This window comes from Nitrospirota bacterium, assembly GCA_040754395.1.
In the GTDB taxonomy this organism is placed as follows: Bacteria; Nitrospirota; Thermodesulfovibrionia; order Thermodesulfovibrionales; family SM23-35; genus JBFMCL01.
Genome location: JBFMCL010000005.1, coordinates 1 through 56,981, shown reverse-complemented (window position 1 = coordinate 56,981; position 56,981 = coordinate 1). Strand labels below are relative to the sequence as shown.

The 56,981-nt window shown below is 47.5% G+C and carries 64 protein-coding genes and 1 tRNA gene (1 of these 65 running past the window's edge); 18 read left to right on the top strand and 47 right to left on the bottom strand.

Annotation, left to right across the window (positions count from 1 at the left end; all coding sequences use genetic code 11):
- Together AB1552_03840 and AB1552_03835 are read right to left on the bottom strand one after the other, a co-directional pair.
- Positions 1–482: the beginning of a M48 family metallopeptidase gene (locus AB1552_03840; GenBank protein MEW6052907.1), read on the bottom strand. The gene continues 799 nt to the left of window position 1, outside the view; only the first 482 of its 1,281 coding nucleotides appear in the window; its start codon is at positions 480–482; its stop codon lies beyond the left edge, outside the window.
- 446 nt (positions 483–928) lie between these two features.
- Entirely contained in the window at positions 929–1,207 is a 279-nt protein-coding gene (locus AB1552_03835) for a hypothetical protein (protein MEW6052906.1), read from the bottom strand.
- Positions 1,208–1,536: 329 nt separating this feature from the next.
- Here AB1552_03835 and AB1552_03830 point away from each other — a divergent pair, with 329 nt between their 5' ends.
- Positions 1,537–2,355, top strand: a complete 819-nt coding sequence (locus tag AB1552_03830) for an ATP-binding protein (protein ID MEW6052905.1) — start codon at positions 1,537–1,539, stop codon at positions 2,353–2,355.
- A gap of 55 nt (positions 2,356–2,410) precedes the next feature.
- On the opposite strand, the gene AB1552_03825 is transcribed toward AB1552_03830, so the two are convergent.
- On the bottom strand, positions 2,411–2,650 hold the full coding sequence (locus AB1552_03825) for a hypothetical protein (protein ID MEW6052904.1): 240 nt from the start codon (positions 2,648–2,650) through the stop codon (positions 2,411–2,413).
- A 713-nt stretch (positions 2,651–3,363) separates the two neighbouring features.
- On the opposite strand from AB1552_03825, the gene asnS reads away from it, so the two are divergent.
- Positions 3,364–4,752 (top strand): asparagine--tRNA ligase, encoded by a 1,389-nt coding sequence (asnS, locus tag AB1552_03820; protein ID MEW6052903.1) that lies wholly within the window; start codon positions 3,364–3,366, stop codon positions 4,750–4,752.
- 100 nt (positions 4,753–4,852) lie between these two features.
- Here asnS and AB1552_03815 read toward each other — a convergent pair whose 3' ends face one another.
- From AB1552_03815 to AB1552_03805, 3 genes are all read right to left on the bottom strand, one after another.
- Positions 4,853–5,011, bottom strand: coding sequence for a hypothetical protein (locus tag AB1552_03815; GenBank protein MEW6052902.1), 159 nt, complete (start codon positions 5,009–5,011; stop codon positions 4,853–4,855).
- A gap of 436 nt (positions 5,012–5,447) precedes the next feature.
- Positions 5,448–6,905: a helicase HerA-like domain-containing protein gene (locus tag AB1552_03810; protein ID MEW6052901.1), complete on the bottom strand. Its 1,458-nt coding sequence runs from the start codon at positions 6,903–6,905 to the stop codon at positions 5,448–5,450.
- Between the two features lie 83 nt (positions 6,906–6,988).
- Positions 6,989–7,753: a metallophosphoesterase family protein gene (locus AB1552_03805; GenBank protein MEW6052900.1), complete on the bottom strand. Its 765-nt coding sequence runs from the start codon at positions 7,751–7,753 to the stop codon at positions 6,989–6,991.
- 225 nt (positions 7,754–7,978) lie between these two features.
- Here AB1552_03805 and AB1552_03800 point away from each other — a divergent pair, with 225 nt between their 5' ends.
- Together AB1552_03800 and AB1552_03795 are read left to right on the top strand one after the other, a co-directional pair.
- Positions 7,979–8,110 carry a hypothetical protein gene (locus tag AB1552_03800; GenBank protein MEW6052899.1) on the top strand — a complete coding sequence of 44 codons (132 nt, stop codon included), beginning with the start codon at positions 7,979–7,981 and terminating at the stop codon, positions 8,108–8,110.
- Positions 8,111–8,142: 32 nt separating this feature from the next.
- Entirely contained in the window at positions 8,143–8,700 is a 558-nt protein-coding gene (locus tag AB1552_03795; GenBank protein ID MEW6052898.1) for a hypothetical protein, read from the top strand.
- A gap of 53 nt (positions 8,701–8,753) precedes the next feature.
- Here the strand turns inward: AB1552_03795 and AB1552_03790 are convergent, their stop codons facing one another.
- The 4 genes from AB1552_03790 to AB1552_03775 all read right to left on the bottom strand — a co-directional run bounded on the left by AB1552_03790 (position 8,754) and on the right by AB1552_03775 (position 11,560).
- A complete protein-coding gene (locus AB1552_03790) occupies positions 8,754–8,912 on the bottom strand; it encodes a hypothetical protein (GenBank protein MEW6052897.1) in 159 nt (52 codons plus the stop codon).
- A gap of 54 nt (positions 8,913–8,966) precedes the next feature.
- Positions 8,967–9,191: a hypothetical protein gene (locus AB1552_03785; GenBank protein MEW6052896.1), complete on the bottom strand. Its 225-nt coding sequence runs from the start codon at positions 9,189–9,191 to the stop codon at positions 8,967–8,969.
- A 275-nt stretch (positions 9,192–9,466) separates the two neighbouring features.
- Entirely contained in the window at positions 9,467–10,060 is a 594-nt protein-coding gene (locus AB1552_03780; protein ID MEW6052895.1) for a glycine zipper domain-containing protein, read from the bottom strand.
- A 177-nt stretch (positions 10,061–10,237) separates the two neighbouring features.
- A complete protein-coding gene (locus AB1552_03775) occupies positions 10,238–11,560 on the bottom strand; it encodes a PAS domain S-box protein (GenBank protein ID MEW6052894.1) in 1,323 nt (440 codons plus the stop codon).
- 298 nt (positions 11,561–11,858) lie between these two features.
- On the opposite strand from AB1552_03775, the gene AB1552_03770 reads away from it, so the two are divergent.
- The 5 genes from AB1552_03770 to AB1552_03750 all read left to right on the top strand — a co-directional run bounded on the left by AB1552_03770 (position 11,859) and on the right by AB1552_03750 (position 15,070).
- A complete protein-coding gene (locus AB1552_03770; protein ID MEW6052893.1) occupies positions 11,859–12,707 on the top strand; it encodes a hypothetical protein in 849 nt (282 codons plus the stop codon).
- Between the two features lie 132 nt (positions 12,708–12,839).
- A complete protein-coding gene (locus AB1552_03765; GenBank protein ID MEW6052892.1) occupies positions 12,840–13,181 on the top strand; it encodes a TusE/DsrC/DsvC family sulfur relay protein in 342 nt (113 codons plus the stop codon).
- Between the two features lie 78 nt (positions 13,182–13,259).
- Positions 13,260–13,706: an FKBP-type peptidyl-prolyl cis-trans isomerase gene (locus AB1552_03760; protein ID MEW6052891.1), complete on the top strand. Its 447-nt coding sequence runs from the start codon at positions 13,260–13,262 to the stop codon at positions 13,704–13,706.
- Positions 13,707–13,980: 274 nt separating this feature from the next.
- Entirely contained in the window at positions 13,981–14,220 is a 240-nt protein-coding gene (locus AB1552_03755) for a hypothetical protein (protein ID MEW6052890.1), read from the top strand.
- A 187-nt stretch (positions 14,221–14,407) separates the two neighbouring features.
- The gene (locus AB1552_03750) at positions 14,408–15,070 is read left to right on the top strand and encodes a SprT-like domain-containing protein (GenBank protein ID MEW6052889.1); all 663 of its coding nucleotides are present in this window, start codon (positions 14,408–14,410) and stop codon (positions 15,068–15,070) included.
- Positions 15,071–15,085: 15 nt separating this feature from the next.
- Here the strand turns inward: AB1552_03750 and AB1552_03745 are convergent, their stop codons facing one another.
- The 7 genes from AB1552_03745 to AB1552_03715 form a co-directional block, all read right to left on the bottom strand.
- Positions 15,086–15,952, bottom strand: a complete 867-nt coding sequence (locus AB1552_03745) for a radical SAM protein (protein MEW6052888.1) — start codon at positions 15,950–15,952, stop codon at positions 15,086–15,088.
- Between the two features lie 412 nt (positions 15,953–16,364).
- Entirely contained in the window at positions 16,365–16,805 is a 441-nt protein-coding gene (locus AB1552_03740; GenBank protein ID MEW6052887.1) for a PilZ domain-containing protein, read from the bottom strand.
- A 124-nt stretch (positions 16,806–16,929) separates the two neighbouring features.
- Positions 16,930–17,280 carry a cytochrome c gene (locus AB1552_03735; protein ID MEW6052886.1) on the bottom strand — a complete coding sequence of 117 codons (351 nt, stop codon included), beginning with the start codon at positions 17,278–17,280 and terminating at the stop codon, positions 16,930–16,932.
- Entirely contained in the window at positions 17,280–17,918 is a 639-nt protein-coding gene (locus AB1552_03730; protein MEW6052885.1) for a FumA C-terminus/TtdB family hydratase beta subunit, read from the bottom strand. The genes AB1552_03735 and AB1552_03730 overlap by 1 nt, the downstream gene beginning before the upstream one ends.
- 2 nt (positions 17,919–17,920) lie before the next feature.
- Positions 17,921–18,799, bottom strand: coding sequence for a fumarate hydratase (locus AB1552_03725; protein ID MEW6052884.1), 879 nt, complete (start codon positions 18,797–18,799; stop codon positions 17,921–17,923).
- 113 nt (positions 18,800–18,912) lie between these two features.
- Positions 18,913–19,635, bottom strand: coding sequence for a diacylglycerol kinase (locus AB1552_03720; GenBank protein ID MEW6052883.1), 723 nt, complete (start codon positions 19,633–19,635; stop codon positions 18,913–18,915).
- Positions 19,636–19,713: 78 nt separating this feature from the next.
- Positions 19,714–20,886, bottom strand: a complete 1,173-nt coding sequence (locus AB1552_03715) for an aminotransferase class I/II-fold pyridoxal phosphate-dependent enzyme (protein ID MEW6052882.1) — start codon at positions 20,884–20,886, stop codon at positions 19,714–19,716.
- A 181-nt stretch (positions 20,887–21,067) separates the two neighbouring features.
- On the opposite strand from AB1552_03715, the gene AB1552_03710 reads away from it, so the two are divergent.
- Entirely contained in the window at positions 21,068–21,739 is a 672-nt protein-coding gene (locus AB1552_03710) for an N-glycosylase/DNA lyase (protein ID MEW6052881.1), read from the top strand.
- 84 nt (positions 21,740–21,823) lie between these two features.
- Here the strand turns inward: AB1552_03710 and AB1552_03705 are convergent, their stop codons facing one another.
- Positions 21,824–24,796 carry a ChaN family lipoprotein gene (locus AB1552_03705; protein ID MEW6052880.1) on the bottom strand — a complete coding sequence of 991 codons (2,973 nt, stop codon included), beginning with the start codon at positions 24,794–24,796 and terminating at the stop codon, positions 21,824–21,826.
- A 64-nt stretch (positions 24,797–24,860) separates the two neighbouring features.
- Here AB1552_03705 and AB1552_03700 point away from each other — a divergent pair, with 64 nt between their 5' ends.
- Positions 24,861–25,424 (top strand): Slp family lipoprotein, encoded by a 564-nt coding sequence (locus tag AB1552_03700; GenBank protein MEW6052879.1) that lies wholly within the window; start codon positions 24,861–24,863, stop codon positions 25,422–25,424.
- 124 nt (positions 25,425–25,548) lie between these two features.
- Positions 25,549–25,779: an Lrp/AsnC ligand binding domain-containing protein gene (locus AB1552_03695; protein MEW6052878.1), complete on the top strand. Its 231-nt coding sequence runs from the start codon at positions 25,549–25,551 to the stop codon at positions 25,777–25,779.
- Positions 25,780–25,885: 106 nt separating this feature from the next.
- On the opposite strand, the gene AB1552_03690 is transcribed toward AB1552_03695, so the two are convergent.
- From AB1552_03690 to AB1552_03635, 12 genes are all read right to left on the bottom strand, one after another.
- A complete protein-coding gene (locus AB1552_03690; protein MEW6052877.1) occupies positions 25,886–27,337 on the bottom strand; it encodes a DEAD/DEAH box helicase in 1,452 nt (483 codons plus the stop codon).
- A gap of 173 nt (positions 27,338–27,510) precedes the next feature.
- Positions 27,511–27,705, bottom strand: a complete 195-nt coding sequence (gene rpsU / locus AB1552_03685; protein ID MEW6052876.1) for a 30S ribosomal protein S21 — start codon at positions 27,703–27,705, stop codon at positions 27,511–27,513.
- Positions 27,706–27,710: 5 nt separating this feature from the next.
- Complete coding sequence (locus AB1552_03680; protein ID MEW6052875.1) at positions 27,711–27,857, bottom strand: hypothetical protein; 147 nt, start codon at positions 27,855–27,857, stop codon at positions 27,711–27,713.
- 318 nt (positions 27,858–28,175) lie between these two features.
- On the bottom strand, positions 28,176–32,123 hold the full coding sequence (locus AB1552_03675; protein ID MEW6052874.1) for a hypothetical protein: 3,948 nt from the start codon (positions 32,121–32,123) through the stop codon (positions 28,176–28,178).
- Between the two features lie 5 nt (positions 32,124–32,128).
- On the bottom strand, positions 32,129–32,443 hold the full coding sequence (locus AB1552_03670; protein MEW6052873.1) for a hypothetical protein: 315 nt from the start codon (positions 32,441–32,443) through the stop codon (positions 32,129–32,131).
- 529 nt (positions 32,444–32,972) lie between these two features.
- Positions 32,973–33,629, bottom strand: coding sequence for a hypothetical protein (locus AB1552_03665; GenBank protein ID MEW6052872.1), 657 nt, complete (start codon positions 33,627–33,629; stop codon positions 32,973–32,975).
- Positions 33,630–34,079: 450 nt separating this feature from the next.
- Positions 34,080–36,251 carry a catalase/peroxidase HPI gene (katG, locus tag AB1552_03660; GenBank protein MEW6052871.1) on the bottom strand — a complete coding sequence of 724 codons (2,172 nt, stop codon included), beginning with the start codon at positions 36,249–36,251 and terminating at the stop codon, positions 34,080–34,082.
- A gap of 21 nt (positions 36,252–36,272) precedes the next feature.
- Positions 36,273–36,776 (bottom strand): transcriptional repressor, encoded by a 504-nt coding sequence (locus tag AB1552_03655; protein MEW6052870.1) that lies wholly within the window; start codon positions 36,774–36,776, stop codon positions 36,273–36,275.
- A gap of 373 nt (positions 36,777–37,149) precedes the next feature.
- Entirely contained in the window at positions 37,150–37,431 is a 282-nt protein-coding gene (locus tag AB1552_03650; GenBank protein ID MEW6052869.1) for a GIY-YIG nuclease family protein, read from the bottom strand.
- A gap of 13 nt (positions 37,432–37,444) precedes the next feature.
- Positions 37,445–37,520, bottom strand: a tRNA-Asn gene (locus AB1552_03645).
- Between the two features lie 86 nt (positions 37,521–37,606).
- Positions 37,607–38,680 (bottom strand): 3-isopropylmalate dehydrogenase, encoded by a 1,074-nt coding sequence (locus tag AB1552_03640; protein MEW6052868.1) that lies wholly within the window; start codon positions 38,678–38,680, stop codon positions 37,607–37,609.
- 50 nt (positions 38,681–38,730) lie between these two features.
- Positions 38,731–39,231, bottom strand: a complete 501-nt coding sequence (locus tag AB1552_03635; protein ID MEW6052867.1) for a 3-isopropylmalate dehydratase small subunit — start codon at positions 39,229–39,231, stop codon at positions 38,731–38,733.
- A 152-nt stretch (positions 39,232–39,383) separates the two neighbouring features.
- On the opposite strand from AB1552_03635, the gene AB1552_03630 reads away from it, so the two are divergent.
- The 6 genes from AB1552_03630 to AB1552_03605 all read left to right on the top strand — a co-directional run bounded on the left by AB1552_03630 (position 39,384) and on the right by AB1552_03605 (position 47,537).
- Positions 39,384–40,127 (top strand): endonuclease III domain-containing protein, encoded by a 744-nt coding sequence (locus tag AB1552_03630; protein ID MEW6052866.1) that lies wholly within the window; start codon positions 39,384–39,386, stop codon positions 40,125–40,127.
- 43 nt (positions 40,128–40,170) lie between these two features.
- Positions 40,171–42,165, top strand: a complete 1,995-nt coding sequence (gene uvrB / locus AB1552_03625; GenBank protein MEW6052865.1) for an excinuclease ABC subunit UvrB — start codon at positions 40,171–40,173, stop codon at positions 42,163–42,165.
- 80 nt (positions 42,166–42,245) lie between these two features.
- Positions 42,246–44,138: a GGDEF domain-containing protein gene (locus AB1552_03620; GenBank protein ID MEW6052864.1), complete on the top strand. Its 1,893-nt coding sequence runs from the start codon at positions 42,246–42,248 to the stop codon at positions 44,136–44,138.
- A gap of 134 nt (positions 44,139–44,272) precedes the next feature.
- The gene (locus AB1552_03615) at positions 44,273–45,058 is read left to right on the top strand and encodes a dihydropteroate synthase (protein MEW6052863.1); all 786 of its coding nucleotides are present in this window, start codon (positions 44,273–44,275) and stop codon (positions 45,056–45,058) included.
- Between the two features lie 20 nt (positions 45,059–45,078).
- Positions 45,079–46,329 carry a cobalamin-dependent protein gene (locus AB1552_03610; protein MEW6052862.1) on the top strand — a complete coding sequence of 417 codons (1,251 nt, stop codon included), beginning with the start codon at positions 45,079–45,081 and terminating at the stop codon, positions 46,327–46,329.
- A gap of 77 nt (positions 46,330–46,406) precedes the next feature.
- On the top strand, positions 46,407–47,537 hold the full coding sequence (locus AB1552_03605) for a hypothetical protein (GenBank protein MEW6052861.1): 1,131 nt from the start codon (positions 46,407–46,409) through the stop codon (positions 47,535–47,537).
- A 40-nt stretch (positions 47,538–47,577) separates the two neighbouring features.
- On the opposite strand, the gene AB1552_03600 is transcribed toward AB1552_03605, so the two are convergent.
- From AB1552_03600 to AB1552_03520, 17 genes are all read right to left on the bottom strand, one after another.
- Positions 47,578–47,868 (bottom strand): PilZ domain-containing protein, encoded by a 291-nt coding sequence (locus AB1552_03600; GenBank protein ID MEW6052860.1) that lies wholly within the window; start codon positions 47,866–47,868, stop codon positions 47,578–47,580.
- Positions 47,869–47,999: 131 nt separating this feature from the next.
- Entirely contained in the window at positions 48,000–48,380 is a 381-nt protein-coding gene (locus AB1552_03595; GenBank protein ID MEW6052859.1) for a hypothetical protein, read from the bottom strand.
- A gap of 504 nt (positions 48,381–48,884) precedes the next feature.
- Positions 48,885–49,340, bottom strand: a complete 456-nt coding sequence (locus tag AB1552_03590) for a VanZ family protein (GenBank protein ID MEW6052858.1) — start codon at positions 49,338–49,340, stop codon at positions 48,885–48,887.
- A gap of 58 nt (positions 49,341–49,398) precedes the next feature.
- Positions 49,399–50,004 (bottom strand): sugar transferase, encoded by a 606-nt coding sequence (locus AB1552_03585; GenBank protein MEW6052857.1) that lies wholly within the window; start codon positions 50,002–50,004, stop codon positions 49,399–49,401.
- On the bottom strand, positions 50,004–51,074 hold the full coding sequence (locus AB1552_03580) for a nucleotidyltransferase family protein (GenBank protein MEW6052856.1): 1,071 nt from the start codon (positions 51,072–51,074) through the stop codon (positions 50,004–50,006). The genes AB1552_03585 and AB1552_03580 overlap by 1 nt, the downstream gene beginning before the upstream one ends.
- Before the next feature lie 248 nt (positions 51,075–51,322).
- Positions 51,323–51,871 carry a transposase gene (locus AB1552_03575; protein MEW6052855.1) on the bottom strand — a complete coding sequence of 183 codons (549 nt, stop codon included), beginning with the start codon at positions 51,869–51,871 and terminating at the stop codon, positions 51,323–51,325.
- Positions 51,872–52,305: 434 nt separating this feature from the next.
- On the bottom strand, positions 52,306–52,689 hold the full coding sequence (locus tag AB1552_03570; protein ID MEW6052854.1) for a type II toxin-antitoxin system VapC family toxin: 384 nt from the start codon (positions 52,687–52,689) through the stop codon (positions 52,306–52,308).
- Between the two features lie 2 nt (positions 52,690–52,691).
- Positions 52,692–52,925, bottom strand: coding sequence for a type II toxin-antitoxin system Phd/YefM family antitoxin (locus AB1552_03565; protein MEW6052853.1), 234 nt, complete (start codon positions 52,923–52,925; stop codon positions 52,692–52,694).
- A 239-nt stretch (positions 52,926–53,164) separates the two neighbouring features.
- Complete coding sequence (locus AB1552_03560; GenBank protein MEW6052852.1) at positions 53,165–53,485, bottom strand: nucleotidyltransferase domain-containing protein; 321 nt, start codon at positions 53,483–53,485, stop codon at positions 53,165–53,167.
- Entirely contained in the window at positions 53,464–53,781 is a 318-nt protein-coding gene (locus AB1552_03555; protein MEW6052851.1) for a HEPN domain-containing protein, read from the bottom strand. The genes AB1552_03560 and AB1552_03555 overlap by 22 nt, the downstream gene beginning before the upstream one ends.
- Positions 53,782–54,009: 228 nt before the next feature.
- Positions 54,010–54,192 (bottom strand): WecB/TagA/CpsF family glycosyltransferase, encoded by a 183-nt coding sequence (locus AB1552_03550; GenBank protein ID MEW6052850.1) that lies wholly within the window; start codon positions 54,190–54,192, stop codon positions 54,010–54,012.
- A 40-nt stretch (positions 54,193–54,232) separates the two neighbouring features.
- Complete coding sequence (locus AB1552_03545; protein MEW6052849.1) at positions 54,233–54,646, bottom strand: PIN domain-containing protein; 414 nt, start codon at positions 54,644–54,646, stop codon at positions 54,233–54,235.
- On the bottom strand, positions 54,621–54,878 hold the full coding sequence (locus tag AB1552_03540; GenBank protein ID MEW6052848.1) for an AbrB/MazE/SpoVT family DNA-binding domain-containing protein: 258 nt from the start codon (positions 54,876–54,878) through the stop codon (positions 54,621–54,623). The genes AB1552_03545 and AB1552_03540 overlap by 26 nt, the downstream gene beginning before the upstream one ends.
- 165 nt (positions 54,879–55,043) lie before the next feature.
- Positions 55,044–56,117 (bottom strand): DUF1972 domain-containing protein, encoded by a 1,074-nt coding sequence (locus AB1552_03535; GenBank protein ID MEW6052847.1) that lies wholly within the window; start codon positions 56,115–56,117, stop codon positions 55,044–55,046.
- A gap of 98 nt (positions 56,118–56,215) precedes the next feature.
- A complete protein-coding gene (locus AB1552_03530; GenBank protein MEW6052846.1) occupies positions 56,216–56,428 on the bottom strand; it encodes a DUF2283 domain-containing protein in 213 nt (70 codons plus the stop codon).
- Positions 56,416–56,712: a DUF4258 domain-containing protein gene (locus AB1552_03525; protein MEW6052845.1), complete on the bottom strand. Its 297-nt coding sequence runs from the start codon at positions 56,710–56,712 to the stop codon at positions 56,416–56,418. The genes AB1552_03530 and AB1552_03525 overlap by 13 nt, the downstream gene beginning before the upstream one ends.
- A 20-nt stretch (positions 56,713–56,732) precedes the next feature.
- Positions 56,733–56,981 (bottom strand): glycosyltransferase (locus tag AB1552_03520; GenBank protein ID MEW6052844.1); only part of this gene is annotated, 249 nt, incomplete at its 5' end.

Sequence of the window (56,981 nt, the reverse complement as noted above, 5' to 3'; positions counted from 1 at the left end):
TGCTCTGGGCTGAGCTGAATCATCCAAAGTCCCGCGGAGATCAGGGCAGCGCTCAGAACAGTCGAGAGAAGCAGGGATTTCAGAAAATCAGATATCCATAATCTGGGAGTCATGGTATTGAACCCGTATTTTTTCTCTATACTGAAGGTACTGTACAGGCTGAACGGGATGGACAGAAACGAGCCTGCATAGCTCAGGAGAAGAAAAAACACCAGCCCGGAAAAGATAAAAGACCATTGCAGAGAGACGATCCAGGAATTATAGGCATTCAAAAGTCCCCCGAAGAGGAACAGTACTGTCACTCCATTTCCTGACAGGGATGAAATGAAGCTAAACCGCGTCTTGTCTTCCTCGTAATCCCGTGTCTTTTTCAGCAGTTCAAGACCGACCTGCCCCTCGATTTCCGGCGGCACCGACAGCCCTTGTCTTTTCATGTGACGGAGATTCAGATACTGCAGAAGGTATCCGACACATTCTTTCATCACATAGAGAAAAAACACCAGGACAAGATATGGGGTCAGAACAGCACCTCCTTAACGGTCTGCACATATTGTTCTGTCACTTTGATATTTAGCGACATTTGTACTAAAGGATATTTTAGCTCAGAACCAGCAATAAATATCTCAAACACCTGGCAAACAAGTCATTGCGAGTCCCGAAAGTATTCGGGATGTGACAATCTTGATAGAGAAGACAAGATTGCGGAGCTTGTTCCATACAGAGTAATGAATCCCGCTCCTGGTTTGTTCCGGCTCTGCCTCGCAACAACACCCGCAATGATTATTCTTATCGCTGGATTTTGGAGTGGTTAATCTCCGCACAGATTTGGGCTGAGTGATTTGATTTCTGAGAAAGAAAAGGAATCAATGCCAGGACGTGATTTTTCGTTGAGCCCTTCCTGCTTCACCGATCAATGACAAGAGAAGCGCTATGTTCTAATCAATTCCTTATTCGATGCATAATCAGGGAAGATGTATCTGGCAGAAGTCTTCTTCCGTGCTTTGGCCGGTTTGTGCAGCTTCTTTATCTGTTCGCTGAGCATGGTGAGTATCCTGATCTGATCTGCTATGTCTATTTTCGCAATTGCAGCGCATGTCCTGAAATCCTCTTCGGTAAAAAACCGAATGCTCTCTTCTTTGCTGTCCTTATCCCACAGATCCTCAATCGACTGCAGGATAATCGCCTCGGCAAGATGTCTGGCTTTCATACATCCTCCTTTCTGGAAATAAGAGACGGGGTTCAGCTCCCCGTTGTGTGAAAGAATCATCTCCCAACAGAATTTTTCTAGCAAAATTGGTACCATATTGACAACTCTTTGATTTATAGATACTTTGTACTTGTGGAAGAACACAGATGAACTCGTGGCAAGAATTTTTTCTCCAATTATTGGCAGCCTGTTGACATGCAGGGTCACCGGCAGGATACTGGTGCACAGAATGTCAGCAGGCCGTTTCCCTGTAATCATTTGGTGTTTTCTGTTCATTTGTATTACTATTAATAAATAATCTTTGCTCTCTGTTGCATCCGGCACCTGTCATGGAAGACAAGAAAAGGACAAAATCTCATCTGATCAGTGAACTAGAAGACCTGCGGAAATGTGTAGCACACCTTGAGCGGTGCAAGGCGCGGTTCCAGAAAAAAAAGAAACAGCTGGACAAGAGACTGCTGGAGTATGAAAAATTATCCGCGCTCGGCAGGCTCACGGCAAATGTCGCGCATGAGATAAGAAATCCGGTTACCGTTATCGGAGGACTTGCGAGGAGGCTCGGGAAATTCCCTGTAAATGACGCGCAACAGAAGGAATACCTGCAATCTATTGTAGCGGAAGCAAAAAGGCTTGAGGACATCCTGAAGGATGTCCTTTCGTTTTCCGACAGTCCTGTCTCCCAGAGAACAGAATGCGATATCAACGAACTTGCAAATGAATGTCTGAAAAAGTACAGAAAAACCCTCAAGGAACGCTCAATAACCGTTACCAGATCTTTCAGTGATATCCCCCGGATCTATGTGGCAAAAAAAGAGGTCAAGGAGGCGGTCAATAACCTTCTCATGAATGCCGCTGATGCAATGCCGCAGGGCGGGATAGTAACGGTATCTACTACAAGGGACCATATCAATCAGAGGTCTTACGCCGTCCTTAAAGTGTCTGATAACGGCATGGGAATCCCGGCAGCAAATATGCATCTGATTTTTGAACCGTTTTTTACCACAAAAGCAAACAAACAGGAAACGGGTCTGGGGTTATCAATCACAAAAAAAGTTGTTGAGTTGCACAGCGGGCTGGTGAATGTAGAGAGCACCGTGGGGAAAGGTTCCACCTTCAGTCTGTACTTTCCCTACAGGTCAAAGTCATGACATCCGTTACAACATACAGGATATCATGGGATGTCTGGCAGGGAATTGCGCTGTTTCAGAACGCGATATTCAGTCCGAACAGCGCGCGGTAATAATCGAACTTTTCTTTCTCAACAAACTCCTTTACTGAGGGAGCCCTGAGAGAAAAAAATGCCTTCAGACTGTGGCTCAGTGAAATCTGTGGCGGAGATGACAAATCCGGGTTGTCGTACCTGTTTTCAACAGTCTCTTTATTATTCGCTTTCCAGAACGTACTGGTCAATTTCCAGCTGACTTTCGACACCAGACCTTTCATAAGAGGGGTATCGTCCTTTTGTGCTGCTTCAGCAGGCCCAAAAAAGCAAAGTGAAAAGATGAAGAAAGACAGCAGAAACAAAAATGAAACGCGAGAGAATTTTTTCATACAGTATACGGATTCCTTACATTACAATTTAATAATTATACCTAAATAATCCCTATCCGCACAAGAGATTTTTTCTTTTTATGCCATAAGACTTTATTTTTCCAGCCATTTTTCTCATTCCATACGGAACGTTCCCGAGATTTTGCGTTATCCTTCTAGTAATCGCAGCATTGTCTCCGCATAACGCAAACACTGTGTTTCTGCAAAATCCCTCAAAATCCTTAGTTGCAGAAAAGGTGCTGTGGCAGGCTATCCTCTGGGTCTGCATCCTCCCTGCCACAGCAATAAGCTGAGAATCTTATGCTGTTAAGGTATCAAAGCATATTTCATGCCATACTTCCCATACTGATAAGGTATTGATTTGCAATGAAATCGTGTCGCATCTGCCGCGTATCCGGTATACCAGTGACATGCATTGTCAGTGTCCTGAAATTATCCGGCATTCACGCGCTTTGCTGCCTGGTGAGCCGGGAGTTTGTCCTGCAGGCAAATATCAGAAATGGCATTGCATACCCTGAAAAAACCGGATGTGATACAATGAAAAACATTGCAGCAAGAGAAATACCCGTATCGTATAACCCCTGCACGGGAGAATGGAGGGAACCGTGACACGATCATTGATAAAGGATCTCCTTGGAGACGGCTTCACGGGACAGCAGGCAACAGTATGCGGCTGGGTCCGGACAAAACGTGAATCGAAAGGCTTTGCCTTCCTGGTGCTGAATGACGGCTCATCACAGGATACCCTTCAACTCGTAGTCCCGCAGAACTCGGGGGCATTCAGGGAACTTCACCGGTGCAACACCGGCGCAGCAATCATGGCAAAAGGAGTTCTGCGGGAGTCTCCCGGCAAGGGACAGAAGTTCGAACTCGAGGTATCTGAGATTATAGTATTCGGTGAATCAGACCCCAACAGATACCCTCTGCAGAAAAAGGGGCATACCCTCGAATTCCTCAGGGAGATCGGGCATCTCCGGTCAAGAACCAACACATTTGGCGCGGTCTTCAGGGTCCGCAATATCATTGCCGCTTCTGTTCACGAATTCTTTCAGGAGCGCGGCTTCATTTGGGTGCATACCCCGATTATCACCTCCAGTGACTGCGAGGGGGCAGGTGAATTATTTTCCGTTACATCACTTGACCTTGCAAACCTTCCGAGGAAGGAAAACGGCGAGGTTGATTTCACTCAGGACTTCTTCGGCAGGCGGGCCTTTCTCACTGTCAGCGGTCAGCTTGAGGCTGAGTTCCTTGCCATGTCGCTCGGCAATGTGTATACCTTCGGACCGACTTTCAGGGCGGAAAATTCGAATACCACCAGACATCTTTCCGAGTTCTGGATGATCGAACCCGAGATGGCATTCGCAGATCTTGCTGATGACATGCGTCTTGCAGAGGATTTCTTCCGTTTTCTCTGCAGAAGCGTCATTGAAAGGGGAGAGGATGAACTCGCGTTCCTGGGAAAACAGTATGGAAGGATCTCTGTGGAAGAGATGCAGAGTCTCTCTGAAACGCCGTTTACCCGCATCTCATATTCGGATGCGATACTGGAACTGAAGAGTTCCGGAGAATCGTTTGAGTTTCCTGCCGAATGGGGCGCTGACCTTCAGTCCGAGCATGAACGGTATCTCACAGACAGGGTTTTCAGGGGTGCTGTTATCGTGACAGATTATCCTGCAGAGATCAAAGCATTCTATATGAGGCTGAACCCGGATGGCAAAACTGTTGCAGCGATGGACGTCCTTGTTCCGAAAATCGGGGAAATAATGGGCGGAAGCCAGCGCGAAGAAAGGACTGAGGTACTGGAGGAACGGATGCGGCAGGCCGGAGTTCCCGTGGAAAACCTCCAGTGGTATCTGGATCTCCGACGATTCGGCTCTGCTCCCCATGCGGGATTCGGACTGGGATTCGAACGTTTTGTGCAGTATGTCACCGGCATGGCCAATATCAGGGATGTTATCCCATGCCCGCGGGCGCCTCATACTATCGGGATCTGACTATCTGAACCGGGGGAAGTGGCATGCGTGGAATATTTAGCAACTTCGGAAAAACATCCCCTGCGACAGAAAATACTTTTCTCCCGCAGGGGAAGCGTTCTTAGCCTTCGCAGCAAAGACGTTTCATTCTTTTCTTTCCCGATGAGGTCACTGAAAGGACAACTTCAACCTTGTTGCCGCAAAAACGGCAGGTGTGAACCCTTCCCTTGGATTCTGCTCTTGAGGAAACGTCTGTTTTCGATTTCCCTTTGTCAGCCATGATACCCTCCTCCTTTCCGCTAGTTTAATTCCTTCACAACGTACCAGCAGTTATCCGGATGCGCCTGTCAGCGCGCAATTCGACTATTGTGTATTCCCTTTTTTGATTGGCAAAGCCAGGACAAAGGCGACATAACCGTCGGGGAAATTTTACCAAACTTTTAATATTAATCCGAAAAAGAATCTCCTGTCAAGATAAAAAACCTCATCAATGTTTAGCGTGTCGCTATATTACCTTATAGCACCCTTCACTGAAGGGTTACTCATCAATAATCCGGAATATACTGTCTCCCAGATCCAGCGATACACAACAACTCAAACGTCTGGGAAACAGGTCTTTGCGAGCACCTGAAAGATGCATTTCGCTGGATTTGGTATTTGCCGAGTCAATAGGATACTGTCAGAGAATAGTTACCTTCCTTGCCTGCCAGGCGTTTCTATCTTTTCCTTCCCCCGAGTATTGAACCGAGGACGCCCCTGATGATCTGCCGTCCGATCTGGCTGCCGATCGCATGTGCGGCGCTTTTCGCAAGCGCCTCAAAGAGGGTTCTCCCCTGGGTTTTCGGTGCCGCCTTCCCGTCAGCCGGCTTTGTCTGCTGCTGAAGCACCTCCTGCTCGGCCCTCTCTTTCAGCTTTTCATAGGCAGACTCCCTGTCAACCAATCGCTCATAATGCCCGGCGAGCAACGATTGCCGGACCAGATCAGCGCGTTCCTGCGCATCAAGCGGAGTGAGACGGCTCTGAGGAGGAAAGATCAGGGCTCTTTCCACAATAGCGGGAGATCCCTTTACATCCAGAAATGATACCAGTGCTTCTCCGACCCCGAGTTCAGTGATCACCTGTGCAGCATCAAGCGCAGGGTTTGCACGTAACGTCTCCGCTGCTGCTCTGACCGCTTTCTGATCCTTCGGGGTAAAAGCCCTGAGCGCATGCTGAACTCTGTTGCCAAGCTGGCCGAGAACCGTATCAGGCAGATCGAGGGGATTCTGTGTGACGAAATACACGCCTATCCCTTTTGAGCGTATGAGACGTACTACCTGCTCAATCTTTTCTTTCAGCGCATTAGGGGTATCATCAAAGAGCAAATGCGCCTCATCAAAGAAAAACACAAATTTCGGCTTGACAGGGTCTCCCACCTCCGGCAGCTGTTCAAACAGTTCTGAAAGAATCCACAGAAGGAAAGTTGCATACACTTTTGGAGCCTGAATAAGTCTTTCGGCTGACATGATGCTGATCATTCCCTTTCCACTGCTGTCAGTCTGCAGCAAGTCGTGGAGATTAAGCGCCGGTTCCCCGAATAATGCATTTCCGCCCTGTTCTTCAAGCAGAAGAAGGTTCCGCTGGATTGCCCCGATACTTGCAGCAGAGATGTTCCCGTATTCCGTGGTAAATTGACGCGCATTCTCACCCGCAAACTGTGCCATTGCCCGGAGATCCTTCAGATCGAGCAGCAGAAGCCCGTTATTGTCAGCAATCCTGAATATCAGGCCAAGCACACCGCTCTGGATATCGTTCAGATTGAGTATGCGGCCCAGAAGAAGCGGCCCCATCTCAGATACCGTTGTGCGGAGAGGATGTCCCTGCACCCCGAATACGTCCCAGAATATTACCGGATACCCTTCATATGAGAAATCATCGGGAGCCAGCTGCCGCACCCGTTCCTTTACCTTGGGATGGTCACCGCCAGGTCTGGCAAGTCCGGAGAGATCTCCTTTTACATCAGCCATGAAAACCGGCACACCCGCCCGGCTGAATTGCTCTGCCATGACACGGAGTGTGACTGTTTTTCCGGTACCGGTAGCGCCGGCAATAAGGCCGTGGCGGTTGGCCATTTGAGAATGCACCGCAAGATCCTGTTTTCCTCTTGCAACGAGTATTTCCTCAGTATTATTCATGTCTCCCTCACCTTCCTGAATGGTAATTATTCCATGTGGTTGTCATGTAGAGGAATGCGTCTGTTTCTGAAAACGCAAACCCGTCAAATCTCTGTGCGATCCAGGTCATCGACTGAATTGATATATGTCTTTTCCAGGTCTGCAATAGCGATATGCCGGCTGAAAGTATAGTAATATGAAGTCATTAGCGTCAGACACCGTTTGCCGAAAATAACCGGCCTGATCTGCGGTTGATGGGATCTGATGAGCACACGTGCTCCCAGCTGCTTCATCGTCCGTGAAAAGTAGTCCTCTCCGAATACAGGACGTCCGCCCCGGGAACCAATAAATTCTCCCTGCTCTTCCATGAAATCTCCCCACGTGAGCTGCTGCCATTGCTCACTGCACATCTGGATGGTATTGATCTTCTCTGCGTCACTTACATCGGGCGGTGCCCCATGCACGGCCAGAAGGCCATTGCTGCTGACCGCGGCAAAAGGCAGGAAACGACAGATAGATGAATAGTAGCGGAATTCTTCCGGCGAGAGGCTTTCCCAGAAATCAGCCGGGCTGAACGGAAGCGAGCAATACCCCTCATGATTGCCTGCGAGAAGAAACACCCGGTCCGGGGCATCTGACTTCTTCTGCAACAGGAACTCCATGTTTTCCCTCGATTCTTCGCCCCTGTCTACATAATCTCCCAGAAAAATCAGTATGTTCCCGGGCTCAAAAAAAAGCTTGAAAACCGTCTCTGTAGCATCCAGATCCCCGTGGGTATCCCCGACGAATACCGCCCGGCCCTTTGAGGGAAGACGGATAAGCCGGTCGTCCCTGGCGAATATTTCCTGCAGTGCTTTTGGATCTTTCATAGCGGTAGTAGAATGCTCGATTTCCTCCTGAAATCTGCATATTTCGGGATATCCTATTAATAAAGCCATAAATCGGGAATCGTGTCAACTGTGGTCGTGAAATATCCTCATCTGCCGGCCTTTTGACAGACAAGAGAGCACCCAGTCGATAGCAGTGTTTTTTCGCAGCCGCCCCTGACAGACTATCACAAAAAATATGGTATAGTACAAAAAAGGAGAAAATTTGTGGGAAAGATCGGAGAATTTGAAGAAACGATTATCGCGGAACCCCTGAAAGAACCTCTCCCTGCAGAAAGAGTGCCCGCTCAAGTGCCGGCTGTGCCGGCAAACGAACCTGCCGAGGTATCGCAATATTAAAGGAAAATGAAAGGGTCACGGTTCCTGATTATGTGACGGCGCTTACCGGGTGGCGTTTCTGGAAGATCCGGAAGAGTCCTGAAGACGGCAGTGTTTTGCTCAAATCCGTGATCAGGAATGATTTCTGGCCTCCGGGCCTGCGATTTGAAGCTGGTGCAGCTTTCCGTGCGGGAATTGAGAAAAAACCAAGCTTCCCGGAAACCCATTCTGGCAACGGTATTTACGCATACAAAACTTCTCGGTCCGCTCTTGAAAATATCGATAGGTTCTGTTACCGGGGCACACTCCTCGGAAGGGTTCATCTGTGGGGCGTCATTCAGAAACACCAGTTCGGTTACAGGGCACAGTTTGCCTATCCCGTGTCTCTTGCCTTTGGCATCTGCTGCATATGCAAATATGTCATTCATCTGTACTCTGCACCTTTTGCGATAGGCTGGGCATACTACCATTTTTCTGACGATTTTTCGGTCAACGGTATTCTTTGCGAAATATGCAACAAAAAATATTATTCCCTTCACGTTGCGGATGGATATCGTGAACTTGATCAGCTCACCGGCAGATACGGAATCTTTGTCGAGCAGACATTCTGAACGTTACGGATACATACAGAGACAGGCGCTGCTGACATCGTTACTTTTCACGATTACCGAATGTCTGCCTGGCTGTCTTCAGCCCTTAAATGCATCTTATAATCTCGCAGCAATCTCTGCACAAGATGATACCGCTCCTCAATTGACAAGGTCAGATAAAAAGGTGATCCCATCAGGATTGAGACGATTTTTTTCATGTTATCTCTGCTCATTTCTCCGACCTCCGGCTATGTGCTGCCTCACTGCATACCTGCATGCCATGTTTATCAAGGCTCTTTTTTATCCTGTTTCCTGAGCTTCCCGCAGCAGGGCACATCATTTCCAGACCTGCATTTCCCTGTGTGATGCTGGCACCCCGAAGGAAACGCCTCGTACCCGATAAAATTCCCTTCAGACATCGAGGCGTCTGGTCTCTCCCTTCTCATGGCGTTTGCCAGAAAACCTTTTACGGTTTCATACATATGCAGGATTCGTATTGTTGGAGACGTCATGTGCATTTTCCTCATTGTTTACTCTCTGATTGTAATTCTACTATATTACGAAGCATATACCATGCCAAAAATCCCCGCCTAATCATTTGAATTTATTGGCAAAAAAGGAATCGATGAATCCTTTCCGTGCAGCAAGTGACAAATTATGTTAGTCATAAGGAGAGCAAATGTCTTTTCACATCTGTGGATAAATCAGGGATGATGCAGGGAACAGTATCACGGACATGCAACGTTCTGGAAGGCGGGAACACCTATACGGTTTTTTTGTATCCAGTTCAGCTGATTTTCAGGGAGGACGTAACAGAATCTTTCTGCTTGTCGCTTGAAATGACGGTAATGACAAGGGCATCACCTTTTGATATTTTTTCAGGGACAGTAAACTTGAACGCTGAACTGAAGGTGCCCTGTGTTCTGAGAACCTCCCTCTCATCCAGTTTAATAAATCCTTCGTTGTCACTGAAGAACATTCTGGTTTCGGTTATCTTGATTTCCCTGACATCAGAAGGTGCCACAACCGTATATCGCACACTGGTATTTATGACGGATCCGGCTGTTGCTGTCCGTGGATGCATCTGAGAGGCTTCAACAAGAAGTTTCTCTTCCCTGTCCTTCATTCTGTGTTTCAGCATCGCCTCTTCGCGTGTTCCCAGCTTTTTATCATAATGTTCCCCGATAAAATTCCCCGTAGCGGTTCCGATCATCCCTCCGAGCAATGCGCCGAAGACATTGCCGGCAACCCCTCCAACGACTACCCCCGAAACGCATCCTCCGAACATGCCCATATTCGCTCTTGTATCGAATTCATTTCTCAGCGTAGCACAACCGCTGAGTTGGAACCCGATAATCACCAAAATCACTAGTTTTCTCATACGCTTTCTCTATTTATTAGAGTAAATAATGTACTAATCTTCAGGAGATTCTGTCAATACATTCAATACCGCACGTGCATGATCAGAAGAATTCGCTTTTCATAAAATTTCAGCGTGTCAGTGCTGCAACAGCCGTCGTCCCATCGCCTGAAACAATCCTGCACCGGACCTTGCAGCCTACCCGCCCTTATATTTTTTCAGTTCCCTTTCCATCTTTTCCATGTCTTCCTTGAGCTGTTTCATTCTGAGTTCCCTTCCTACAGCAATTTCATAAAACTCCTCGAGCTCTTTCACCCTGTTTTTCAGTTCTTCCTCTTTTTTCTGCAATGATTTTTCTGACAATCTTCGCTCCGTAATGTCCACAAATGATGCGATCATGTAGGAAGAGTGTGTAACTTCATGCATGAACATGCTCGCCACAAGATGCACGTCAAACGTCTCTCCGTCCTTTCCACTTGCAGTGAGTTCGCCGATCCAGCTACCTTTTTCACGAATCAGTTGTATGACCTTCTCAGCCTCTTCCTCGGTGTGCCAGAACGAAGTCGCATGCCTGCCGAGAACATCCGCAGCATTCTCATACTTCCATAAACGGAGAAATGCATTATTGACGTATGTCAGATTCCCCTTACCGTTGAAAATCGCAATACTGTTGATCGAGTTTGCTATTGCCATTTCCTTCAGCGCAAGGATTTCCTCTGTCTCCACCTTAAGGGAAATATCCCTCCCTATTGACTGTATCTCAGCGATAGTTCCCTGTCTGTTGAATATTGCCCTGCAGGTCCATTCCTGCCATCCGGTTGCACCGTCCGGCCTGAGGACACGGATCTGGTAGCTTGTCACAGGATTCATGACGGAGAGGGACGAATGCTGTTTCATGAGATATTTTCTGTCTTCCGGAGGTGCAAAGCGCAGAAAGTTTCTCCCGATGACCTTCTCATTCGCTTTGCCAACATACCGGCAGAATGCCTGATTTGCAAAGGTAAGCGTACCGTCAGGACGGAAACGGCAGATGAACTCTGTCTGATAGTCTTCGACGATTGAACGGTAAATTTCCTCTGATTTACGAAGATTCCTTACTTCGGAGGCGCGGGAAAGGGTAAATCTCAGCATCTTGAAATCAAATGGTTTCAGAACAAAATCAAAGACCCCAATCTTCAACGCCTCTATGGCCATCTGAACCGTGGCATATCCTGTCATAATGATGCATATGAGATTCGGATCAACGGCGCGGGCCATCCTCAGCAGTTCAATCCCGTCCATTTCAGGCATGATAAGATCACTGATTACGATATCAAAAGACTGATCCTTGATTGCAGCCAACGCTTCATGCGCTGAATTCAGGAACATCACCTGATAGCCCCACTCGGAGAGCATGTCCCGCAACGGTATTACGGACTCTGGCTCGTCATCAACGATCAGGATATGCGACTGACTCCAGACTGCCGAACCTTCCGGCAAGTGCATACGTTCTGATAATTCGGTGTTTCTCTTTTTATACATACGCGGCCTACCTTTCATTTTAGCCGTTTTATCCTATGCGTCAATCCTACCTGGGTAGGGTGTCCGGGAGATCTCACGACCCCGCGTTCTTCCCACACTCAAAGTGGAATTTGGGGGCAGATTATGCTAATATGGGAAAGAGATGTAACCTGCTATTGTGCAGTTGTGCTTTCTCAAATCGTGAACAGTGAAGCTTTGCAGACTCTGAAGTATCTTTCAGTAACCAGTGCAACCTGAATTGGAAAAAATGGGAGAAATCCATTCATCTGGAATGTTGATAAGGGAGTGAAATACTGCCATGGAAGATGAAAAAACCGTTGAGCTGAAACACAAGGTGGCCGAACTGAAACAGCGACTGAACCAGATGTATACGCAGTATTTTTCTGATACGAGTCAGGGAAGGGTCTTTGAAAACGAATTTTCCCTGTATCTGAAAGCGTGTGAAAATGCGAAAAAAGAGATGCTCGACAATCTCCGCTTCCAGCACGATGTAACAAAAATAGGGCTGATCGTGCTGATTGTCGCCGCTGCCCTGACAGTCTATTTATTCTCGCTGCATGTGTTTTTTGGCGTCCTGATACTCGCCGGCGCCGGTTTTTTTGCCTGCGGGTTCATGTATCTGCTGCTGGCAGAAGAAATAAAAATCATGAGAGCTTCCGGTTTTTGCAATGAACTTGAGGAATATTTTCAACGTTACCGCTGGAAGACCGAACTCAAGACCAGTCTTAATCTGCCTGAGATTCCGCTATGGGGTGAGTACATCAGAAAATGGGATCAGGAATCTTCCTCTCTGAAAACTCTCGAAAAAAGGGCGCTTTTTGTTCCCTTCCGCATCTCTATCGCACTGGTGAACCTGCTGGGGCTTGCATATATTATCCTGTCATTCATTCCCCCTGAACCCCGCTTCACTCCGGCTGTGCTGATACTCTGCATAATTCTGTGGATTTCTTCTGTTGTCATGCAGATGCTGATTGTCAGCACAATTATTCATGCCTCAGAAATCAGGCCGGGATTGCCCGGACAAGAGGAACTCCCGCGTCCCAAAACAGGGATAATAACCAGAAGCCCGGGAACATGGATCAATATTCTCAGGCTTTTTCTGATACTTGACGTAATACTCCCTGAGGCATCGATTCACAAAAGGTGAAGCTTACGGGTACGCAAATCCTTCGGAGACAGAAGAAGGAATCTTCTCTGCAAAAACGATCAAATATATTGCATCTTTCTCTAAAATATCACATTATATATTGATATAATGTTATTAAAAGGAAGTGAAGTAATGCCGACTCTTGTTTTCAATGGAAAAGAAATCCAATTAGACAGCAACGGATATCTGACAGACGCTTCCGAATGGACAAGGGAACTTGCTGTGCTGATCGCGTCTGAAGACGGCTTCAGGAAACTCGGGAACGACAAAAAACACTGGTCCGTCCTGGAACTCCTCAGGGACCTGTATCAAAAAAACATGCTGCCGTCAGGTGACGGGGAGATACTCTTTCTGCTTACGAAAGGAACCGGCCTGAGTCTGGCAAAGCTGCACAGAATTTTTGAAGGTCTTTCAATTCCACGGCTGCTGAAATGGGCAGGGCTTCCTGCTCTTGCATGTCCTGCAGGCGCCTGAAGTGTTCCCCCGGCCTTTAGTTGAAGGCATGTTGACATCTCATAAAACCGCAGCAGCCACTTTTGAAAGGGACAGAGAATGGCACGAACAAGGGTAAAAGCGAAAAATGGCGATAAGGTAAAGATCACCTATACCTGCAGCCTGTCAGAGCACGAAAAAAATGAGGTTCTTATCGGTCAGGAAACCCTCGAATTTATTCTCGGCAACAGTGAGGTAATAAAAGGAATTGACGAGGCAGTCAATGGCATGAAAGTCGGGGAATCGAAAACAATGCTCATCCCGGCTGAGAAAGCCTATGGTGCGTACCACCAGGAATGGGTCCTCGATGTTGGCCGAGACAGGTTTCCTGAGGACTGGAACCCGGAAGTGGGTCTTTATTTCGAGATTCCCCGCGAGAATGGCCAGACTTCGACTGCCATTGTCAGGAAAGTCTCCCGGTCGTCTGTCATGCTTGACTTCAATCATCCTCTTGCAGGTAAGGATCTTCTTTTCGATCTTGCTCTCCTGGAAATAGTGAAATCATAGCAGGCCTTCGACGTCTTATCCCTTTGCTGAATATGCTGACAGATCAGTCGGTTAGGAGAGATATTGCCTTCCGGTTACTCTCTGGAATACCTTCCCGGCAAAGCCTTTTATGTGACGACAATCACAGAGTCTGGGCGTTATTTCGTGTATAGTTATTCTACGAACCTCTCCCGCAAACATCTCTTTTCGAAAAACGGCAAATAGAGAGTTCTGCTGTCTCCCACCCCATGGGGCCCCGGCAGAAATCGAGAGGATTCTGAAACAAGGAGGCATCATGAAACCCGTCAGGTACTGGAAAATGGAGATTCAGCAGTTATCAATCTCGGAGAGAATGTTTTTCAAGGATGCAATCAGGACACTCTTAACCTGGGATGTGTTGAAGGATGAGTATTCAGAACTTGCGCTGATCCAGAAGATTATCGAGTCAGAAATCCGGCTTAACAACCAGCACCCAAAACCCGGGAAGAAATGGTGGGTTACTGATGTAAATGTCAGAATGTTGCCCCAGCAATAATCATCACTGTTCATGTCTTCACAGATATTTTGCCTGTTAACGCATTCGCCCGCGAATAATTGAATGCCTTCAAACTGCCGTGCACGGGTACCCGCAAAATCACATGCTTGAACCTTCCGAGCTATTTATTGCCGGATTCCGGTAATATATACTCCGAATTGCCGAATTTCGTGGTCATATGGAACAGATGGATCTTCATTTTTTACATAACACGGCTTCTCTCAGGGACTTTTTCGAAAGGGAGACAGGCAGAACCCTTTCCGTTGTCATAACTGACAACTCAACCAGCATGCTCTCGGTGAAAAAAAGAGGGGGGACAGCAAATATAAGACTTCACCGGATTTTCCTCAATGCGCACCAGGAGATTCTCAGAGAGATTGCCGCATTCATCAGTGACAGAAAAAAGAGCACCCTGCTCATCAGAAAGTTCATCCATGCCCAGAAGCATCTTCTCAGGCCCAAGCCGTTAAGGGTAAAACGCCTGCACATTCATGGCAGGCATTTCAACCTTCAGGAGATTTTTGACGCACTCAACGATGAATACTTCGGAGGACATATCACCGCTTCGATTACCTGGGGGAACAGGAATTCCTTTCGGTCTGTCAGAAAACGGACTCTGGGAAGTTACTGCTATGCGTCGAATATCATCCGAATCAATCCGTGTCTGGACAGAAAACGCGTGCCCGGGTATTTCATCTCATTCGTCGTGTACCACGAGATGCTTCACAGCACCATTCACGAAGAAAAGAAAAACGGCAGGAGGTCAGTACATCCTCCGGATTTCAAAAAGCGCGAGCGGCTGTTCGCGCATTATGAAAAAGCCGTATCATGGGAGAAACGTTATTTTTAGTGTGGTGTCCGGGTTCTAAAAAGCGTGGTATCCCTGAATATCAAGATTTGTAAGCCCTGCCTTTTTCGCCCATTCTACCGCTTCTTTGTATTCCTGAGAGGTAATTCTCCTCGAGATTTCCGGATACTCGAATGCTTTATACACCGGCCTATATTGCGACATGATGTTGAGGTAAGTATCCTTGGGAAGGTTTTTTGCTATCCATTCTATCACTCCTTTGGTTCCACTGACGCCGTTGGGCATAACCAAGTGCCGTATCATTAATCCTCTGTACATAAGCCCATCCCCTGAGGGTTTTGCTATGCCCACCTGTCTGTGCATCTCGAGCAGCGCTTCCCGCGTGACTTGGGGATATAATTCTGCTCCAGATGAATATCTGCCTGCCATCCTGCCGTCTGAATACTTGAAGTCCGGCAGATAGATATCTACTATTCCATCAAGTTTTTTCAATATCTCTATGCGTTCCCATCCGCACGTGTTATATACAAGGGGGAGCCTCAACCCTTTATTCGCTGCCATGTCAACAGCAAGAACAATATGCGGCGAGTAATGGGTCGGGGTTACAAAGTTGATATTATGGCATCCCATTTTCTGTAAATGGAGCATCATCTCTGCCATGTCCTCAATGCGTTTGCGTTTCCCTGCACCGCCCTGGCTGACCTCCCAGTTTATGCAAAAAACGCATCTCAGTCCGCAATTCGTAAGGAATACAGTTCCAGAACCATTCCTTCCAACCAGAGACTTTTCCTCTCCAAAATGCGGGTGATAGGATGAAATCTCGAGTTGAGAGGAAGCTTGGCAGAACCCTTTATTTCCCTCTATCCGATCGACACCGCATTTTCTCGGACAAAGCTGGCAACTCTTCATGATGTCCCACAGCATTTCTCCTCTTTCTTTTAATTCCCCGCTCTTATGCAGTTGTACGTAGGATGGTTCAGATCCTTGATTAATTTCTTCTGTTTTTTCATATGATGAGCGTGACTCTTTTTTGTTGTTGAAGAGGTCGAGTGATGATGCGTTTTCTTTCCGATTACATCCGGAACAGAGCGGGATAAGACCTGCACTAAATCCCGCCAGCGACAGATAAATGCACGATTGAATGAATTGTCTTCTTGAGCAGATATTCATTGGATACTATTTGCGCTTATTGATACTGACTGTATTCTTACTGACTATAATCTAGAAACTCAATCAGGTTTTGTCAAATGGAAACCACAAAAAGAACTCAAGGGCAAAAAATTTGGGGAATGCCCGCAGGCTTGAAAAAGGAAATCAGGGCTGTAAATTTCCCTTCTCAGATCTTCAGGTCTCTCTTTCCTGCTTCAAATTCTGATCTGCTTATTTCGCTCCGCGCATATTTTTTGCCAAGCGTTTCGAGATTCAGCAGATATCTCAGAAAGTGCAGATAATGCGTATCTTTTTCTGTTATCTCTATGCCAAATCCTTTCTGCAGATATTTTCTTGTCTGGCTTCCCTTTCCGGCCGGAGCTATTGAAGCCCTGCTGACCTTGCCCCGTATATGTGAAGATGCTCCGTCAGGCAAATGGATCACGATAGTAACCGGGGTCCCCGGGGGGAACGGATGTCGTGTTCTAATGAAGAGCCCGCCAAGAGAAAAATTGCTCGAAAGCCCACGGTATCTTGCATTCTTTACGCAAAATTCCGTCTTGCAGCGCTCTTCAAACCGTTTGTGCTGCCTGTTATTCCTGTTTCTGCCCGATTTCTGACCCGACATTATTTCTCATTGTAGTGAAAAACCGTCCTGTTTTGAAGCAAAACCTTTCTGATAGCATCCATTTAACGCCTGAAAAAAATACGGGGAACGAACGTGGGAGACAAGCCGTCTATACCAATAAACTCTACTTCTTATTCAATGCCCCTGTGAGTATCCGGAAGAAAATGTATTTTGCAAGGGCTTCTGCCTCCGCGTCCGAGATTTCTTCTTCTGCAAATTTCGGCATACCCCTTTTCGGATTCCTTATCGTTTTTATAATCTCATCCGTCTGTGAGATTTTTTTCATCGTGGCGCTGTCATGATGGCACATGAGACAACGTTCATTGAACAGCTTTTCAGCCGCCTTTTCTGCTGCCTGATGCGATCCGGTCCTCTTTGGTGCTTCAGGAGGCTGATCTGCCTTCCTGCATCCAGCCTGAAATAAAAACAGTGCAAATGACACTGTCAGCAGAACGGTCATTGTGTAGTATTTCATCAAGGATTGACTCCTTTTTCCGGATAAGGTGGATTGCGATATTCCCCTATGCCGGCAAGTCTCCTGAATTCATGAAACGATTTCCTGTCTATTGCCTCATGCAGGTCTCCGCCATGGGCATCCATCGTAACCAATGCGGGGAAATCCTCCACATCAAGCAGCCACATCGCCTCTGTCATGCCGAATTCATCGAGCATCCAGACACCGGCCACTTTCTTGACCTTAGCGGCAAGATACACTGCTGCACCGCCAACGGCATGAAAATATACACTCCCTTCCTTCTGAAGGGCGCTCAAAGTCTGTGCGCCCATACCACCCTTCCCCATAACACCCCGAATACCATATTCAGCAATAATCCGGTGTTCATATATCTCGAGCCTTGCGCTTGTTGTCGGACCTGCCGCAACACACTCAAAGCCTCCGTGTATCTTTCTCATGAGAGGACCGCAGTGGTAGATGATAGTGCCATTCAGAGGAAACGGCACTTCTTTTTCGGTCGGCCTCATATTGAACAGGTAATTATGGATCCTGTCTCTTCCTGTAACGATATTTCCGCTGATGAGGACGAGATCACCGACTTTCAGCGTGCGTGCGTCCTTTTGTGTCATCGGAAGGCAGATTCCCCTGGCTTCTTTCATTGTCATTTCCTGATTTCGAATTGCGGCTTGCGGATGTCCCACACAAGCTGTGCCTTTCTGTCCGCCCAGCAGGACATTGCAACGTCTACGAAGTACGTAGCCGGATGCCTGTGGCAAACGCCGATCTTCACTCCTATGGCTGTTGTTGCGCCACCGAAGCCGATTGGTCCGATCCCGAGACGATTGAGATCTTCCAGGATTCTTTGTTCGAGCTTTCGCAGGACGCGATGCATATTTTTATCTTCAATATCCCTCAGGAACTGCACTTTTGAAAGCTTTGCCACCTGATCCTTCGCAGCACCTATGCCTGCCCCGATGACATAAGGAGGACATCCTCTGCCCTGTGCCTTGTATACCGCATCGAGAATACACTTTCTCACTCCTTCAAGGTTGCGTTCAGCCATGAGGTCTTCGGAAGGAAGTTTATAGATCTGTCCGATATTTTCCGATCCCGCACCCTTCAGCATGAGATTCATGACAAGCAGTGTATCTTTGGTCTCCTCAAGGTATATCACCGGGAATCCGGCTCCGGTATTGTCGCCGGAATTCTTTTCAGACAGAATGTCGACCGCATTGGGTCTCAGCGGAATCTGCCTGGTTGCAATTCTGGTTGCCCTGATGATGTCTTCTCTTACCTGAAGATGGCTTATGCCCGAAGGTATGCTGACAAAAAATACTGGCACGCCGGTATCCTGGCATATCGGCTTCGAGTCATCCCGTGCGATGCGTACGTTCTCGAGAACCGTTGCAAGGGCAGCGCGCGCGTTCGAACCCTGCGCTTCTCTCCGATACGCCTTCCTTAAAGCCTTTTCCACATCCCGTGGCAATGAAGTTGCAGCCTGCCGGTAAAGGTCCACTATTGCATCGCGCAAATTCCGCATGCTGTATTATTTCATATTCCTGCGATTAAGGAAACCTTGCGCTTTTGTGAAGGGATTTGGTGTTATTGCGTCAGCAGCGGAAGATTTCCCTGCAAACTGTTCAAATCCCTGCGTCAGGAAAATATCCTGAAGAGGAGAAACGTCACGGATGCCCCCATAAGGCTTCCCAGGATGACCTCCCATATAGAATGCGCCCTGGTGACTACCCTGCTCTGTGCAATCAGAACCGCAACGACAAACGAGAGAACCGAGACGAAAAAGTGTTCTGTCATGAACGTCGTCGCTACCCACACCGAGAATGCCAGCGCTGCATGTCCGCTCGGCATTCCTCCCTTCAGCGGCAGACCCCTTCCGAAATATGCCTTGGTCACCACGACAAGGATCACCACAATAATAAATGCGATGAGGGCGATTTCTTCCTTGGAGTGTTTTGTGATGTAGAGCCCTCTGTGAAAGGTGTCCTGGAGATAGGGGAAAAGCACTATATACCCGATGACCGCAACACCGAATGCGGTGATCAGCACTGCTCCCGCTGCGATGTCCTTTACGACCCTCGCCTTCTCGGAATGCTCCGGTGATATGATATCGACGATGACTTCAATTGCGGTATTGAACATCTCGGCAAGGAGCACCGCGATAACAGACAGGGCAATGATGAGGAACTCAATGCGCGAGACCCCGAGGACATAACTCAGGAGGAGCACCACTGCGGCGCTAAGAAGATGGTATCGCACATGCCGCTGTGTTTTTGCAGCATGCAGGATCCCCTCTATCGCAAAATTAGCGCTTTTCAGCCATTGCCTGATCGGCATGGTAAGATCCCGTAACTTCTTCATGTTCCCTCTGTCCGGTTCTCCGTTTTGGCATCATTTCTGCCCTTCCCGGTAAACTGGCTGGCCAGTGCTGGGCATCGGTCATGATCCTGTCACGTTTTCTGCATTCTTTCCTTCCTTCATGACAGAGGAAATTTCCCTGATCAGGACCGAGTTCTGCTTATGTGTCTTCACCGCAACCATAAGGTATTTTTTTTCGGGTCCCCTTTGCCCGGAGCTGGTTTTCACGAGTATCCCCTTTTTTCTCAGTCTGGAAGATATTTCGTCCAAAGAGGCAGTTTTCAGAAGATAGAAATTTACATCCGAGGGAAAATATTCTATTCCGAGTTTCCTGAATTTCTTTTCGAGAAAGCGTTTTTCCTTTTCCATCAGGACAAACGTCTCTTTCCGGTATGCCTTATCCCTAATTGCGATGACAGCCGCCCGCTGCGCAAGACTGTTCACTGTCCATGGCTCCCTGTTCCGCTTCAGTCTTTCTGCAAGGGAGGGGGGGAAGACACCAAACCCGATCCTCAAACCTGCAAGGGCATAAAAACTGGTCATGCTCCTGAGTACGACCAGATAGGGATTTTTTCCGGCTTCACTGATAACCGAGTCCCCCGGACAGAAATCCATATACGATTCGTCCACGATCAAATAGCACCGGGTGTCTCTCGCAGCATCTGCGATCTTCAGCACATGCTCCTTCTTCAGCAGCCGTCCTGTAGGGTTATTGGGATTGCACAGAAAGGCCATATTACAGGAAGATGACGAGTTATCGACGGGAGGCGGGAGAAATTCGTTGCCTTTGAGAATACCAATAAACTCATCCGGCTCTATCTGAAATCCATTGTGCTCTTCAAGAAAGAAGAATGCGATATCTGTCCGCCGCTCCCCGCGTCCATCTTTCAGCAATGCCTGTTCATATACCGGCAGTGTGGGGGAAGGGATCAGAACCTTCCGGGGCGCGATAACCCTCGCGAGCAGATACACGAGTTCTGTGCTTCCGTTTCCGCAGAGTATCATCTCCGGGTTGATGCCATGGAATTGTCCGAGCCTTTTTCTCAGTCGTACTGCTTCAGTGTCAGGATGCTGAGAGAGATACTTGAGATGCTTCCGCAATTCCGCCTTTACCTTTTTGGAGACACCGAGCGGATTCACCGGCGAACTGAAATCAAGGATATCTCTCTCCTGCCTGCCGAGTGCCTCTGCAAGCCGATATATGTCCATATCAAACCTTTCGCGTGTAAGGATATCTTCTGGCTGCTGCACCATTATACAGCCTCCTCATTAGTATACTCTAACATGCTGCTGTGTTAAACTATTGATAGTCGTGCCTGTCAGGAAATTCTGTTGATCACTACAATGCATCAGACGGTTTTATGCGAGAAGATTTTCTGTCTCATATTCCCTGTCTCAGGCAGATATAGGACTGAACCCCGCAGTGTGCACAGCTATGCCCTTGCTGAAAAAACGATATAACTGGACAATACTCAATCAGCTCCTTGAAATTCATGCAGGCAAGAAACGTGAAATAGATTCACGTCTCAGGGAATTCCGGCTTTGCGGCAGGCGCTGCACGGACGAAGAACTCTTCGGTGAACTCGTATTCTGTCTCCTCACTCCGCAATCCAGGGCAAAGTGCTGCTGGAATGCGGTTCTCTCCATTAAGGAGCAGAATCTTCTGACTGACGGGACTGTCGATCAGATACGAGACAGGCTCCACCGTGTACGGTTCCACAACAAAAAAGCCGGGTATGTCGTTGAGGCAAGGTCGCTGTGCATGAAGGATGGCAGGTTCTCCATAAGACGTATCATCCAATCTCATGCTGACTGCCGTGCACTCAGGGAATGGCTGGCAGAGAATATCAGGGGACTCGGATACAAGGAAGCAAGTCATTTCCTGAGGAATATCGGCCTCGGAGAGAATATTGCAATCCTGGACAGACATATCCTGAAAAATCTCCTTCTTCTCGGCGTCATCAAGGAAATTCCCGGATCCCTCAGCAGGGGGGCGTATCTGCTGACAGAGCAGAGAATGGCCGAGTTTGCCCTGAGCACAGGCATCCCCTTAGCACATCTGGATCTGCTTCTCTGGTACAAGGAGACAGGAGAAATATTCAAGTAATCCTTTCCTGTTCAGCGGAAAAAGCTCATAGAAGTCTGCAGTCACGGCAGGCTCAGGATGAAAAACCCGGCCTAAAGGATAATGCTACATCGTTCCGATCAGAACAACTTCTTTGTACCCGGACAGGAACCCTTTTCTCATCACCCTGACAGTAAACTTTTCCCCCCTCTTCTTTTCGAGCATGAAGATCTTCACATCTGCGATATCAGAAACCACCCAGTCGTTCAGTGAGATAATAATATCTCCTTCCTCCACGCCCGCGCTCTTGGCGATACTTCCAGGCACAATCTTCTCGACTTCAACCCGCCCCTTTTTCTCTTTCAGTACAACACCGAGTTTCAGATTCGAAGGCAGAGGGATACTCTCTGCTGAGTAAAGATAATCCCCAAGTTCTGCGTCGACAGATCCGTTATTCGGAATGATCGTTACATACTCCTTCCCGTTCAACCGGTGTACCCTGTTCGGAACTCCGGAGTCGTACATGATATGTCCGGTACCCGCAAGCACCACCATCTGGTAATCAGGATTCTTTTTGAGGAATGCATCTATGGAATGAGCCATGGTTTCATCCCAGAGGATCTGTGCCTGATAGAAATTTTCAAAATTCCGTCCTTCCTTGTTCGAATGCTGATGCTGCCTGAATACATCACGGAGTTTCTCCTGGTATGCCGCATCAGACATGTTCATCGATTCAGGGATTTCCCTTTTCTCGATATCAGAGAGGGAATCGAGGCCTTCCGAGGAAACCTTTTTGACAATCTCTGTCCAGATATTGAGCGCAATCACAGGGATTTTCTTTGCCTTTGCATATTCGACAATCTCCCGGTAAAGGTGGTAATCGAATTGCCATCTCTTGAAATACTCGGTGCCTTTCAGAAACTCCATTTCGCTTATCGCACCGGCAAGGTAATCATCGATGACCTTCTGAAACGGTCTCTGAAACATCTCCATGCCGATCGCAAACTTTCTTCCCTGTTCATGGAGGTTCATGATTACCTTCAATTGGACCTTATGATCCTCGTAATCGGTATGACGTTCCGCGATATAGATGACGGGTTTCTCAAGAATATTGGGAATGATCTCTTCAATCCTTGTGATCTGCCGCGGCTGTATGACAAGCACCGGCTTGTCGAGACCGAACACTAATCCCAGTTCGGCAGGAGCGGTTTTCACATCGACATTTTTCCCCTTTTTAAACCGCACGAACGATGTATGCCCGTAACTGAAGATTTTCTCTGCCGACATATCTACCTCAGCCCGGGAAATTGCTGATGCTATCGCAACTACCTTTGACGGATTCAGGGGATTCCTCCATATTTCCAGGGAAAATCCGTCACCCGTCCTGTTCGCAGTTCCGAACAGCCGCTTCATGACAGGCCCGCCGTATCCGAACACGAGCAATGAATGAGTCCTGATATCTTCGTCCATAATCTCATATTCGTCCTTTATGACCGCCCCTTTTACGATACTTATGAGTTTTTGGTATTTTTCCCTGTCTTCATCGGAAACGAGGATAATCTTTTTCTCATCTCCGAAAAAACCCGACAGCAGCGGCGGGATTTCCTCATCAGAAAGTTTCCTCAGGACATTGCAATCTCCGTCCACGGTCATCTTCACAGGTGATCCCTGTACAGGGATTTCAAACGACCCTTTTCCGCTGTCAAGAGTAAGTGTTCTGGAAAATTCAGATACATCGGTCACGATCTTCACTTTCAGGTCCATAGTGTAGGGTTCACCTTCCTGCACGATGTCAAAGACTACTGTCGGCGTTCCCCGCAGAACCAATACCCTGGGATCATTCACCGTAAGTGACGGAAGTCCTTTCCGGTTCAGCCACTGGTCAAAAAATCTTTCCAGTTTTTTACCGGATTCAGTTTCAAACGCATTTTTCAGGTCATCCCAGGATGCCTCCCTGAACCCGTGTTCGCGAACGAGCTTCTTCAGCGCATTGTAAAATGCATCCTTTCCCGTATGATTTTCCAGCATGTGGAATACCATCAATCCTTTAATGTATCCAGTGGAATCTGACGGATTATGCCTGTATATGAAATTCCTGAGAGGGATATCGTTTTTCTGGTTCACGTAATTGGCATACTCTGTCAGCATCTGTTTCCTGTATTGCACTCCCTCTCCGGCTTTCTCCCTCATAAAATGGTCAGAGAGATAGGCAACCAGTCCCCCGGACCAGTCTCCTTCCCTGCGGTCCGTAAAGATATAGTGTCCGAACCACTGCCGGAGGAATGCACGTCTGAAGGATTCCTCTGCATATGCAGGGTCCTGAATCATCTCAGGTTCCACCACAATATAGGTAGGCCGGGAATGACTGCCGGGCCGGATGTTTTCCACAATGCAAAGCCTCCTGTACGGGAAAGGTGTCAGCAGTTTGCCGTACATCCTGAGGTATTTCTTGGCATACCCGAAATACGTTTTTGCATGAGCAACATCTTCCGGAAAGAAAAACCCGGTGAGTGAAATCCCTTCGAACGTTTCCTGTATTTCCAGATATCTTCCGGCAACAAGACTCACTCTTTCTACCGGATGGGGAAAGATAAACGAATACTGCATTCCGTCTGCGGTCTCCTGCACCTCGACATCCTCTGCTTCGGAAACCGCACGAAATCCCTTGGGCAGCAGGACTTTCAGCGTGTAAAACGCAGGCCCATCTACATACGGATACCACCGACCGGACAGATGTATCCCCTTTCCTCCGATGACTCCCGGCGATTCCGGATGGTTATTGTCCGATGGATTTTCCCTGTATACCCCTTCAAAGACTATTTCAAGAGTGGCTGCTGATGTAACTGAAAACACGCCGTCCTTCATTTCGGGAACATAAGGTCTGCCGTCCTTCTGCACAGAGATAATGTGGAGGTCACCGGTATGGATGTCTGTCGCCTTCCGCTCCCTGAGAACTATGACCGACGTGCCCCGGACAACGTTTTTCCCGGTATCAAATGAAACAGAAATCCTGTGAGACGGGATTTCCTCAGCAGCTGCAAGCGAAGGGAAAGGGAACATACAGGATGCAAGAATTGCAATGATAACAATAAGATTCATAGTATTTATATTACCTGTTATCCCTGCATATTGACAATGCTGCAAAATGTTTTACAATTTAATTATGAAACGTAATCCGTCGTTTATTCCTGTTCTCATCGTTCTGCTGGCCATGCTTTCCTGCGCACCGGTTCTCAGAAAAGATGTGATGGATGTCTCCATCAGGGATTTTCATCTTTCTGATATGAGGCAGGTTCCCGAGAAGTATACGGGAAAGCTGTTCGTCCTCGGCGGAGTAATTATCAGCTCAAAGGCTACCGCTGAAGGCTCCCTGATAGAAGCACTTTATGTGCCGGTTGATGCCAGGGGTTATCTGCAGGAAACAGGGAGAGCGTATGGCAGGTTCTATGCCCTTTTCCCAAGGGAAAGCGGTCTCCTCGACCCGATTATTTTCAGGAAGGACCGACAGATAACTTTTGCAGGGGAATTCCTCGGGATAAGGCAGGGGAAGATAGACGAAATGGATTACGGCTATCCTTTGTTCAGGATCAGAGAAATCTATCTCTGGGAAGAACGCAATGTCTATTATATACCTCCCCCGTATTATGAGCCATATCCCCCCTGGTGGGGACATCACTACTGGTGGAAGGGTTACGGGCCAGGTCCGCCCCCGCCGTACTGGTGGTAAGGTCCATCATTCGTTGCAGTGTTCATCTGCAATCTTCACAGGCAGATTTCAGATATGCATGATACTTCTAGGAAAGCAGTTCACTTATCAACCTGAAAAGGCCGGATGAAAGGGAGGGGAGCACATGTCACGGGTATATATGCTGGCAAATATCACCACGGGAAAGGAACGCTTCGTGAGGGATACCCTGCGCGGGAAAAAGGGAGTAGAAAGTGCCGACATCATTACGGGAGCCTATGACCTCATAGCCATCCTCGAAGCAAAAGACATGAATGATATCTTCAACAAGATATTGAAAGACATAAGAAAAATAAAAGGACTCACCAGGACAGAAACGTTTGTAGCAGTAGAATAAGGAAAGACTGAGCAAGAATACTCTATCCTCGGGATATTCAGAAAAGTTATGAATAATATGGGGCAAACTGCCCCGGACTTACGTCCGGGGGTTTACGTAGGTGGAACTAAAAAGTTCTGTAAAAGCTTTTTTCCCGGTGTTTTCGTCCCCTCTGCAAATACATGTGACTTTTTGATGTCCCTGAATTCAGGATATCCGGTGACCTCCTGCTGCCATTTTTCCCTTCGGTCTTGATCAGATGAACATGCGGGTCCTTGCTTGGTGCTTTCTCTGCCGGCCTCTCCTGCATCTCACCATAGGCTGCACATAACGCTGCCGCTGCAATGTCGCTAAAACTGTGGTCTCCGGACAATTCTTTTACTGCCTGGAAATATCCCTCATGACGTTTGTCTTGAATGATTTTCGCGATATCCCTGACAATATTTTTTTCTTTCGCCCGCACAACATCTGCGGAAGAAGGCAGTTTTTTTCTGTGGATGATTGTCTTTGCAGTTTTTTCGATCAAACGCAGATGTTTGTACTGCCAGGGAGTCACGAAGGTGATCGCGCTGCCTGACCTGCCTGCCCTTCCTGTCCTTCCAATCCTGTGGACATAGCTGTCAGGGTTCTGCGGAATACTGTAATTAATTACATGGGATACATCCTTTATATCAAGACCCCTGGCAGCCACATCAGTCGCAACGAGGATATCCAGCATTCCTGCCCTGAACCGTTTCATCACTTCTTCGCGACGCACCTGGGTAAAATCACCATGAATGGCCCCCGCATTGTACCCAAGCTGACTGAGTTTCATAAAGACATCGTCAACCTCTCTTTTTGTATGACAAAAGACGATGGCAAGCTGCGGATTTTCCACATCAAGGAGACGTGACAGTGCATCGACCTTGCTCTCTTCCCTGACTTCGTATGCTGCCTGGCGTATCTTTGTAACAACAACCTCCTGCGCGTTTATCCGTACTTTTGCAGGATTCTTCATATGACGTCTCGCGATATTCATGATAGGCTGCGGCATGGTGGCGGAAAAGAGAAGGGTTTGACGTCCGGCCGGGACAGCGCCGAGGATCATCTCTATGTCCTCAAGAAAACCCATGTCAAGCATCTCATCTGCTTCATCAAGAACCACAATCCTTATCTCAGACAATGAGAGTTTTTTTCTGTTCATGAGGTCTATAATACGGCCGGGGGTTCCGACAACGACATTTACGCCGCGGTGCAGTGATTTTATCTGCCTTTCAATCGATGTACCCCCGTACACAGGCAGGACGCTGACGTTCCTGTACTTGCCCAGTTTGTGGATTTCCTGCGACACCTGTACCGCCAGTTCCCTGGTCGGTTCCAGTATTATCGCAAAAGGGTTTTTGCCCATGTGCATGTTTTCAGCAATCGGGATACCGAAGGCAGCTGTCTTGCCTGTTCCGGTCTGCGCCTGGCCCACGATATCACGTCCGTTCATTATGAGCGGTATGGCCGACACCTGAATGGGAGTAGGTTCTTCAAATCCCAATTCTGATATGGATTTCAGTGTATCTTTACTGAGCTTGAATTCTTCAAATATCATTCTTTTCTATCCTTCGTGTGTTTTTTTTGTTACCTGACATCATGTCGGTATGGGGTTACTGTTCCTGTGCTTTTTTGTTTGAGTGCTATGAATCCTGTGCAGGGAAAGCAGAAAATCAAAACAACTTTTCCTTTAAGGGAGTATTAAGAAGGTTGATTCTTATTTTTCACTGCCTAGACAGATCTCTTAAACCGTAAAGCTTTTCTCCTTTTCTTCTGCGCTTCTCTCCTTTTCCGTTTTTCCTTCTCGGACGGCTTTTCATAATAGCTTCTCTGCTTGATTTCCTTAAAAAGACCTTCCTTTTGCAGTTCGCGCTTAAGGCTTTTTAAGGCTCTTTCAATATCGTTTCCGCTCACTCGGATTTCCAAAACAGCTATCTCCAGACTTTCCCTAAATTTTTGCCACCGCCTCCAAAGCTGGTCTCCCTGTCCCGAAACCCGCCTCCGGATCGCTGAGGCTTCGCTTTTTCCAATGTGAGTGTTTCGCCCATAAATATCATGTCATTCAGTTCAGTGATCATTGTCTTTTCAACGCAATCTCATTTTGACATGAAAAAACCCTCAGAGCTTTCAAAGCATCTGAAGGTTTACGACAAATACACTCCAAAAGCTTTTTTATTATAACTAAAAAAAAATTAATTACCATATTTTCGGCATGTCATGCGTATGCCACGGAATTATCTTGAAAAAACAGATTGTCGCGGGCAAGATTATGCGTTTTTTGACAGGCCTCACATACATGTGAGAGCACTACTCTTTCAAATTTCAGACACTGGCAGACTCAGATAAGGCAGTCATGCCAGTGCCATTGCTCTGCGCCTTTTTACATCCAGATGCTCCTATCTTTCCCTGATATGCATAATCTTCTGTATAGGTTTTGGGGGCACAATAATCCCGGGGGGAGGACCCTGCGGGGGAACACCATGAAAAGCAGCAGTCCGCCTCCCTTCTTCCTGAGTAAATGCCGTGTTCAGATTAATCTCCTCAATGCTCCCCGTCGATACCTGCACAAGCGCCTTCCCCTTCAGTATCGAACCTCCAACTGCGCCGCCTGTATCGTATTTTACCGCCCAGAGATGAGTTGTTCCTCCAAAGCCACATATATCCGAAGCAGGTTTTGTAGTGGTAAAAAACACTGCACCAATAGGAGTAGCAAGCGGATCCGTAACCATTCTTTCAGTTCTGTAGCGGACTGAAGAGTCTGCACACGCGACTTCCGCACCTGCTGCATTGGTACATGAATCCAGAAGTATGTACCAGCCATCCGGATCTGTGGAACCGCTTGCGCTGTCAGCCTGACTAAGAGAACTCTCTGAAACCATCGTGGTACAGGAAATGTCTATCCCGGATGCGGAAAAGCAGGGTTCCACGATACCATAGAGTTTTCTTATACTGTCGGCATCGTCTATTTCGTCAGCAATCTTAAAGTAGTATCTTCCTGAACCAAAATAAAGACGCACGACGTCTGTTTTGTAGTTTTGCAGCTTCACCACTGCTCCTGTAACAGGTCCTGTATCGTCTATGACTCTGCTCCAGATCCAATTATCCGGATTCGGGTCCTGGTTTGTGAGAATCCTTACTACCCCGCCTCTTGTCCATTTCGTACTTGCAGTCGGCGGATTATTTTCTGCCTTCACATAACCGAAATAAAGTGCATCATCCTGATAAAAACCTGCATTTGTCGCATTGTTCTGATCAAAGTCAACCGATGCGCCGGTCAGGGAACCTGCGAAGGCATTCTGTATTCCGGTATCAATTGTTTTGCGGAGTTGCCCGGTCTTTAAATCGAGTATGAAAATTCTCAGATTCTGGTCTGAATAACCCCTGAACTGTTTTGCCACGGTATTGATCGGGCCTGTTGGGCCTGAGGCAAAGACCACAAACCATTTGCCGTTTTTGCTGCTGTCAGGTACGCCGCCTGTTCTGCTGCTGATCTTGACCACAGCAGGACCTGCGGTTGAAAAACCGAGGGTTGGATGCGAGAATTCCCACAGGACTTGAGGATTCCCCGGGTCTGTAATATCAAGCGCAAAATAGGATGAGAATCCCCTGCCGGCTGCGGGGGTCTGCACCCCGTATTGTGTCGCGACATCCCTGCAGGCTCCGCCTGACCTCATGCCGCCTATTACCACAGTCCTCCATGAAGACCCGTCAGAAGGTTTTGCACTGTCTGACACGTCTCCTGATCCCGGTGAACCTATGCTGGCATCAAACACATGAGGAGTTAAGTCAACTGTATAGATATGGCAGTAGTTTGGATCCGCGATATATTTCAGATAAGGCAGTGCATTTTGGGGAATAAAGGCCCATTCCTCTCTGCCGAATTCTGTTCCTGTCAATTCCGCTTTCCTGAATTTTTCTTCGAACAATTTCAGGTTCCCGAATCTGAAGGCGTGGAGCATCCCGTCATTTGACCCAACAATGACCAAGCCCCTGTCCAGATAGGCACTTGACCGAATAAAGTTTCGATAGGTTTGATCCTGATATAGTGTGTGGTAGACATTGAGGGGTATCCATGAAACCACTTTCGGAGTTGAATTGATAATGTCTCCGAGTTTCCAGGTGTTTGTCACTCCGTCATATGTCACCGTCCGATTCCTGTAAGACTTACATGTTTCTCCACTCTGGGTACAGTCTGCATCGGAGTTGCAGATATTTTTGTTTACAGAGCAGATTTTCAAGTCAGTCCCTTTTGTATACCTCAAGAGCGCTGTTGCCTCATTGACGTTTTCTGCCTGCAGGAGCGAGATTAAGGGAGAACCGCTGCCCGCAGTATTTGGCAGAACAATGCGGCTTGTTCCGTCAAAGGTATAAATGATCCTGTCTGCGGGATCTGTTCGATGCAACACCTTTCCTGCCTCCCAGAGAGACTTTACATTGTTGAAGGGTACAGTTGCCACAGGGATCGTGCTGTCAGCAGTACCGTCACCGTTCGCGTCCGAAAAGAGCTGTGCCTTTGTGGTAAAGTCGGTCAAATCAAAAAAGAATCTGATGATATTGTCATTTGACAGGTCAAGAATATTCGGGGATGCCGTGTCCTCTCTGATTGTGCTGCTGTACAGCAGCGGATCAATATGATACCAGAGGTTCTTGAGTGAACCCGACCATTCAATGTCATTTGTTCCGAAAGAGCGTTGCTGGTAGAAGATGGCCTGAACGAGGTTTGCCCCTGTTCCTTCCCCGGATGCGAGCACAGATGCCGCTGTCCCTGAGGCTATCTGCTGGAGGATCGACAGGATAGCATCGAGAATGTTGTCCTTAATGCCCAATGCATCACTGGCTTTATAGAACGTATCAGGGTTGCCGTCTCCGTCCTTGTCCCAGTCAGGTGAGGATGCGGGCAATGGCTCACAGGGGCTTCCCCTGCCGGTTCCACAGTCATCCATTGCACAGGAATCGTCAGGATATCCTGCTAAGTTTGCCGGCCAGGTTCTTGCAATATTATCGAAAGAGCCATATACCGCAACGTTCTTCATAGAATGCTCGCCCGTGCCGCCCATGAAAAGACCTACGGTATATACATTTTTTACGTTTGTACGAACACCTGTTTTAATATTGTCAAATCCCATATGCATCTTATAGGCAGGCACAACAGGGTCTGCAGAGTGGTTCTCAAATCCCGAGTTGATGGAACAGGTAGAAAACGCCGGAGGGCCCCCGCCGGTGTTCCATTGTCCGTCTGACATAAGTATGACGAAATTGTTCGCACACGGAACATACCTACAGTTTGCTCCTCCCTGAACACATACGTACATCGGGTTTTTCCACCGGTCCCCTTCCCCGCTTTGAGGCGAAAAACCGCCGTATTCAGGAGTTTTCTGTGAAAAATAATTCGAGGCATCCCACATAACGGGTCCTGTTGGAGTTGCACCTGTCGGTTGTCCCGAGTTGATATGGGAAATGAAATTCATATACGGGAATTCGTCGGCTGTCGAGTTGGGGGCGGTAAAATCACCGATATAAATCTTCTGTGCCCTCACGCCGGTACCGCTGAACAACATGGCACCTACCCTGGGTCTTAGTTCCAACGATTTGAATTTGAATGCAAGACCGGCATAAACCCTGTCCCAGGGAACCTTTACCCGAGTTCCGTTATCAGTCAGCAGGATGCATCCGCCATCCGCTATGCCGTCACCATTAACATCCAGGCTATCGTTGCATACACTTCCGACTTTGACAGCATTCCCCGGCTGAGCCCATAATTCAGGGTTGCAAAAACCGTTATTAAAAGTCTGTGCTCCAGTGCAGGAACTCGGTGTGCCCCCTGTCATAGCCCAGCGAAGCAGATCTATGCGCGCCATATTCGCATAGTTGAGATAATTGCCCGATTCCAGATTGCAGTCACCTGTGCACTGTTCCTGTATGCAGCATCCCCACCGATTGCATCCTCCCCCTCGCCAGACGCAACCGCCCCAGTTGGTATTCCTGCACCTCCAGTCTATACAGGTACAGGTGCAGGGTACTCCAGTAGGTGTTGTTTCCTCATATATTCCGTTCGCATCAGACTTATATATTTTGGAAGGCGTGAAATATCCTTCATAGGAAACTGCCGGATTATATCTGTCAAGATATCCATCACCGTTGCTGTCTGTGTCCTGATAAGAATACGCTTTCCAGCTCATACTTCCGCTCACATCGATTGCAAAAAGAACATTCGGCGCCACAGCAAAACCAACGTACGGCGGGATCTGGCAGTAATCACTCATTGTTTGCGCGTTACTTTCCGGAAGAAAAAGAAAGAATATCATGGTACATACTGTTATCGTTCTAATCAGATTGTTTCTCATGGCTTCTACCCTCTCAGAAATACAATGTCATACATTTCGTTTAGTTCAGTTGTGCTGCAGATTGAAGTATTGATAAAAAACGAGATCTTCTTCCCTTCACTCCCTGACACCTCTTCGATATCCCTTACCTTTAATGTCATAGTCCCCGGGCAGCTTCCGGAACGGATCTCCACAATGACCAGACCCCGGGTAGAGTCAACCCGTTTCACGACCCCTGTCAAAAAAAGCTCATCGGCAGAATGCACGGGATGGATACTCCATGCCAGCAAAAAAAATGCCGAAATAACCAGAAGCCAATACTTACCTTTTTTTCTCCCCATGGCAAACCTCTCTTTTTGTTTGTTTATCCTGTGCGATTTGATTCATCTCCAGACTTTTGCAGGAGCATTCCGCAGATTGGCGATAATAAGGAAGAAATAAAACCAGGAGTGAGGGGACACATCTTTCCCCCTTGTTCACAGAAAAAAGAAACTGGTACGGTCATCGTTTTTCCCTGTATTCTTAGTCTATCTAGTTAATACTTCAATATAATCTATTTCAACCGCACTGTAAATGTACCTCAGTAAATTTATGCCGCACATTTAAGCATATGTTAAATATGCCTTGCTTTTCGCTAACAGCTATCCAATATATTCAAGCGCATCAGCCGTACCATATTTCAAATTTTTCACCATTACTATGGTAAATATTTTTTTTGTGAAAATCTGTGATTTCCCTCACATAATTATTTACGCCTGCATAATTCCCTCCACTACTGCACGTGCGCATTTATTCGGGCAATGGATGGTTACTCCGCTGGGTAAATATGCTGCTTGTCAGGAGGAAGAGAATTTTTTCGGATAAAACTGATTATTTCACTTTGTCCGTGTAATTTCCCTTATCCGACTTTCCATACAAAAGGAGCGCATTGAGAAAAAAGAAAGGTATCGCAAGTTCGAATAGTTCTTCCATGGAATTTTTCAATAGATGTTCGTGCTTAACGGATTCGATTCCGAGTGTTTCGAGAATTCTTGTACTTCCGTCGACAAAAAAAGCAAAAAGCATGGACAATAACCCCGCGAGAACAGATAGCGCCCAGTTTTTACGTGCTCTTACATTGTGCAGCAAAACGCTGAAATTTTTCCTGACGAATACGATAATAAAAACAACTATGCAGACAACGATACACGCAAACATTATCTTTGTAAGAAGCGCTGCATCGGAATGAAAATAATATTTTGTTCTCGTGATACTGATCCCCGTAAACTTTTTCTGGAAGTCGAGTTCACGCATAGCGAAAATCAGAAGAATTATACAGCCCTGATAACCTCCAGCCCATATGTTCCGTTTTGCGTAAATCCACGAGACAAGTGCACCAGTCACATAAAGAATAACCTGTGCATTCTCCACCGGTCCCCATTCTTTAATGAATAGAAAAGTCAGGTCATCAGGAAGAAAAAAGATGACCGTGATGTTGAGCATCACAAGAAGCAAAAAGAAGACAGCAAATATTGTATGAATATTCATATCGATATGTTATCAGATTGCGGAGTGATTGTCGCAAATAAATATCTTTATGTCGGCATTCCCTGATATTATGGGATATACAGTAAAAGTTGTTCTGTTATACCCCTTATCCCATGTTATTCATAAATTTTTCTGATTCTGCTGAGGACAGAGTATTTTTTTCTCATTCTCGGTCGTTCCTCCCTTCGAGGCGTTTGCCTCTTTGTTTTCATATATTGCATTTGACTATCAGCAAAAGAATCCGCGCAAATACTCTGTCCTCAGCCGCTATTCCCATTTTTATGAATAATATGGGCTATGTGCATTATTGTGACGAAAGAGCGTTGCTGGGAAAAGAATTGCATAGCAGCCCGGTTCAGCGGCGGCGATACGCCGTCCGCTGGAACCGGTTGTTCACTGACTGTTTGTTCGCCGCCCTGTCAGAAGCCTTCGAAGACGTGTATTCTATGATCAGGCGATGTCAAAACGGTCGAGGTTCATTACCTTATTCCATGCCGCTATAAAGTCGTGCAGGAACTTTTCTTGGGAGTCCTTACATGCGTAAACTTCCGCCAAGGCCCGGAGCTGTGAGTTCGAACCGAAGACGAGATCGACACGCGTGCCTGTCCACTTGAGTCCGCCAGTCTTGCGATCGCGCCCCTCGAACACGTCTTCGTTTTCCGCGGTCGCCTTCCACACCGTGCCCATGTCGAGCAGATTCACGAAGAAGTCATTTGTGAAGGTCTCCGGCCGCCTGGTGAAGACGCCGTGCTGGGACTGTCCGAAATTGGCATTCAAAACGCGCATACCGCCAATAAGAACCGTCATCTCAGGAGCGGTCAGCGTCAGCAGTTGTGCACGATCAACCAGCAGTTCCTCTGCCGATACGGCGTATTTGGTTTTCTGGTAGTTACGGAAACCATCCGCGCTCGGTTCGAGCACAGCAAAGGCGGCCACATCGGTCTGCTTCTGGGATGCGTCCATGCGCCCCGGCGTGAAGGGTACCGTGACCTTGTGACCGGCGTTCTTCGCGGCTTGCTCGATGCCTGCGCAACCGGCCAACACGATCAAGTCGGCGAGCGAGACCTGCTTGCCTCCTTTTGCAGTCTTATTAAACGCGCTCTGGATACCTCCGAGAGTCTTCAGCACCTTGGCCAGCTGTTTTGGCTGGTTGACTTCCCAATCCTTCTGCGGCGCCAGGCGAATACGTGCACCGTTCGCACCGCCACGCTTGTCGCTGCCGCGGAACGTAGATGCAGACGCCCAGGCAGTCGAGACCAATTGGGAGATCGACAGGCCAGAATCAAGGATCTTGCCCTTAAGGGCGGCAATTTCCTTCTCGCCAATCAATTTGTGATTCACTGCGGGGACGGGGTCTTGCCAGATCAATTCCTCCGCCGGGACCTCCGGACCGAGATAGCGCGAGCGGGGGCCCATATCGCGATGGGTCAGCTTGAACCACGCGCGGGCGAAAGCGTCCGCGAATTCGTTGGGGTTCTTGAGGAAACGCCGCGCGATCTTCTCGTAGATCGGGTCGAAGCGCAGTGAGAGATCCGCAGTGGTCATCACCGGCCGGTGCTTCTTCGACGGGTCGTGTGCGTCAACCACCATATCCTCGTCGTCTACATCCTTGGCCAGCCACTGATTCGCGCCGGCAGGGCTTTTGATCAGCTCCCATTCGTATTTGAACAGCACCTTCAGGTAGCCCATGTCCCATTTGGTAGGGTTTGGCTTCCAGGCGCCTTCGATACCGCTGGTGATCGTATCGCCTCCTTTTCCGCTGCCGTAGCTGCTCTTCCAGCCGAGACCCTGCTCTTCGATGGGAGCGCCTTCAGGTTCAGGGCCCACATGCGACGCAGGGCCTGCGCCATGGGATTTGCCGAAGGTATGGCCGCCGGCGACGAGCGCAACGGTCTCCTCGTCGTTCATGGCCATGCGTGCGAAAGTCTCGCGGACGTCGCGGCCCGAAGCGACAGGGTCCGGATTACCGTTCGGCCCTTCAGGGTTCACGTAGATCAGGCCCATTTGCACAGCGGCGAGCGGGTTCTCGAGCTCGCGGTCACCGGAGTATCGCTTGTCGCCGAGCCAGGTATCCTCGCTGCCCCAGTAGATGTCCTCCTCGGGCTCCCAGAGATCCTCGCGCCCGCCGCCGAAGCCGAAGGTCTTGAGCCCCATCGACTCAAGCGCGCAATTGCCCGCGAGGATCATAAGATCGGCCCAGGAAATCTTTTTGCCGTATTTCTGCTTGATCGGCCAGAGCAACCTGCGCGCCTTGTCAAGGTTCGCATTGTCCGGCCAACTGTTGAGGGGCGCTAAGCGCTGAGTGCCGGACCCCCCGCCGCCGCGGCCGTCGCCCGTGCGGTAGGTACCTGCGCTGTGCCATGCCATCCGTATGAAGAGCCCACCGTAATGCCCGTAATCCGCCGGCCACCAGTCCTGCGAGTCGGTCATCAGTGCATAGAGGTCCTTCTTGATGGCCTTGAGGTCGAGTTTCTTGAACTCTTTGGCGTAGTTGAAGTCCTTGCCCATCGGGTTGGACTTTGACGAGTGCTGGTGCAGAATTTTCAGGTTCAGTTGTTTGGGCCACCAGTCCACATTCGACCTGCCTCTGCCAGCCGGGTGTGTGCGTTTATTTTCTTTCATGGGAATCCCTCCTTCTTAAGCTTATTTATTCTTACAACGGTCACAAAGACCTTCCAAGACAACCTTTTTCTGGAATACCGTGAACTGCTTTTGAATATCCGGAGGAATTACCAGGCTGTCATAATCTGCATAATGAAAATCAATAATTTTATCGCAACGAGTGCATCTGAAATGATGATGGATATCCAGATCAGGGTCATATCGTTTGGGTTGACCATACCCCTCTACTACATTTGTAATACCAATTTGAGATAATGTCAAGAGTGTTCTGTTGACCGTATCAAATGATATGTTTGGAATCTTTTTGACTATCCTTTTATAGATGTCATCGGCAGACGGGTGGTCCTTAGCCTTCAAAAGCTCCTGATAGATGGCAGTACGCTGAGGGGTTATTTTCAGCCCATATTCCCTGGACCTCCGCCAAAAGAAATCCAGCCCTGATTTTTGTAATTTCTTATTTCCCATAATTAAAACTATATAGTATTTATTCCTAATTGTCAAGACTCCTGAGGAGTTCAGGATCATATTCTTTGCACGAGAGCTATTGGTGAGATAATCAATAGCTTAGGAAATTTATACTGTTGCCTTCCGAATACGCATCATTCCTCAACTCACGCAGCGGAATGATGCGTATTCGGAAGTGAGATAAGACTAAATGCTGTTGAATCTCTCTCGTTCTCTTTGGAATACAGTTACGTTAGCAGTTTACTTCAGGACAGAAGTGAGAAGAAGATTCTCGTGGAATAACAGGCTTCTTGAGAAAAAATGGCTTCAATGAAAATTTAAAAAAGTATGATCCTTGCAGAATGGCTTAATTTTGAGATAAAAAAGGCTATACCTCTGCAATCCCTTGATTGGTGTGGCTCCCGGGGAGGGACTCGAACCCCCGACAGGGTGGTTAATCCCGAACACCTTCGGGACTCTGCCAATTGAGCAGGTATTCAATATATCTTCTGCTTTTTTTGCTTTTGATTTCCTTTTCCCTCTGCATTGCTTCCGACCGTGTAAGAAAAGTTTCTGTATAAACACATGTCCATGGCCCCTTATTCCGCTTTGTGTGTTGAGACCCATGATAATCAATATTGTTATGCTGAGAGATTCTGCGATCAAGGTCATCAGTATGGCCAATGTAATATTGAGAGGTTGATTCACTCTTTAATATGTAGACAAGAAATGGCAAGGTATTATTTTGTTGGCTCCCGGGGAGGGACTCGAACCCCCGACAGGGTGGTTAACAGCCACCTGCTCTGCCGACTGAGCTACCCGGGAGTAGTATGAGGACAATCAACCATCTTTGTTAAAGACGATTTCTCTGCAAGGTAGATTTTTTTTATACCAGATGCACGAACCGTTTGTCAATCGGCATTCAGCTCAGTCACGAACTTTGCGACAAGGTCGCCGACCTCTGTGGTACCATATCCCATCTTTCCGGCAGCAAGGCTCTTGAGATGTCTGCCGGTCACTTCGATCACCGCCTTCTCGATAAGTTTTCCGGCCTTATCCTCCCCAAGCTGTTCGAGCATCATTCCCCCTGCGCAGATCGCTGCGAGCGGGTTTACAACATTCTGTCCGGTATATTTCGGCGCGGAACCTCCTATCGGTTCGAACATCGAGACCCCCTCAGGGTTGATGTTGCCGCCTGCAGCAATGCCCATGCCGCCCTGGATCATCGCCCCGAGATCGGTGATAATATCCCCGAACATATTGTCCGTGACGATGACATCAAACCATTCCGGGTTCTTCACAAACCACATGGTCGTTGCATCAACATGCGCGTAATCCACCCTAATGTCAGGGTACTCCTTCGCAACCTCGTAGAACGTACGTTCCCACAGATCGAAGGCGAATGTCAGTACATTGGTCTTCCCGCAAAGCGTGAGCTTGTGGTGTTTATTCCTCTTTTTGCAGTACTCGAAGGCAAAACGTATGCAGCGCTCAACTCCCTTCCGGGTATTGATAGATTCCTGCACCGCAACTTCGTCCGGGGAGCCTTTCTTCAGAACCCCTCCTGCACCGGCATATAAACCTTCGGTATTTTCTCTCACGACCACAAAATCGATATCTTCCGGACCCTTGTTTTTAAGCGGGCAGTCGACACCCGGATACAGTTTGACAGGCCTCAGGTTGATATACTGATCAAGCTCGAACCTGAGCCTCAGGAGAATTCCCTTTTCGAGTATGCCCGGTTTCACCTCCGGATGACCGATTGCACCGAGGTATATCGCGTCATATTTCCTCAGTTCGTCAACAGCTCCGTCCGGAAGAACTTCTCCGGTCTTTAAATACCGCTGGCCGCCAAAATCGTGGCTGGTATAATTAAGGCGTATGCCATACTTGGCTGAAACAGCATTCAGCACTTTGATTCCTTCCCCTATTACCTCAGGCCCGGTCCCGTCTCCCGGGATGACTGCAATGTCATATGATTTCATAAATTATTCTCCCAGCCCCCCATCCTTCTGCCTTGTACGTGGAGGGGCACTTATTTCTTGTTAGCGAGTTTCCTTTTTGTCCACTCGATCAGCCCGCCCGAATCTATCAATTCCTGCATGAACGGAGGAATAGGATTCGCTTTATACTCTTCCCTTGTGGTAATGTTCCGGATTATTCCCCTGTCTGCATCAACCTCAACCTCATCGCCCTCTCGCACCTTTTCCGATGCATCGGGAGATGCAAATATCGGAAGGCCGATATTGAAGGCATTCCGGTAAAATATCCTCGCAAAATCCCTTGCCACTACGGCCTGGATGCCTGCTGCCTTAATGGCGATTGGAGCATGTTCCCTCGATGAACCGCACCCGAAATTCTTGCCCGCAACGATAAGGTCTCCTGTACTCACCCTGCCTGCGAAAGAATTGTCCGCATCCTCCATCACATGCCTGGCAAGTTCTTTCGGATCGGACGTATTCAGGTATCTCGCAGGGATGATCGCGTCAGTATCGATATCGTTGCCGAATTTCCATACTCTTCCCCTGATCAGCATCATTCCTCCATTTTTTTCGATTTCTTTCAGAGGGATATTATAGGCAATTCGCTGAATGAGAAACAAGTCGGGAATGGAAAAAGCGAGAAATCCCTGCAGGAACAGCCGGAAGCTGATTTTGTGGATGGCCTTCAAATAACGTACAATATACCATGCATATCCTTCAGGCTATATATGTCAAGCTGTATCAGGCATTCGGCCCCCAGCACTGGTGGCCGGGTGATTCGCCTTTCGAGGTCGCGGTCGGCGCCATCCTGACCCAGAATACCAACTGGGGCAATGTTGAGAAAGCGATACGCAATCTGAAAACCGGCGGGGCTTTGTCCGCAAAGGCGCTGCACACAATTCCGGACGGGAAACTTGCCGGCATGATACGGCCTGCGGGATATTTCAACATTAAGGCAGTAAGGCTTAAGTCTTTTGTCGGATGGCTCATGCACCACTACGGCGGAAGCATGCAGAAGATGGGAAAAGAGGACATGACTGAACTGAGAACAAAGCTTCTTTCTGTAAGGGGGATCGGGCCTGAAACCGCTGACTCGATACTCCTGTACGCAACAGGGAAACCGGTATTTGTGATCGATGCATATACCAAAAGAATGCTTTCACGTCATGGAATCATGGAACATGACAAGCCGTATGACAGGTTTCAGGAGATGTTCCACGATGCACTTGCGCGCGATGCCGGTATTTTCAATGAATATCACGCGTTGATTGTTAAGGCGGGAAAGACGTTCTGCAGGAGAAATAACCCGTTATGTGTACAATGTCCGCTTGAAGTCATGCAAGAAGACCGTATCACCTTCCGGGAAAATGCTCCTCATCAGGCAAAGAAGTTTCGTCAAATGGAAACGCTGCAGAAACGACAGCAGGATATCGCCGGATCTGTTTCATAATATAATGAAATAAACACCGAATAATAATTCTTACAGCGAGAAAATGGAACAATTCAACATCGTTACCTCCTTTACTCCGAAAGGCGACCAGCCTCAGGCGATCGATGCACTTGTGAAGGGAATCGAGACAGGCCTGCAACACCAGGTACTACTCGGAGTCACCGGTTCCGGAAAGACTTTCACAATCGCCAATATGATTGCGCGCCTGAACAGGCCGACCCTGGTAATCGCCCATAACAAGACTCTGGCAGCACAGCTTTTCGGGGAATTCAGGGAACTGCTTCCCGAAAATGCGGTCGAGTTCTTCGTGAGCTATTATGATTACTACCAGCCTGAGGCATATATCCCGACTACTGACACATATATAGAAAAAGATGCCCTCATCAACGATGATATCGACAGGATGCGGCATTCAGCGACACAGGCTGTCCTGGAAAGGCGTGATGTCGTGGTGGTTGCGTCTGTATCCTGCATCTACGGAATCGGTTCTCCGCAGGATTACCTTGAAATGCACCTGGTGATAGAAGAAAACATGCATACGGAAAGGGACGAACTCCTCAGAAAGCTGGTTGAGATGCAGTACGTCCGCTCTGACTCTGAATTCAAACGGGGGACTTTCAGGGTGCGGGGAGACATTGTGGAAGTCCACCCGTCATTTTCCCTTGACAGGGGGGTGCGGATAGAATTTTTCGGAGACGACATTGACGCGCTGCATGAATTCGATCCGCTTACCGGAGAAAAAATCCGGAGGCTTTACAGATATGCGGTATTTCCCAACAGCCACTGGATAACCCCAAAGGCCCGTCTCGAGCCTGCACTGATCAGCATCGAAAAAGAGATGGGGGAAAGGATCGAATGGTTCCTGAAAGAGGGGAAGCTTCAGGAGGCGCAGAGGATCGAACAGAGAACCAGGTTTGACCTTGAAATGCTGAAGGAATTCGGCTACTGCCACGGCATAGAAAACTATTCACGCCACCTCAGCGGAAGGGCGCCCGGTGAGCCGCCCTATTCACTGATAGACTATTTTCCCGAAGATTTCCTGATAATCATCGATGAATCCCATGCAACTGTTCCCCAGATCGGCGGCATGTATGAAGGAGACCGTTCGAGAAAACAGACTCTCGTGCATTACGGATTCAGGCTCCCGTCAGCCCTGGATAACCGTCCGCTGACCTTTGCAGAATTTGAACACAGGGTTCATCAGACTGTCTATGTCTCTGCAACACCCGGGCCGTATGAACTTAAAAAGTCAAGGGGACATGTGGTTGAACAGATTATACGGCCTACCGGACTGATTGATCCTGCACTTTCAGTCAGGCCGGTCAACGGTCAGGTCGATGACCTCCTGTCAGAGATAAGGGTGCGGGCGGATAAAGGAGAGAGGGTTCTCGTAACAACCCTGACAAAAAAAATGGCGGAAGACCTGACCGATCACTATACCAGTCTCAATGTAAGGGCGCGGTATCTGCACTCGGGGATAGACACCCTTGAGCGCGTCCAGATACTGAGAGATCTCCGGCTTGGGAATTTCGATGTGCTGGTCGGGGTCAACCTTCTCCGTGAGGGGCTCGACCTTCCGGAAGTGTCGCTCGTGGCGATTCTCGATGCAGACAAGGAGGGCTTTCTCAGGTCTGAGCGCTCTCTGATCCAGACATCAGGGAGGGCAGCGCGGAACATTAACGGACGGGTAATCCTCTATGCGGATACCATAACAGGATCGATGCAGCGAGCCATGAACGAAACTGCCAGAAGAAGAAAAATACAGGAGGAGTATAACAGAAGGATGGGTATCAGCCCGGAGACAGTGAGGTCGAATATCAAGGACATCCTGAGTTCCATCTATGAGGCAGATTACTGGACAGTTCCTGTTGCGGCAGAAGAACAGGCCGCATACGGATATGATGAAGAACACATAACGCAGCTTGAGTCGGAGATGAAAGAGGCTGCAGGAAGGCTAGAGTTTGAACGGGCCGCACAGATACGGGATAGAATCAAGGAACTAAAAGCGAAGATTCTGGAGATCGGAATAAAAAATTAAGCAAAATTTAGCATTCGCTTTATATTTGTGTTTCTCCTGTGATATAGTAAATCAGGTACCCGGAAAAACAGGAGATTCTGATGCGAAAAATCAGGGCATTTCTGAGCAGGATTATCAATATCCTGACATTTACCGACCTCCCGATACGTAAAAAATTCATTCTCTTTTCCGCCGGCACCCTTTTCTGGATAGTGGTCATTTCTGCCATCGGCTTTATCACACTTTCTCGTCTGAGCGCTGAATCCCGCACGCTGGTTGATGTCATCGAACCCCAGCAGAACATCCTGCAGAGTGTTATCAGAGAATTAGCAGAATCGGACATAACCCTCCATCAGGTATTGCTCCTTGAAAACACAGATATGATCCGCGAGAAGCTGCTGAAGGCGAAACTCGGGATCGAGGAAAGCCGATCCCGTCTCATGCTGCTCCGGACCGGAGGTGTGATACAGGGATATCCGCAGTCAGGTAACCTGTTCAGCAAAGAAATCTCCGGCATCCCTTCGAACGTTGTGGTGCTTGAGGTTTCACTGAAAGACGTTCTCACAAAGACCACAAGACTGGAGAATCTTCTGTCAGAAATCATTCCTGCAAAAGAACGGGGCACGGCATCTCCTGTCATACTGAGGGAGCAGATTGCAGAATATGACACCCTAACCCAGAACATCATCGAAACCCTGAACAAATCCTCGGCAGGATTACGCCGGGAAGAAAGCAGCATATCTCATGGCATCAAAGAAGGCTTCCACACCGCCCTTGTACTCATCGTCTGTACCTTTCTTGTTGGAGCTTTCCTTTCGGTCATGTTTGGCTTTCTGATTTCTCGAAATCTCGTGCAACCCGTCAACGCCATTGTGGCAAATTTCAGGTCATTCACGGAAAAACATGATGCGGTAAAGGAAATCATGGTACCGTCAAAAGATGAAATCGGCATACTTGCGGCCGAGTATAACAAATTCATTCATATGATTCAGGCGATAACTTCTTTCAAGAAGATTATCGAGGAAGATGAAACAGTCGAGGATGTCTATTCCCGTCTCGGGAATTTTCTGTCAGGGGATCTGGCGTTCAAAAACCTCACCATCTACGAAATCTCCACCTATAAAAATACGATCAAACCGGTATATCCTCCGGATCCCGTGGTGTCTGACCTTTCCTGCGATACAGAGGTGCTGCTGAACTGCGATCTCTGCAGGGTAAAAAGGACGGGGCATATCATTTCATCAAAAAAACATCAGGATATCTGTAAATTTTTCAGAAAAAAAGAGGGCAGCGTCCACATCTGCATCCCGATCTTTATCTCGGGGAAGGTGGGAGGTGTTGTTCAGTTTGTCCTCTCAGGGGAGGAAGCATCCTCCGCCGAATTAAAGGAAAAGATCAACAAAACACTGCAATATATATCGGAAGCCCAGCCGGTGCTGGAATCCAAGAGAATCATGAGGGCTTTTAAGGAGTCTTCTATCAAAGACTCGCTGACGGGTCTTTACAACAGGAGATTTCTTGAAGAAACCTTTGAATCGTTAGTATCCGGGGTTCTGAGAAGAAATTCGACCCTCGGCTTGCTGATGTGTGATCTGGACTTCTTTAAAGAGGTGAACGACCAATACGGGCATGACGTCGGCGACGCAGTGCTGAGAGAAACTGCCAATGTCATCAGGAAGATTGTCAGGGATTCCGATCTCGTCGTCCGCTTTGGCGGAGAGGAATTCCTTGTGTTGCTGCTCGACATTCAGCCTGAAGCCACCTTTGATATCGGCAATAAAATTAGAGCTTCCCTGGAAAAGACCAAGATTCATGTTGCCGGGGGAATCATCAGCAAGACTATCAGCATCGGCGTCAGCGAATTCCCTCTCGATACGCAGAGCATCTGGGAAGCCATCAAGTTTGCGGATGTCGCGCTCTACAAGGCAAAAGAGTATGGCAGAAACCGGGTGGTGAGATTTACGTCTGCTATGTGGACCGAAGAGCGATATTAATCCCGTTTCAAAGAAATCTGTCCTCAGAACCGTCCGAAAGTACTATAATAATCTAAAGTCTTTCCGTTTCCGGGGTGCTGTGCTGCATGCTTATTCTCCCCGAAAAAGCATTTTCACAACAAAGGAGGCTAGACATGATCGCCATAGCGGATAACCTGAATACGAGGAACAGGGCATACATGGAAGCATTGGCAAAAAGAGACAGGGATTCTGTTGCCGGACTTGCGAAACAACTCGCCGGCGCAGGTGCCGATATGATCAACATTCAGTGCTCACTGGACGGTGCAGGAGATGAAGAGATGCTGCCGTGGGTTGCCGGAATTATCTCTGATACCGTAGATTGCGGAATATCCCTTGATTCACGGAATACCGCGGCCGTGCAAATTGCAATGCCCGTATGCAGCAACCCGCCGCTCGTCAATTTCATCTCCAGAAACGAGCCGGAAGATAGGGAAAGGCTCGTTTCCCTCATAGCAGACTCCGAAGCGTCGCTGGTGCTCAGGGCGTCAAGCGGCATGATACCTGTCTCTCTTGAGGCCAAACTGCAGATCCTCGAAGAGCTTATGGAACTTGTAAACGAAGCCGACATCCCCAATGAACGGCTCTTTGCCGATCCCTCGATCGTCCATATGGGCAGGGGCATGGGACAGAAACACCTGGTAAATTCCCGTGAGTGCATCATGATGCTGGGGGAACTCGTCGAACCTCCCCTGAATACGATCGCATGGATTTCGAACATATCTACAGGGCTGTCCCGTTCAGTCAGAAAACCTCTTGAAGCCGCGTTTCTGACGTATCTGGCCGGTGCCGGGCTGGATGCAGCCATGGTGGACGTTATGGATGAGCACATCAGGAAAACCCTGTATCTCATTAAGGCATTCAGGGATGAGGTCATATTCTCTCAGGCTGATATTTCATAACGTATACTGAAATCACCCCCATGAAGATCCTCCTCGTAAACCCGAACAGGTACAAATCGCCTCCTGTCCCGCCGATAGGACTCGAATACCTCGCTGCTTCGCTCGAGGGCAAGGGGCACTCAGCCGAGATTCTTGATCTCTGCTTTGCAGAGAATATTGGCCGGGCACTGCATGACACCCTCAGCTCTTTCAGACCGGACATTGCGGGAGTAACCGTACGAAATGTCGACAGCGTCCTCTATCACACCAATGAATTTTTTCTGGACGAGATAAAAGACATCATACATCAGATTAAAGCGGCTTCCGGGCTCAAGGTCATTATCGGGGGGACAGGTATCTCTGCCAACCCGGAAGGCATTCTCGGATATCTGAATGCTGATTTTGCTGTTGCGGGGCCCGGAGAACATGCAGTGCACGAGGTTCTTGATGCAATGGTGAATCATGGAAACAGCAGACGGGTTTTTCGGGGAACATATCCTTCGTACAGCGCCTGCATCCGGAAACCGACGAGAATCGATTACAGGACATACTGTGATGCGGGGGGTATTGCGGGCTTTGAGACCCACAAGGGATGCAGTTCATCCTGTGTATACTGCATGGAGTCCGGAACACCGGTTGCATTCAAGAACCCCGACGATGTCATACGCGAGCTGACGCATTTCGTTGACAGCGGACTTACCCGCTTCCACCTGTGCGATTCAGAATTCAACGAAAGCCTTGAGTATTCGGTTGATTTCTGCACCGCACTCAGAAAAGCCGGTCTTGACATGCAATGGGCCCTCTACATGAAGCCCTCGCAGTTTAGCAGGCCCCTCTTCAGACTTCTGAAAGATACCGGTGCATATCTCATCACACTCTCAGTGGACTCGTGGAAAAAGTGTGACCAGTACTGGGCTGAGTATGAAAAATTCGTGTTCAATGCGAAATCGTGCGGGATACGCATAGCGGTGGATTTCCTTACCGGATTTCCCAATGAGTCCGCAGATGACCTGCTCGGGCATTTTGACAACCTCAGGAGGCCGCTTCCGGACAGCATCAGCGTCAACACCTACATCAGGCTTTACAAATCGCTCAAAATCACGGATATCATCATGCACGACAGGGGATGCTGGGGAAGTCTTTCAGGTGACACCGGTAACAAATCTTACATAAAACCTGTCTTCTATAACCATATTGCCACAGAAAAACTCAGCGAACTTATAGGCGGGGACAAACTGTTCAGAATTGAAGGTCCGGAGAAGATTGTGAACTACCTGAGGGCTGAACAATAGCCGGCACCTGAAGCGTGCAACAGGAGATTTCATGCGGCCCAATGCCGTTTGACCTTTCACCTGAAGCATGCTAAGATGTGTACCATAAAAAGATGAGCAGCGCATATGCCAGACAATCGGATTCTTCCTCCGGAGCACCCGGCCGTCTGCTCGGACAGATTCTGGTGGACGGCGATTTTATCCGCTATCACGACCTTGAGCAGGGCCTTGAGCAGCAGAAGAATACGAACCGGATGCTGGGTGAGACTCTGGTCAGCATGGGCCTGCTTGATCCTCTCGACCTCAAGGCGGTGCTCTCGGTCAACGAAGACCTTGCCTCGCTCGAGAGTGCGATTAGCCTTGCTGCTGGCGTTCGGCATCTCCTGGGAGAACTTCTGCTCAAGGCGAAACATGTTACTGAGGAACAGCTTGATCTTGCGCTGAAGGTTCAGAAGTCAACAGGGGAACAACTCGGCAAGGTTCTTCTGCGCCTCGGTTTTCTTACTGAAGGGGAACTCGATGTCCTCCTGAAGTTCCAGAAAAAGCAGGAAACCGGCTTCAGGCCTCCCGGGAAGCTAAGCCTCGGTGAACTTCTTGTTGCGACACACCAGATTTCACGATCCCAGCTCGACGAGGCGCTTGCCCGCCAGAAGATTTCGAAGAAGAAACTCGGGGAAGTTCTTGTTGCATCGGGATATATAAACCATACACAGCTCGACCACGGGCTGAACCTTCAGAAAAGACTCCTGGCTTCGGCACTCATAGCGGTTCTGTCACTGGCTCCTCTCTCATACATCCAGGCAGCAGAACCATCTCCCTTTGATACCCGAACACAGGAGACGCCGGCAAAGATAACCGAATCGATACAGATGCATACGTCCCTCAAGATTGTCTATCAGAAATCGGAACTGACCCTAACCCGTGAGGATGTCGTGCGCGGATATATTGATATCCCCCTCGGTGCGCATATCGAGATCCGGAACAATAACCTGTCCGGGTTTCTGGTGTTGTTTGAGGGCATTGGCGGTCCGGTGAGAGAAGTAGTAGTGAGAGGACTCGGAAAGGATGCCCATATTAACGCCAACGGGGGATGGATTGCGCAGCCATATCAGGGGAGAGACCCCATGATGGTCGAGTTAAGCTACCGGTTTCTTCTCTCCGAAGAAGCGCAGCCGGGATCATATGCCTGGCCGGTCAGGATATCAGTGAGCCCTATCATCCAGGTCTGATTGTCACAATTTTTGCCGTAAGACAAAATGTATTCCCAGTTTACACAAGCTGCACTCCTGCCCGATACCTGTTTTCCCCGATCTGGCTGACCCACTTTACCACCCCGAGTTCCTTATCCGCATCGGGCCTTTTGTAACGATCCTCGAGGATAACAACATGACCTGTTTCGAGTGGATACCCGGTTATCAGACAGAGTCCTTCAGCAGAGATGTCAGAAGATATTCCGGAATCCTGAATACGGCGCACCAGACTGAAATCCAGCACGGATACCGTATAGGTTATTGGCCGGGCAAACGGCACCCGTGTATATCTTCGCAAATTTTTTTTCAAATTCATCCCTCACTGCAAAACAACACTATCAGACATGCTGAAATCGCATCAATGCAGATCACGATGTAAATACAAAAAATACACCTCTGATCAAAATTCAGACCAGAGGCAATGACATGGCCGTTCGTCCCCTATCTTCCTACCATAACCGATGACTTTTCGCTCTTGATGACCACTTCAGCTACAATTTCTTTCCCGGTATTCGAAAATTTCGTCACTTTTTTCATCGAATGGTCCTGGCCGCAGAGCTTCTTCCCGATTTCCTCAGCCGTTGCCTTAGAAAAATCCTGTTCACTGACTTCCCATGATGTCGGGCCTATGATCACCGGAGTCCCCTCCGTGTATCCCACAAACATCACTGTCACAGTATTTTTTTCGCTGTCAAGCTGTGCAGATAAGGTTCCGACCATCGTTTTCTCTTCTCCGGCATAACTGATCAGAACCGCTGAAAATGCCATCATACCCGAAAATGCGATGATAAGAAAAATTCTTATCCCTTTTCCTGCTGACATACCGGACCCCTTTCGTTAATCTTGTTACGCCAAAACCCTCGCCTTACTCCCAATACTGCAGAAAACCTTTGCCTGAACCCAGTTTTGTGGCCATTATCCCCACCTCCCATTCCAGGATTTACAAACTCATAACAATATTAAGCATTTGAATTTTTAAATTAATTTTTAACTATCCGTAAAATAACGTTTCATTATTTTCCATCATAGAGAAAACAACGTGAAATGTCAACTAATAATTAGCTATTGCTAATTATTAGTTGGAAAGATATATTTGAGAAGCTTCGGGAGAGGTTTTTAAAAACAGGGGTGAAAAAAATTTCGGGGGGACTCAGGGCCTGACTGTCACCTGACACATCACCGGCAGCGGCAGTGCAGTCAGAAAAATCTCTGCAACATCAATTGCATTCTTCCTCATAATGCTATACAAGAAGAGAACAAACCCGCGCAAAGGAATGCGCTTCAGATACCGAGATGCATATCGCACATTGAAATGTATCAAAATAATTAATTGCAGTCGTAATATTTCCTTCTTCCGGAATTCCAGAGTGCCACAATTACCATAAACGACAAGACTCCTGTTGCATCGATCATCCAGTCATATACCGATCCGGTCCTCGAAGGAATAAAGCTTTGGAGGCATTCATCAAGACATGCGTACGCGATTGCGATCAGCCCTGCACTGACAAGCCACTCCTTTCGCCATTCCCTGCTGCCCGCACGAAACGCCCTGAACAGGAGAAAGGCGAGAAAGGCATACTCAAGGAAATGGCTCATCTTCCGTATGAAGACATGCACTGCCTCAAGTGTCGCACGCGCTGCCTGCGGGAAAAGCCATTGCAGCAGCGGCAGGAGAAACGAAGACGTGTGGGATGAACTCAGAAGCTCATTCAGGGGAGAGATGAAAATCATCCATAAAACCGGCGGCAGCCAGTAATACAGCAAATACACTTTTCTGTTCATAATTATCGACTTCTTTCAACTTTCCATGCACCCCGGAGGTGCATGGTTGTGGATAATTCTATATCTTCTTTTCCCGGCTCTGCCATTTCCCCCTGAACGTAATCCAGAAGGAAAGGAGAATAAGCTTCAGATCCAGGAGAAAGGACTGGTTCTCGATATAATGCAGGTCGTACTTGAACTTTTCCTTTCTGAGGGCGTCAGTCGGCAGATAAATCTGTGCAATGCCCGTAAGACCGGGCCTGACCTTCAACCGTTCGCGGTATCCGGGCACCTTTTCGATATCCACTTCGTCGGAGCTGCCGTGAACCTCTTTCTCCTTCGGCCTCAGCGATCGTGGCCCGACAAAACTCATATCTCCTATGAAGATATTCCATAACTGCGGCAGTTCGTCCATCGCGGTACTTCTCAGTATCCTGCCGATTTTCGTTATTCTCGGATCATTCTCCGTTGCCTGCACCGGTCCCGTATCCTTCTCGGCATCCTTTATCATGGAACGGAATTTCATCGCCCTGAAGATCCTCCCGTTTTTCCCCACCCGCTCCTGACCGTAGAAAATCGGCAGACCATCCTCAAGGATTATCAGAATACTGATGAGAAGCCACAAAGGAGAGGAAATCAGGATCCCGAACCCTGACAGACACATGTCGAAAAGGCGTTTCAGCATTACCCTTTAACCCACTCCTTTACGCGCCAGCGTATGAATCTCAGATAGTTGAACGGAAGCGACCAGGTCCTCCTGTCCCGGTAAAGTTCCCTGATCGCCTCGGGCATCGGAAACAATGTCCTGAAATAGGAGAGCAGGATGGTTGACCAATGATCCAGCGCAAACCGCGCAACAAGTTTATCCTTATACAGATTATTTTCCCTGTCTTTATCGATATTCATCCGGAAATATGAGAGGAGCAGTGAAGGAATTCTGCTTCCGGCAGTACCGATTTCCTGCTCGAGTATCCCCGCAGCTTTTACCTGATCAATAGCCGTTCCCCATACACTCCGCATCTGCTTCAGTGTAATATGGGTTGTCCTGATAAGCCCCGCTTTCCTGATTCCCCGGAAGAAAGAATGCCAGTCGATCACATCCTCATATTTCCCCATCGTCCATATGATGTCAACAAGAATCTTGAGTTCCCTGAATGAATGGGCGTGATGGTGAATCAGGAGCATGCACATGAGCATTTCAGGGGAAAGTTTCGCCTCTCCCATATCGGGAATACTGACCTCTCTCCAGATTTCCGTCGCATCCAGTCTGAAAAAGTATGGAACGCCAAATCCCCAATGCATTTCAACAAGCAGGCTGTTTTGGGGGTGAAAGTAGATTGCGTGATGGATGCGTGCCAGACAGTAGATCAGCGGGATATCCGCCTCTGCGATATATCCGTGTTCCCTGAGGATGCTGTCAGCCATTACCGCGTCCTGCCTGCGGATCAGGATATCGATATCAGATGACGTCCTGCAGTTCGGATCGTCATATATCTCGTTGGCAAGCCTGTTCCCCTTTATCACCACAGACGGAATCTGTCTTTGTGTCAGCAGGTTGACTATTTCATTCTCTACAGCTTCCTGCTGTGCGGACAGGGCAACTCCCTTCAGGTATAACCCTTTCGATTCCTCCAGAAAATCATTGACCGCCTTTTCCGGGGAAAAAAGACGGCCGTATTTCTCCACGCGAGTATAGACGAGGGGGAAAAGGTTGTGGTGCAGGCATAACGCTTTCAGCTCCTGAAAGTTCGTCATCTGCACTTCCAAAGGTTCCCTAATTGGGGAAGGAAACACCAGCTGCAGGAAGAGCGATTCGCTGGCCGTGTTTTTGGGGTGCATTGGGGTTAGCGTACTATCGCGTTTTAAGTTTATTGAGACAGTAGTTTCAGCGTTTTGTCGGTTATGACGCTTATAGAAATTGCTCGCTTGCACCACTTCGGAGCCTGACGCACTTTTTCTGTCAATAAAGCTGAACAGCCTATATTTGCACGTCGTAAGTGCAATTATTCAAGGCAAAGGTCTTTCAGGATAGCTATTTCTTTCTGATATTCTACCCTCTCTTCGACAAATATCTTATAGTCGTTAGGAAGAATATCGTGCAACATATCTCTGTTACATGTTCTTTCTTTCTCGATACCAATAAACTCAGCATACGAAGAATACGGCCATTCCTCTGGTCTTTCAACAAGCCCCCCGCTCGTTGGATTAAGATGAAGGTATCTTGTGAGATGCAGCATTTGCTCATCATTTTCAACCATGACATTCTTAAACCTGCTCTGCCAGAGCGGCCCCTTTCTTTTTGTTCTGATATTAAAGTACCTTGTATAGCTATCCAGAATGTTCTTCATAAATACAGACACACCGTTTTCATCCAGTTGCGTGAGAATAAGATGAATATGCGTTGGCATCAAACAATAGGCATTGATTCCCACGATATGCTCTCTTTCTTCAATATACTTTTTGAAAAATTGTTTCTTATCTTTTAGTTGAATATATGTTGAGAATCTGGAAGGTGGCTTTTTATACCGGTAGAATTTTAAAAGATCAGTCATGCGCTTATAATCTTTTTTCGTCCGAAAAATTTTATACCCGGCTATACTTTTCGTGAATATATGATAACTATTCCCCGTATTTAGAGGTTGTTTGCGCATAAGTTATTCTCAATATTTGCACGTCGTAAGTGCAAGTTTCTTAGATCAGCCCTTATTATTCATGAATTTTTCTGATTATCCTGAGGACAGAGTATTTTTTTCTCATTCTCGGTCGTTCCTTCCTGCAAGGCTTTTGCCTCTTTATGTTCACATAGTGTATTTGACTATCTGCAAAAGAATCCGCGCAAATACTCTGTCCTCAGACGTTTTTCCCAATTGTATGAATAATATGGGTTAGGGGTATCTTTTTATCAGCTGGATGAGCCTGCAGAGGGAGAAGAAAATTGGTCATAATAATGTGTCATGAATACTTTCATGAGGAGTTAGCAGACGTACTATTTCCAGACCGTTTCAATCCCGTATTGTCTGAATACAGGATCAGAGGTAACAATGGGCAATTTTTCGGTTATCGCCTGAGAAATAATGAGCCGGTCAAAAGGGTCTCTGTGAAGAGAAGGGATATTGAAGACATTCAGCGCATGATTTGCAAGAATTGGAAGACTCATGATTGCATTTAAAGACAATTGTTCAGCGATAAACTTATCCGGCTTATCCGGGAGATCAATGCTTCCAAGCTGCGCTTTTATGGCAATCTCCCAGCAGCTCGCAACGCTTAAGAATAAATCATTCGTCCCGTCGGCAATGATATCACGAACATTGGCAATCAACCGGGAATCGTCTGTTATCCACCAGAGAAAGATATGGGTATCTAACAGCACTCTCAATTTTCGAACTCATGGAGCATCGCATCAGGCAGAGGTTCAAAAAAACTCTTCTTTATTGTCAGTCTTCCTTTCGCAGTTCCCGGGGTCCTTCTTGGAAGCTTTTTTTCCACGGAGACAAGCCGGGCAATCGGTTTGCCGGCTTTTGCAATAATAATCTCCTCACCGCTTTGCACGCGGCTTAGAATTCGGGATAAGTGGGTCTTTGCTTCATGTATGTTGACAATTGCCATAAAATTATATTAGACTAAGTCATTAGCTAAGTCAACTATACCCCCCAGCACACACTTCACCATTTTTTACATGCAAGTATCTTGGCGACTGTACTTACAGCGCGCAGGTGCAGGTTCTGGGGTCACTGCCTTATCCATTGAATGAATGTTCTCAGAAAGAATTCAGGGACGAGGGACATGCAGGTGAAAGTTTTTCCAAGCTGCTGCAGCTACAAAGTGTCAGCAACTATCCTGTGCGACTATATTTTTACTTCAATCCCTGTCTTTCTTATCTCATAGATTAAAGGAATCCACATATCCTGTTGATATGATTGATCGGATATGGGAACCGGTTCAAGTCGACTATTTATTGTCCCGGCAATTCTGAAAAGAGCCATTCCCTCATCAACTTTGTCTTTGCCGAAATGCCCCGAGATCACAGCGACATCAATATCGCTGTCGGGACCAGCTTTTCCTGATGCGTGAGAACCATAAAGAACAATATAGTCTACAGGAATTCCATGCTTTCTCAGTGCTTTTCCGAATTTCCTGATCGTTCTTATAACTTCTCTTTTATCCATCGAAATATCTTCCTGATCTCCTTTACCTGTGCAGTGGTATATGTTTTTGTACATTTCTTGTAGAATGCCTTTGTCGCATCGGGATAACGCCCTTCAAAATGAAACTCCATGAACTCGCGCAGCTTTACCATTATCTGCTCAGGGAACTTCTTGCCGGACTTCTCCGCCAACAAGGGAAGTGAGTGGCTAAAGGGTGCATGTGCTTTTGTATTTTTTACCACAAAAGCCTTAAGGAGTTTTTCCAGGGCCAGATGCCCCATAAAAAGCGCGTATGGATACTTCCTGGTTTTTAACATAGCATTTGCCACACTCAGATCATACTGTGCTCCCTCAAACCAATATTTTACAGTTTTATTAACGTCAAATTCTGCCATATTCCTTTTAGGTACATTATATCATACAGCTTTTAATCAGCTTTCTCTCCTGTGCAAGTAAAATTGCACGTAGTGAGGAAGTCAATATGCAAAAAAACTATCACACCATCTCCCTTTTTTTATCTCACTTGCCTTTTGCCTTTTATCAATTCACTTTTCCTGTTCCTTCTGAGCTATCAGCCATGAGCTATACGCTATATCTTTTTCCCGGTGTTGAAGCTGAACAGCCTTAATCCTTCCTTTGTGTGTGTGTGCCGCCATCCATTTTTCCTGTTTCGGTGCGCTGAGGCAAATAAAAAGGATATGAGCCCCGGAATCATTTATCGGCTTCACCTGGGCTTATTAGGTTCTGGGTTATGGCAGTCGGAAGATGTTACGGCTCTCTGAAATCGATCCCAAATTTCCTGAAGTCTGTCTTATCGAATGTTATGACCGTGCATTCTTTTGTTTTGGCAAGCACAGCAAGAAAAATATCCTGAATATCCATCGAATGAACAGGATATATCCTGAGACTTTCTATAAAACCCTCCTTGTTGATAATTGTTTTTATCCCATTGTAATGGAGCAATTTCGTAAATTGTTCAGAAATTTCCTCCCGCGGTATATCATAGACCTTGTGCAGGACCCACACTACTTCTGCAAAAACAATCTCAGGAAGAAGCACTTCGTCTTCGCCGTATTCAAGCTTCTGGATAAACGCCTTCGCCTTCAAAAACTGTTTCTCGTCGTCTGCGAGGAGAAACCTCAGGATGATATTCGTATCAATTATTTTTTTGGGCAATTTCACGGGCAGTCAGCCTTATTGCTTTTTCAACAGCCTTCTCCAGAGGAATTTTCTTTTTTACCGCATATTTTTTAAAACAGCCTGCGAGCTCTTCCGTAGCCTTTTGAGGCTTTTTCAAAATGCCTTCATAATCCTTAACCTTGATTTCGATCATGTCCTTGACTCCAAGCCCCTCCCTGAGCTTCTTGGGTAAAGTGACCTGACCTTTTGGCGACACTTTTAATAGATACTGCATAGTTATACTCCTTTTTATTTTCCTACTTTTAACTATAGTTAAACTTTATTCACGTGTCAAGTTCCCACTCCCTAGTCCCCGTCTTGCAATGTAATATTTGCACGTCGTAAGTGCAAGTTTTATTAGAGACTCGACTTTCACCTTGGAGGTGTAAATTATTGAGGGTTAGTGTAGCAAGGATTCATATTTCCTGATCACAAGATCCCAATTGTATTTTTCTTTCAAGATTTTCTCATAGTAGCTAAGAATTTTATCTTTATCGGCTTCTTTGAAATCTTTTTCAATAAAGCCAATCAACTTTTTCAAATCATTCTTATCTTTATAAAAGTATCCGTATTCACTCAAAACTTCCCGGTTATATGGCACATCATATGCCAGGACGATGTTCTTACTCGAAATTGCCTCAAGAAGCGAGGGGTTTGTTCCTCCAACACTATGACCATGGATATAGGCATACGCATTTTCTCTTAGTGCATAAAGTACTGGACGATCATAAATGGGACCTGTGAATAGCACTTTTTCTGACGGAGATTTCTCCATCTCCCTGAGGTTGCTCACGATTATCAGTTTTTTGTTGCTTTCAGATTGCAAAAAACCCTGGATGCTGATATCAAAATTGTTTTCCGGCACATGCCGACCAACAACAAGATAGTAACTGTTCTTTTCAAGCCGATATTGATTTTTCACCTGCTGCCAATCCCCTGGCTGATACCTGCATGCATCTACCCCATAGGGGATAAATTCATACCCCCTCTTGTACTCTGATAGTACATACTCCCCGATTGCAACAGCGTCAGCAACCACGACATCAGCCGATTTGACTGCCAAACGTTCGAGTGATTTCAATGCAAACTTGATAAATCCTCCCCAGCGTGAACGTTTCCATTCAAGGCCATCAACATTCACAAGTGTTCGCATGCCAAATATTTTGGGGAGCCACATAATCAGCCCTCCGGAAACTCCAAGAAAAATAATCGCATCGCTCTTCTCCCTGAATACGCTACGGAATATGGAAAAACTGCTCATGGAGACTTTTTCGAGGGCGGGTATTCCTGAAGCATTTATGAAGACCCGTTGTATCTTCTGGTGTGAAAAAGGAATGTTCTGAAACTCGGGAAGGGAATAGACAATAACCTCATGGCCATATTCCGTCAAACCCTGTGCCAGCACTTCTGCAAAGGTTTCAAATCCTCCGTATCTGGCAGGGATTCCGCGGGATCCGATGATTGAAATCTTCATATGGAATCAGTTGAAAAAGGCACTGAGGGAGTCTGTCATTCCCGCTTTCCGGTAAGCCTTAATTTAGTGAAGATTGCTTGTGAAAACTCCAAAAGACATCAAGAAACAAGAACTTCCACAGACGACGGCTTATTGGACTCATAGAGCCTGCTGATATATAATTTTTCAATACCGATAACAATGCCGTCCTTGTTCTTTTTGAGTATGATTCCTTCCCCTGCCTCTTCCGAAACAAATTCATCATCCGGATTACCAAACCATATATCAACGGTATCTGCCTCTTTATTGTAATAGACTTTTATTTTGTCCATATAACTTCTCCCTCCTTTACCTTATCCGTCGGATAAGAAGTAATAATATATCCCGTATCACCTGCATGTTTACATACCACACAGTACAACTTATCTGTGAACTTGTAATAAAGATGAACCTCTTTATCCATTTTACTTCTTCTTATCTCATCAGGGCAAGCCAATATCTCCCTTACAAGCTCTTCCTTCCCTTTCATAGGCCTGTGCTTTATGGTAACAATGTATTCCCAGTATTTGTCAGTCACCCGCACCTGAACTCCCAAGGGCGTATCTGTTTCAAACAAGATATTCTGCTCCATTTTTCTCAATTGATCTTTCTATGACTCTTTTTCTGTTCGATCACTTTTTTATAAATCCTCATCAGCAGCTCATAATTCTTCTCCGGGGTGTACTTCTCTTCGTATTCCTTCCTTGCATTCTGTCCCATTCTCTTGCACTCTTCAGGATGATTCCAGAGCCATCTGACCTTTTCAGCAAGTTCACTCGTACTCATTGGAGTGAATAAAAGCCCGGTAACCTCATCTTTCACAATGTCAGCCATCGCTCCGAGATT

Bases quoted from the DNA above. Each gene is read 5' to 3' on its own strand.
- AB1552_03835 (MEW6052906.1), bottom strand. From the start codon at position 1,207: ATGAAAGCCAGACATCTTGCCGAGGCGATTATCCTGCAGTCGATTGAG.
- AB1552_03830 (MEW6052905.1), top strand. From the start codon at position 1,537: ATGGAAGACAAGAAAAGGACAAAATCTCATCTGATCAGTGAACTAGAA.
- AB1552_03825 (MEW6052904.1), bottom strand. From the start codon at position 2,650: ATGAAAGGTCTGGTGTCGAAAGTCAGCTGGAAATTGACCAGTACGTTC.
- AB1552_03815 (MEW6052902.1), bottom strand. From the start codon at position 5,011: ATGGCTGACAAAGGGAAATCGAAAACAGACGTTTCCTCAAGAGCAGAA.
- AB1552_03810 (MEW6052901.1), bottom strand. From the start codon at position 6,905: ATGAATAATACTGAGGAAATACTCGTTGCAAGAGGAAAACAGGATCTT.
- AB1552_03805 (MEW6052900.1), bottom strand. From the start codon at position 7,753: ATGAAAGATCCAAAAGCACTGCAGGAAATATTCGCCAGGGACGACCGG.
- AB1552_03790 (MEW6052897.1), bottom strand. From the start codon at position 8,912: ATGAGCAGAGATAACATGAAAAAAATCGTCTCAATCCTGATGGGATCA.
- AB1552_03785 (MEW6052896.1), bottom strand. From the start codon at position 9,191: ATGACGTCTCCAACAATACGAATCCTGCATATGTATGAAACCGTAAAA.
- AB1552_03780 (MEW6052895.1), bottom strand. From the start codon at position 10,060: ATGAGAAAACTAGTGATTTTGGTGATTATCGGGTTCCAACTCAGCGGT.
- AB1552_03775 (MEW6052894.1), bottom strand. From the start codon at position 11,560: ATGTATAAAAAGAGAAACACCGAATTATCAGAACGTATGCACTTGCCG.
- AB1552_03770 (MEW6052893.1), top strand. From the start codon at position 11,859: ATGGAAGATGAAAAAACCGTTGAGCTGAAACACAAGGTGGCCGAACTG.
- AB1552_03765 (MEW6052892.1), top strand. From the start codon at position 12,840: ATGCCGACTCTTGTTTTCAATGGAAAAGAAATCCAATTAGACAGCAAC.
- AB1552_03760 (MEW6052891.1), top strand. From the start codon at position 13,260: ATGGCACGAACAAGGGTAAAAGCGAAAAATGGCGATAAGGTAAAGATC.
- AB1552_03755 (MEW6052890.1), top strand. From the start codon at position 13,981: ATGAAACCCGTCAGGTACTGGAAAATGGAGATTCAGCAGTTATCAATC.
- AB1552_03750 (MEW6052889.1), top strand. From the start codon at position 14,408: ATGGATCTTCATTTTTTACATAACACGGCTTCTCTCAGGGACTTTTTC.
- AB1552_03745 (MEW6052888.1), bottom strand. From the start codon at position 15,952: ATGCTGTGGGACATCATGAAGAGTTGCCAGCTTTGTCCGAGAAAATGC.
- AB1552_03740 (MEW6052887.1), bottom strand. From the start codon at position 16,805: ATGTCGGGTCAGAAATCGGGCAGAAACAGGAATAACAGGCAGCACAAA.
- AB1552_03735 (MEW6052886.1), bottom strand. From the start codon at position 17,280: ATGAAATACTACACAATGACCGTTCTGCTGACAGTGTCATTTGCACTG.
- AB1552_03730 (MEW6052885.1), bottom strand. From the start codon at position 17,918: ATGAAAGAAGCCAGGGGAATCTGCCTTCCGATGACACAAAAGGACGCA.
- AB1552_03725 (MEW6052884.1), bottom strand. From the start codon at position 18,799: ATGCGGAATTTGCGCGATGCAATAGTGGACCTTTACCGGCAGGCTGCA.
- AB1552_03720 (MEW6052883.1), bottom strand. From the start codon at position 19,635: ATGAAGAAGTTACGGGATCTTACCATGCCGATCAGGCAATGGCTGAAA.
- AB1552_03715 (MEW6052882.1), bottom strand. From the start codon at position 20,886: ATGGTGCAGCAGCCAGAAGATATCCTTACACGCGAAAGGTTTGATATG.
- AB1552_03710 (MEW6052881.1), top strand. From the start codon at position 21,068: ATGCCCTTGCTGAAAAAACGATATAACTGGACAATACTCAATCAGCTC.
- AB1552_03705 (MEW6052880.1), bottom strand. From the start codon at position 24,796: ATGAATCTTATTGTTATCATTGCAATTCTTGCATCCTGTATGTTCCCT.
- AB1552_03700 (MEW6052879.1), top strand. From the start codon at position 24,861: ATGAAACGTAATCCGTCGTTTATTCCTGTTCTCATCGTTCTGCTGGCC.
- AB1552_03695 (MEW6052878.1), top strand. From the start codon at position 25,549: ATGTCACGGGTATATATGCTGGCAAATATCACCACGGGAAAGGAACGC.
- AB1552_03690 (MEW6052877.1), bottom strand. From the start codon at position 27,337: ATGATATTTGAAGAATTCAAGCTCAGTAAAGATACACTGAAATCCATA.
- AB1552_03680 (MEW6052875.1), bottom strand. From the start codon at position 27,857: ATGATCACTGAACTGAATGACATGATATTTATGGGCGAAACACTCACA.
- AB1552_03675 (MEW6052874.1), bottom strand. From the start codon at position 32,123: ATGAGAAACAATCTGATTAGAACGATAACAGTATGTACCATGATATTC.
- AB1552_03670 (MEW6052873.1), bottom strand. From the start codon at position 32,443: ATGGGGAGAAAAAAAGGTAAGTATTGGCTTCTGGTTATTTCGGCATTT.
- AB1552_03665 (MEW6052872.1), bottom strand. From the start codon at position 33,629: ATGAATATTCATACAATATTTGCTGTCTTCTTTTTGCTTCTTGTGATG.
- katG (MEW6052871.1), bottom strand. From the start codon at position 36,251: ATGAAAGAAAATAAACGCACACACCCGGCTGGCAGAGGCAGGTCGAAT.
- AB1552_03655 (MEW6052870.1), bottom strand. From the start codon at position 36,776: ATGATCCTGAACTCCTCAGGAGTCTTGACAATTAGGAATAAATACTAT.
- AB1552_03640 (MEW6052868.1), bottom strand. From the start codon at position 38,680: ATGAAATCATATGACATTGCAGTCATCCCGGGAGACGGGACCGGGCCT.
- AB1552_03635 (MEW6052867.1), bottom strand. From the start codon at position 39,231: ATGCTGATCAGGGGAAGAGTATGGAAATTCGGCAACGATATCGATACT.
- AB1552_03630 (MEW6052866.1), top strand. From the start codon at position 39,384: ATGCATATCCTTCAGGCTATATATGTCAAGCTGTATCAGGCATTCGGC.
- uvrB (MEW6052865.1), top strand. From the start codon at position 40,171: ATGGAACAATTCAACATCGTTACCTCCTTTACTCCGAAAGGCGACCAG.
- AB1552_03620 (MEW6052864.1), top strand. From the start codon at position 42,246: ATGCGAAAAATCAGGGCATTTCTGAGCAGGATTATCAATATCCTGACA.
- AB1552_03615 (MEW6052863.1), top strand. From the start codon at position 44,273: ATGATCGCCATAGCGGATAACCTGAATACGAGGAACAGGGCATACATG.
- AB1552_03610 (MEW6052862.1), top strand. From the start codon at position 45,079: ATGAAGATCCTCCTCGTAAACCCGAACAGGTACAAATCGCCTCCTGTC.
- AB1552_03595 (MEW6052859.1), bottom strand. From the start codon at position 48,380: ATGTCAGCAGGAAAAGGGATAAGAATTTTTCTTATCATCGCATTTTCG.
- AB1552_03590 (MEW6052858.1), bottom strand. From the start codon at position 49,340: ATGAACAGAAAAGTGTATTTGCTGTATTACTGGCTGCCGCCGGTTTTA.
- AB1552_03585 (MEW6052857.1), bottom strand. From the start codon at position 50,004: ATGCTGAAACGCCTTTTCGACATGTGTCTGTCAGGGTTCGGGATCCTG.
- AB1552_03580 (MEW6052856.1), bottom strand. From the start codon at position 51,074: ATGACGAACTTTCAGGAGCTGAAAGCGTTATGCCTGCACCACAACCTT.
- AB1552_03575 (MEW6052855.1), bottom strand. From the start codon at position 51,871: ATGACTGATCTTTTAAAATTCTACCGGTATAAAAAGCCACCTTCCAGA.
- AB1552_03565 (MEW6052853.1), bottom strand. From the start codon at position 52,925: ATGGCAATTGTCAACATACATGAAGCAAAGACCCACTTATCCCGAATT.
- AB1552_03560 (MEW6052852.1), bottom strand. From the start codon at position 53,485: ATGGATAAAAGAGAAGTTATAAGAACGATCAGGAAATTCGGAAAAGCA.
- AB1552_03555 (MEW6052851.1), bottom strand. From the start codon at position 53,781: ATGTTAAAAACCAGGAAGTATCCATACGCGCTTTTTATGGGGCATCTG.
- AB1552_03540 (MEW6052848.1), bottom strand. From the start codon at position 54,878: ATGCAGTATCTATTAAAAGTGTCGCCAAAAGGTCAGGTCACTTTACCC.
- AB1552_03535 (MEW6052847.1), bottom strand. From the start codon at position 56,117: ATGAAGATTTCAATCATCGGATCCCGCGGAATCCCTGCCAGATACGGA.
- AB1552_03530 (MEW6052846.1), bottom strand. From the start codon at position 56,428: ATGGACAAAATAAAAGTCTATTACAATAAAGAGGCAGATACCGTTGAT.